Origin of the sequence: Staphylococcus sp. GDY8P85P, assembly GCF_017892405.1 — a bacterium.
GTDB classification, from domain to species: domain Bacteria; phylum Bacillota; class Bacilli; order Staphylococcales; family Staphylococcaceae; genus Staphylococcus; species Staphylococcus borealis.
Map to the genome: position 1 here is coordinate 13,607 of NZ_JAESLA010000027.1, position 43,259 is coordinate 56,865.

Annotated in this window: 37 protein-coding genes and 1 pseudogene; 19 read left to right on the plus strand and 19 right to left on the minus strand. The window is 34.4% G+C overall.

Features of this window, described 5'->3' with window-relative positions; all coding sequences use genetic code 11:
* Positions 1-179: 179 nt before the first annotated feature.
* Both KA828_RS06790 and KA828_RS06795 read left to right on the plus strand, forming a co-directional pair.
* Entirely contained in the window at positions 180-842 is a 663-nt protein-coding gene (locus KA828_RS06790; protein ID WP_210125850.1) for an ABC transporter ATP-binding protein, read from the plus strand.
* The gene (locus tag KA828_RS06795) at positions 835-1,620 is read left to right on the plus strand and encodes an ABC transporter permease (RefSeq protein ID WP_075109010.1); all 786 of its coding nucleotides are present in this window, start codon (positions 835-837) and stop codon (positions 1,618-1,620) included. Before KA828_RS06790 ends, KA828_RS06795 begins: the two co-directional genes overlap by 8 nt.
* Positions 1,621-1,698: 78 nt before the next feature.
* On the opposite strand, the gene KA828_RS06800 is transcribed toward KA828_RS06795, so the two are convergent.
* A complete protein-coding gene (locus tag KA828_RS06800) occupies positions 1,699-3,165 on the minus strand; it encodes a sensor histidine kinase (protein WP_210125852.1) in 1,467 nt (488 codons plus the stop codon).
* Complete coding sequence (locus tag KA828_RS06805; RefSeq protein WP_075109012.1) at positions 3,158-3,835, minus strand: response regulator transcription factor; 678 nt, start codon at positions 3,833-3,835, stop codon at positions 3,158-3,160. Before KA828_RS06805 ends, KA828_RS06800 begins: the two co-directional genes overlap by 8 nt.
* A gap of 151 nt (positions 3,836-3,986) precedes the next feature.
* On the opposite strand from KA828_RS06805, the gene KA828_RS06810 reads away from it, so the two are divergent.
* Entirely contained in the window at positions 3,987-4,217 is a 231-nt protein-coding gene (locus tag KA828_RS06810) for a hypothetical protein (RefSeq protein ID WP_053028748.1), read from the plus strand.
* Positions 4,218-4,334: 117 nt separating this feature from the next.
* Entirely contained in the window at positions 4,335-5,510 is a 1,176-nt protein-coding gene (locus KA828_RS06815) for an MFS transporter (protein ID WP_193838985.1), read from the plus strand.
* A gap of 155 nt (positions 5,511-5,665) precedes the next feature.
* On the opposite strand, the gene KA828_RS06820 is transcribed toward KA828_RS06815, so the two are convergent.
* Together KA828_RS06820 and KA828_RS06825 are read right to left on the minus strand one after the other, a co-directional pair.
* Positions 5,666-7,018 (minus strand): carboxylesterase family protein, encoded by a 1,353-nt coding sequence (locus tag KA828_RS06820; protein ID WP_210125854.1) that lies wholly within the window; start codon positions 7,016-7,018, stop codon positions 5,666-5,668.
* 146 nt (positions 7,019-7,164) lie between these two features.
* A complete protein-coding gene (locus KA828_RS06825; RefSeq protein ID WP_070854694.1) occupies positions 7,165-8,826 on the minus strand; it encodes an APC family permease in 1,662 nt (553 codons plus the stop codon).
* A gap of 185 nt (positions 8,827-9,011) precedes the next feature.
* Between KA828_RS06825 and KA828_RS06830 the strand changes: the two genes are divergently transcribed.
* Positions 9,012-9,611 carry a YdeI/OmpD-associated family protein gene (locus KA828_RS06830; RefSeq protein WP_210125856.1) on the plus strand — a complete coding sequence of 200 codons (600 nt, stop codon included), beginning with the start codon at positions 9,012-9,014 and terminating at the stop codon, positions 9,609-9,611.
* Positions 9,612-9,782: 171 nt separating this feature from the next.
* On the opposite strand, the gene KA828_RS06835 is transcribed toward KA828_RS06830, so the two are convergent.
* On the minus strand, positions 9,783-10,826 hold the full coding sequence (locus tag KA828_RS06835) for a 2,3-butanediol dehydrogenase (RefSeq protein WP_053028744.1): 1,044 nt from the start codon (positions 10,824-10,826) through the stop codon (positions 9,783-9,785).
* Positions 10,827-11,256: 430 nt separating this feature from the next.
* On the opposite strand from KA828_RS06835, the gene KA828_RS06840 reads away from it, so the two are divergent.
* Genes KA828_RS06840 through KA828_RS06855 form a run of 4 tightly spaced genes read left to right on the plus strand, consistent with a single transcriptional unit; the run spans position 11,257 to position 14,857 of the window.
* A complete protein-coding gene (locus tag KA828_RS06840) occupies positions 11,257-12,564 on the plus strand; it encodes a betaine/proline/choline family ABC transporter ATP-binding protein (RefSeq protein WP_210125858.1) in 1,308 nt (435 codons plus the stop codon).
* The gene (locus tag KA828_RS06845; RefSeq protein WP_037535693.1) at positions 12,564-13,199 is read left to right on the plus strand and encodes an ABC transporter permease; all 636 of its coding nucleotides are present in this window, start codon (positions 12,564-12,566) and stop codon (positions 13,197-13,199) included. Before KA828_RS06840 ends, KA828_RS06845 begins: the two co-directional genes overlap by 1 nt.
* A gap of 24 nt (positions 13,200-13,223) precedes the next feature.
* Positions 13,224-14,171, plus strand: coding sequence for an osmoprotectant ABC transporter substrate-binding protein (locus KA828_RS06850; protein WP_210125860.1), 948 nt, complete (start codon positions 13,224-13,226; stop codon positions 14,169-14,171).
* The gene (locus KA828_RS06855; RefSeq protein WP_075109018.1) at positions 14,171-14,857 is read left to right on the plus strand and encodes an ABC transporter permease; all 687 of its coding nucleotides are present in this window, start codon (positions 14,171-14,173) and stop codon (positions 14,855-14,857) included. The genes KA828_RS06850 and KA828_RS06855 overlap by 1 nt, the downstream gene beginning before the upstream one ends.
* Positions 14,858-15,141: 284 nt before the next feature.
* On the opposite strand, the gene lrgB is transcribed toward KA828_RS06855, so the two are convergent.
* The 4 genes from lrgB to KA828_RS06875 form a co-directional block, all read right to left on the minus strand.
* Positions 15,142-15,843: an antiholin-like protein LrgB gene (gene lrgB, locus KA828_RS06860; protein WP_075109019.1), complete on the minus strand. Its 702-nt coding sequence runs from the start codon at positions 15,841-15,843 to the stop codon at positions 15,142-15,144.
* Positions 15,843-16,298, minus strand: coding sequence for an antiholin-like murein hydrolase modulator LrgA (gene lrgA, locus KA828_RS06865; protein ID WP_053028738.1), 456 nt, complete (start codon positions 16,296-16,298; stop codon positions 15,843-15,845). The genes lrgB and lrgA overlap by 1 nt, the downstream gene beginning before the upstream one ends.
* 276 nt (positions 16,299-16,574) lie before the next feature.
* Positions 16,575-17,342: a response regulator transcription factor LytR gene (locus tag KA828_RS06870; protein WP_193838989.1), complete on the minus strand. Its 768-nt coding sequence runs from the start codon at positions 17,340-17,342 to the stop codon at positions 16,575-16,577.
* A complete protein-coding gene (locus KA828_RS06875) occupies positions 17,343-19,097 on the minus strand; it encodes a sensor histidine kinase (protein ID WP_210125862.1) in 1,755 nt (584 codons plus the stop codon). It abuts the gene before it with no gap.
* A gap of 429 nt (positions 19,098-19,526) precedes the next feature.
* On the opposite strand from KA828_RS06875, the gene KA828_RS06880 reads away from it, so the two are divergent.
* The 4 genes from KA828_RS06880 to KA828_RS06895 all read left to right on the plus strand — a co-directional run bounded on the left by KA828_RS06880 (position 19,527) and on the right by KA828_RS06895 (position 23,714).
* A complete protein-coding gene (locus KA828_RS06880) occupies positions 19,527-20,921 on the plus strand; it encodes an MFS transporter (protein ID WP_193838991.1) in 1,395 nt (464 codons plus the stop codon).
* 206 nt (positions 20,922-21,127) lie between these two features.
* Entirely contained in the window at positions 21,128-22,060 is a 933-nt protein-coding gene (locus tag KA828_RS06885; protein WP_210125865.1) for a 2-dehydropantoate 2-reductase, read from the plus strand.
* Positions 22,061-22,335: 275 nt separating this feature from the next.
* Complete coding sequence (locus KA828_RS06890; protein ID WP_210125868.1) at positions 22,336-22,809, plus strand: DUF1440 domain-containing protein; 474 nt, start codon at positions 22,336-22,338, stop codon at positions 22,807-22,809.
* A gap of 53 nt (positions 22,810-22,862) precedes the next feature.
* Positions 22,863-23,714 (plus strand): NAD-dependent epimerase/dehydratase family protein, encoded by an 852-nt coding sequence (locus tag KA828_RS06895; protein WP_107629061.1) that lies wholly within the window; start codon positions 22,863-22,865, stop codon positions 23,712-23,714.
* A gap of 86 nt (positions 23,715-23,800) precedes the next feature.
* Here the strand turns inward: KA828_RS06895 and yidC are convergent, their stop codons facing one another.
* Both yidC and KA828_RS06905 read right to left on the minus strand, forming a co-directional pair.
* A complete protein-coding gene (yidC, locus tag KA828_RS06900) occupies positions 23,801-24,634 on the minus strand; it encodes a membrane protein insertase YidC (protein ID WP_210125869.1) in 834 nt (277 codons plus the stop codon).
* 98 nt (positions 24,635-24,732) lie between these two features.
* The gene (locus tag KA828_RS06905; RefSeq protein ID WP_210125871.1) at positions 24,733-26,226 is read right to left on the minus strand and encodes a serine hydrolase domain-containing protein; all 1,494 of its coding nucleotides are present in this window, start codon (positions 26,224-26,226) and stop codon (positions 24,733-24,735) included.
* Positions 26,227-26,505: 279 nt separating this feature from the next.
* Between KA828_RS06905 and KA828_RS06910 the strand changes: the two are divergent.
* Positions 26,506-28,309, plus strand: a pseudogene (locus tag KA828_RS06910) (APC family permease).
* A 63-nt stretch (positions 28,310-28,372) separates the two neighbouring features.
* Here the strand turns inward: KA828_RS06910 and KA828_RS06915 are convergent.
* The gene (locus KA828_RS06915) at positions 28,373-30,580 is read right to left on the minus strand and encodes a cation:proton antiporter domain-containing protein (RefSeq protein WP_210125873.1); all 2,208 of its coding nucleotides are present in this window, start codon (positions 30,578-30,580) and stop codon (positions 28,373-28,375) included.
* Positions 30,581-30,896: 316 nt separating this feature from the next.
* Positions 30,897-32,297, minus strand: coding sequence for an amino acid permease (locus KA828_RS06920; protein ID WP_075109333.1), 1,401 nt, complete (start codon positions 32,295-32,297; stop codon positions 30,897-30,899).
* 309 nt (positions 32,298-32,606) lie between these two features.
* Here KA828_RS06920 and KA828_RS06925 point away from each other — a divergent pair, with 309 nt between their 5' ends.
* The gene (locus KA828_RS06925; RefSeq protein WP_210125875.1) at positions 32,607-33,425 is read left to right on the plus strand and encodes a metallophosphoesterase; all 819 of its coding nucleotides are present in this window, start codon (positions 32,607-32,609) and stop codon (positions 33,423-33,425) included.
* Positions 33,426-33,487: 62 nt separating this feature from the next.
* On the opposite strand, the gene KA828_RS06930 is transcribed toward KA828_RS06925, so the two are convergent.
* Positions 33,488-34,099, minus strand: coding sequence for a C39 family peptidase (locus KA828_RS06930; RefSeq protein WP_075109331.1), 612 nt, complete (start codon positions 34,097-34,099; stop codon positions 33,488-33,490).
* A gap of 140 nt (positions 34,100-34,239) precedes the next feature.
* Here KA828_RS06930 and KA828_RS06935 point away from each other — a divergent pair, with 140 nt between their 5' ends.
* Positions 34,240-34,719 (plus strand): GyrI-like domain-containing protein, encoded by a 480-nt coding sequence (locus KA828_RS06935; RefSeq protein ID WP_210125877.1) that lies wholly within the window; start codon positions 34,240-34,242, stop codon positions 34,717-34,719.
* A 328-nt stretch (positions 34,720-35,047) separates the two neighbouring features.
* On the opposite strand, the gene KA828_RS06940 is transcribed toward KA828_RS06935, so the two are convergent.
* The 5 genes from KA828_RS06940 to KA828_RS06960 form a co-directional block, all read right to left on the minus strand.
* Positions 35,048-35,803 carry a class I SAM-dependent methyltransferase gene (locus KA828_RS06940; RefSeq protein WP_348634775.1) on the minus strand — a complete coding sequence of 252 codons (756 nt, stop codon included), beginning with the start codon at positions 35,801-35,803 and terminating at the stop codon, positions 35,048-35,050.
* A 20-nt stretch (positions 35,804-35,823) separates the two neighbouring features.
* A complete protein-coding gene (gene scdA / locus KA828_RS06945) occupies positions 35,824-36,492 on the minus strand; it encodes an iron-sulfur cluster repair di-iron protein ScdA (protein ID WP_210125881.1) in 669 nt (222 codons plus the stop codon).
* Positions 36,493-36,699: 207 nt separating this feature from the next.
* On the minus strand, positions 36,700-37,899 hold the full coding sequence (locus tag KA828_RS06950; RefSeq protein WP_210125883.1) for a putative multidrug effflux MFS transporter TcaB: 1,200 nt from the start codon (positions 37,897-37,899) through the stop codon (positions 36,700-36,702).
* A 235-nt stretch (positions 37,900-38,134) separates the two neighbouring features.
* On the minus strand, positions 38,135-38,935 hold the full coding sequence (locus KA828_RS06955; protein WP_193838999.1) for a hypothetical protein: 801 nt from the start codon (positions 38,933-38,935) through the stop codon (positions 38,135-38,137).
* 17 nt (positions 38,936-38,952) lie between these two features.
* Positions 38,953-40,098, minus strand: a complete 1,146-nt coding sequence (locus KA828_RS06960; RefSeq protein ID WP_210125885.1) for a glycerate kinase — start codon at positions 40,096-40,098, stop codon at positions 38,953-38,955.
* A 138-nt stretch (positions 40,099-40,236) separates the two neighbouring features.
* Between KA828_RS06960 and KA828_RS06965 the strand changes: the two genes are divergently transcribed.
* The 3 genes from KA828_RS06965 to KA828_RS06975 all read left to right on the plus strand — a co-directional run bounded on the left by KA828_RS06965 (position 40,237) and on the right by KA828_RS06975 (position 43,210).
* Complete coding sequence (locus KA828_RS06965) at positions 40,237-41,709, plus strand: hypothetical protein (protein WP_210125887.1); 1,473 nt, start codon at positions 40,237-40,239, stop codon at positions 41,707-41,709.
* 27 nt (positions 41,710-41,736) lie between these two features.
* Positions 41,737-42,117, plus strand: coding sequence for a GtrA family protein (locus tag KA828_RS06970; protein ID WP_053028717.1), 381 nt, complete (start codon positions 41,737-41,739; stop codon positions 42,115-42,117).
* Positions 42,118-42,328: 211 nt separating this feature from the next.
* Positions 42,329-43,210, plus strand: a complete 882-nt coding sequence (locus KA828_RS06975) for a cation diffusion facilitator family transporter (RefSeq protein ID WP_210125889.1) — start codon at positions 42,329-42,331, stop codon at positions 43,208-43,210.
* Positions 43,211-43,259 lie beyond the last annotated feature (49 nt).

Consider the following 43,259-nt stretch of genomic DNA (forward strand, 5'->3'; position numbering starts at 1 on the left):
TGTTGGGGCCCCGCCCGCAGGGATGACTAGAACTGAGAAAAGCTTGATTTAAGCGCCTTCTCAGTTCAGTCAGCTACTGCGGATTTGCTAATTAGCATGATTATATTATTTATGTCCCAGACTGATTTTAATTTATTTTTAATCATAACAGTGTTTATTATGAGGAGGTTGGTAAAAGGATGTTATTAGATGTCAAAAATTTATCATATAAAGCGGATAGACGTATGATACTTAAAAATATTAACTTTCAATTAGCTGAGGGAGAGGCAGTTGCCATTATTGGTCCTTCTGGTAGTGGTAAGAGCACATTTTTAAAGCAAATCAATAATTTAATTAGCCCGACGGATGGGGAACTCTATTTAAAAGGGAAGCCATTTAACGATTATCCTCCTGAAACATTACGAATGAAAATCAGTTATTTAATGCAACAGAGTCAGCTCTTTGGCGAAACCATTGGTGATAACATGTCATTTCCAGCGTTAGCGCGAGATGACCGCTTTGATAAAGACAAAGCAATGGATTTACTAAAGAAAGTGAATTTAGGTCAATATGATTTGAATTCTAAAATCGAACATCTTTCAGGCGGCGAGCGTCAGAGGATTACAATTGCCCGTCAACTCATGTACTGCCCAGATATATTATTATTAGATGAATCTACAAGTGCGCTCGATACACAAAATAAGCAGACCATTGAAAATATGATTTTCGACATGGTAAAAGAAGGTGTATCCGTGTTATGGATTACACATAGTGATGATCAAAGTATGAGACATTTCCATAGACGAATTACAATTAGCGATGGTGAAATCACGAAAGAGGAGGCTTTAAATCAGAATGAGTAATACAGCCCTTTGTTTAACTGCTTTGTTATTATTAATTCCCATCTTTATTTCATATAAAGAAGGATTACATATTATTAAAGATTTAGTTGTAGCTTCCATACGCGCAGTTGTACAGTTGATTATATTAGGATTTATCTTGCATTATATTTTCAAAATTGATCAAGCGTGGATATTAATGTTAGCGGTATTAGTGATTATTATTAATGCGTCATGGAATACGATTAATCGTGCTTCGCCAGTAATGCATCATGTCTTTTGGATTTCGTTTATCGCCATTTTTATTGGAACAGCGTTACCTTTAACGGCTACTGTGTTGGCAGGGGCTATCGATTTTAAAGCAAACGAAGTCATTCCAATTGGAGGCATGTTAGCGAATAATGGACTAATTGCGATTAATTTAGCGTATCAAAACTTAGACCGTGCCTTTGTGAAAGACATTACCGACATTGAATCTAAGCTTACATTAGCAGCGACACCTAAATTGGCATCTAAAGCATCGATTAGAGAGAGTATACGTCTTGCAATCGTACCTACAATAGACTCGGTTAAAACATACGGTCTCGTTTCGATCCCAGGTATGATGACAGGTTTAATTATTGGTGGCGTACCACCATTACAAGCGATTAAATTCCAATTACTTGTCGTGTTTATTCATACAACAGCGACAATCATGTCAGCCCTAATTGCAACTTATTTAAGCTATAATCAATTCTTTAACGTTCGTCATCAACTCGTTGCACGCAATAGCGCACTCAATGCACCTGATGATGAAGCATAGACGAAATGAGAAGTAAGGGCGTAGGACAGAATTTTATTTCAATTCGTTGTCCTACGCCCTTACTTTTTTAGATAATATTTAAGTGTCATCCACCAATAGTATATGGAAATGAACGCCTTGTTTAGATGGTAATAGTGTGATTGCGCCATGATGATAATTCACAGCATCTTTAATAATCGATAAACCAATACCGTGTTGTGCTTTATGCGCTTTCGATGTATACGACTGTTTAAATAATGTATCTATATTTGAATGTGGTATGCCTTGACCATCGTCAACGTAATCAATCATTAACTTATTTTCAATTTTAGAAAAAGTCATTTGAATGTTAGGATTGGTTTCATTATGATCAATACTATTGTTGATTAAATTAATTAATAGCCGCTCGAAATACAATTTATTACCATAAAATGTGGCGTTATCTTCTAAATAAAAGTGACATGTTATAGAATCGTAACCAATAATGTGTGTGATTCGATTGACCGTTGATTGAATTGGAAAATCTTCTTTATCTTGTTTTGTCTGGTTTGTTTCCATATCAAACGTTTGGTTCAAACTATCAATCAAATCACTCATAAATGTTGCTTTCTCCGAAATAAGTTGAACATAAGATTGCGTCTGTTTATCGGCCTGGATGAGCTTAGAATAACCATAAATAGTTGTTAGTGGCGATTTCAAATCATGAGAAATTTGGCTAATCCATTTTGATTTGTAATATGAAATTTGGTTATGATAAAACTTATCAGACAACATTTGTTCATTTAATTGTGACAAAGATGCATCCAATTCAGGATAAGTACGACGATTCTTAAATCGCTTTCGCTTCGACGTAGGCTGATGCAGTTTGCCTAACGATAAATTACCAATCCAGTCAATATAAAAAGATAACGGTCTTGTGAGTCGCTTCGAAATTAACATTGCCGTTAAAGCAATTAAGATGATGTTAACGATGATAAATGAGATGAACAGTAAAATATACGTGTTTTTACTATCATTGAATGCTTCGCCAAAATTATCATTCCATAATATCGTTCTTTGTCCTGGATTTCTTACAAAGTGAAGTTCATTGTTTGAAATCGAATAGTTGTAACGATTGAAATCAAGCGTAGCGATACTATCAAGCAATTGTGACGTCTTGATTTCATGACCATTTGTTATTTTAGGTTGTTCAATTTTATCTTTATAAATATAAACAAGGTAGGTTCCTTCTTTTGATATAACTGAATTCGCATTATTGATATTTTTTAACAATGTTGATTTTATGTTTGTATGACGCTTTGACTTAGGATAGAGAATGTCTCCATTTTTTCGAACAAAATATAAGTCAACATGACGCTTTTCGGCAAGTGATTTTAGATTATCATTGGGTGCTTGAGTGATGCCATACGTCTCTAAGTATGTAGATTCAATTTCATTAATATCCCAGTAAATATTAGGCAATACTTTAAAAAATAGTATGATAACTAAGATACACGTAATAGTAAAGTTTAGAAGGACAAATATCGTCATATACTTAAGAAATTTTAATGTGAATTTATTAATCATCGCGATCTTCCTTAAACATGTAACCTTTACTACGTACAGTTTTAATCATTTTAGGTGCATTCGGCGTGGTTTCAATCTTCTTCCGTAATGTTCTAATATGAACCATTAGAGTATTATCATCCACGCCGGTATCATATCCCCAGACTTTAGCATAGAGCTGATCTTTAGTCAGTACTTGGTTTTTATTTTTAATAAGATAGGTTAATAAATTATATTCACGATTTGTAAGGTTGATCGGTTTGTCATTAACAAATACTTCCATACTGTTGAAGTTGATGGCTAAATCTTTATAATGGTACGTTGATTGATCTGTATCGTTTAAATGTAAAGAAACTCTGTAGTACAACTCCATCGGATCAAATGGCTTTTTAATATAATCGACAGCCCCATGTTCAAACCCTTTATATACATCGATATTTGTTGTCTTCGCAGTCACTACGATAACGGCAGTATCCTTTAAATCAATATATTTAAGTAATTGATAACCGTCTTCAGATCTTAAGTTTAAATCCAATAATATAACCTGAAAGCTAAAATTCAATAGTTCGTATTTTGCATCTTCAATATTATCGACAGACTTGATACGTTGTATCCCTTTCGTACTTAAAGATAATGTCATTAATGCATTAATATCTTTATCATCTTCAATAATGAGTACGTCGTCGTTCATGAATACCACCTCATTGTCTATCTTATACAACTTTTTAACATTTAACTATTCTGATAATGATGATTTAAGGAAAAATTAAGATTAAACTAAGTAGCATTTAATTTGAAAATTTTAGTATATAAGTAAATCAATAAGCAAAGGAGCAAATGAAATGAAAGTCATTTCCAATGTGCTTGGGTTTATCATACTTATCCTTGTTTTATTTAATATACTCAGAGTTTTAACAAGCCTAGTTGAATCGTATTTTAATATGAATTTTGGTATTGATGGTGTACTACATAATCATTACGTCATTTATGGTGCGCTCGCATTACTTGCCATTTGTGCCTTTCTACAAGAACTTATCGAACATCGATACAACAATAATGAACAAACCTTTTAAAACATAGGGGAAGAAAAATACAATTGAATATTATATAATAGAACAGTTACGAAATTTGAAGAACAGTGCGTAACTGTTTTTTTATGTAGAAATAATGAAATGAAAGGAGAAAGAAATATGTCTGTCATGCGTATAGCGACATTTATCATTAGTGTGTTTATTGTGGGCATGGTTGAAATGATGGTCGCTGGAATTATGAATTTAATGAGCGATGACTTAGGTGTCTCAGAAGCGATTATCGGGCAACTGGTTACACTTTACGCATTAACCTTCGCCATATGTGGACCTATACTGGTTAAATTAACAAATCGATTTCCTGCACGTCCCGTTCTTTTGTGGACTTTAGTGGCCTTTGTCGTAGGGAATGGTATTATCGCCATTGCACCTAACTTTACGATTCTAGTCGTTGGACGAATATTATCTTCAGCTGCAGCATCTTTAATTATCGTTAAAGTCTTAGCATTAACGGCTATGCTGACAATACCTAAGAATAGAGGTAAGATGATTGGCGTAGTTTATACTGGATTTAGTGGAGCCAACGTCTTTGGTGTGCCAATTGGTACGATGATTGGTGACTGGGTTGGCTGGCGTTTTACGTTCGTATTTATTATTGTTATCAGTCTTATTGCCGGCTTATTAATGTTGAAATATCTTCCTACAACTACAGAACTTAATCAAGCCAATCGAATGTATAATAACGTTTCTGAAGATAATCAAGTCACATCTCATATTATTCGACCAATTGAAATCGTTAAGTTTCTAGCGATTACATTACTTATTTTAATTGCCAATTCAGTGACATTTGTATTTATCAATCCACTTATTTTGGAAAATGGTCATACCATGGGCTATGTATCATTAGCGCTACTCGTTAATGGTGTTGCCGGTGTTGTTGGTACATCAATGGGTGGTGTACTCGCTGATAAATTAACAAGTAAACGTTGGTTAATCATTGCGTTTACTGTGTTTATTGTAGTGATGCTTGCCATTAATTTAGTATTGTCAACAACGGTGTTATTACTCGTAGCGCTCTTTATTTGGAATATCGTACAATGGAGTACCAATCCAGCAATACAAAGTGGTATCATCGAACATGTTGAAGGTGACACAAGTCAAGTGATGAGTTGGAATATGTCTTGTCTCAATGCAGGTATTGGTATAGGTGGTATTATCGGTGGCCTTGTTGTATCAAATACGAATGTTGAAGCGGTCACATTTGTCAGTGCCTTTATTGGCTTACTGGGACTTATCATCGTGCTTACATTGAAAAATGTTCATTATGCCAAAAACTAAGCGTATCTTATGATTGAATAGGGAAGAGACTGAGACATAAATAATAAGATAATGCTACTTTGTGAATTCACAATAGCTGACTGAACTAAGAAGACATTTTAAGCAAGCTGGGAGTGGGACAACGAATTTATTAAGAATTCTGTCCCACTCCTTTTTTAATTATTGTATATGTGTGGTTCTGTGTGATCGATTGAATAGGGTGCGTAGGGCATGGTACCTGTTGTGGCATAATGAACGATGTCATTTATCATACGTTTGCTTAATTCAATATCAGAAGTGTGCAATTTGATGTTATGCGCCTTAAGTATAGCCATCTTACCAAACCAAAAGACGACATCTAAAATATGATAGGCACTTGCGAAATCAACATATTCAGGTCGAGCCCAATCAAATCGTAATAACCAACGATGCGGATTCTTACGCATTTGGTGTAACAAGTTAAGTGTCGGTTTTTTAAAATATAACGCTGTCACAACTTCAGCTTGTTGTTGACCCGTTTGAACATGATTAAAATCAACGTTGATATGATTCAGTTTCATCACATTCACAAAACGCTGTGGCTCAAGTTTACGTGATTCATTACGGATATAACAATCACCTTCATCCTTTGTATAGCCTAACACAACAGGTTTATTAAACTGAGCAAGTGGACGGCACATCGTTGTCTCGTTAATCGGTTGATATATTAATTCTAAGCCTTTGGATTTGCCACGTGCTTGTTCATCATATGCCATTAACTGTAGCAATGCGTGCGTGTCTAAATCGTATATGCTTTTTCCGGGAAAGTGCTGTTGAATTAAGGCATCGAAGTGTTTAGCTTTGTGCACACCTGTTTCTACGGAATCTAGCTGTAATACGCCACTTAATAACATGACTTGGTGGTAATAGTGATCCAGTTGCGGTTGCTGCATTAAAGCTTGAATACTCATACTGCCTGCGGATTGTCCGCATAATGTGACATTGTTAGGATCGCCATCAAAGTATTCAATAAAGTGTGCAACCCATTTTAATAACGCAATCTGATCAGATAGGCCGTTATTTTTATCATACTGCGGATTAAAATAAGACCAATCCAGAAAGCCTAATGCACCTAATCGATAGTTAAACGTAATTACAATGACATCATGTTGGGCAACAATATGTTCTGGCGTATATAATTCGGCCGAACCATGACCATTCACAAAGCCACCACCATAAAAATAAATGATAACAGGTTTCTTAGATTTACCAGACGATTGACGCCAAATATTTAAATATAAACAATCTTCATCCTGTTTGAACGTATGTTGCTTAGATGAAAAGAAAGTTTCTAACTTATTGTACGGTTGTGGTGGGATGGCTCTAAAGCGCGTTGCATCAACTAACGTATCATAGCTATATCGTGGGCTAGCATGTTTGAAACGGCGATTACCAATCGGCGGCTGTGCATAAGGAATACCTAGAAATTGTTCTATATTATGATGTGTTATCCCTTGAAAAGAACCAGCTGTTGTATTAATCGTTACCACTAAATCATCACCTACACTTATGAATTAATTTAACTATACCATGACGTAAGAATGTAAAAACAGATTGGGATAATGAAATTAAAATTTGTGCTATATCATATAAAAAAATCCTAAGTATGCGCACAGGCATACTTAGGATGGTCAGATTAATTATTCTGTTGTTCAGCTTCTTTTCTATCAGCTTCTTGTTGTTCAGCTTCCATTGTATCTTCTTTCATTTGTTTATTGATTTTCTTAGCGCGTTTATAATAAACACTCTTGAAGTGGCTTGTAATACCAATTCTATAAAAGACAAGTGCTAACACGATAATAACTAAGAAATCATAAGGATAATGAATAAAGTTCATACCTTTAAACTCTTTACTACCGATAAATGACATGCAAGCCAATAGGATTAAGTATACGATAATCCACATACTACCGCCGATTTGTTTTTTAGTGTTTTTCCAATTCATTTTATATTCATAGAAGAAATAAATTGGTAATCCTAAAATAATGATGAAAATAACTTCGGCAGTTGTTGGCCACATTGCCCAATAAATGGCTAATGACGCAAGTACAAAGGATAATGGTGCCATCACTTTTAACATAGCGCCTCGGAATGGACGATGCAATTTAGGTCCCATTTCACGTAATGACATGACGGTTGTTGGACCTGTTAAGTAAGCGACTAATGTTGCTGTTGAAATAACGGCAGCAAGTACGCCCCAATCACGGAATAATGTAACCATGACCATACTGATGATGGCATTAAATACGATAGCTACTCGTGGAATATTATACGTTGTGTTAATTTTACCTAAGAATTTAGGAATATGACCATTACGTTCCATCGCGTTTAATACACGACCAGTAATCGCAACGAATGATACGCCAGTTCCGAATGGTGACACAACTGCTTCGATGTAAAGCAAGATCGCTAACCAGTTAATGCCTAATAGGATTGCCATATCTGCGAATGGTGAATTGAAGTTAATACCACTCCAACCGTGTTCGCTAATCATTGATTGTGGCATTGATGTAATAAATGTGCTTTGTAGTATGATGTACAAAATGGCACTTAATGTTAAAGAAATGGCAATACCACGTGCAATATTCTTTTCAGGGTTCTTAATTTCTGATCCCATATTAATGATGGTTTGGAATGCATTAAATGAGAAGATAATCCCTGATGTTGTTGTTGCCGCAAAGATAGGCGCACTACCATACGGCATAAATTCGCCTATAGAAGAACCGTAATTGCTTGTGTCGAAACCTGAAAGCATTAACATAATAATTGTTAATAACGGTACACCTAATTTGAAGAACGAAATTAAACTTGTGAATGATGTTAATAATTTAACAGACCAATAGTTTAATAATGAAAAAATAATGATAATGACGTACACGGCGAATAAACCTGTCGTACTAATTGAGCCATTATGCATTAATGCAGAAGTTGGTTTCGCCCAATCCCATGGCCATGAACTGATATATTGAACAGCAGACACAGCTTCAATAGGAATGATTGTAACTAATGATACCCAGTTTGCCCATGCGGCAATAAAGCCTAGCAATGAGCCGTGTGAATATTGAGCATAGTTACTCATACCACCAGATTGAGGGAACATTGTTCCTATTTCGATATAGTTATAAGAAATCGTTCCTATAACGATAAACCCGATAATCCAAGATAATATGGCTGCAGGACCAGCTGCAGAAGAAGCTTCCCATGCACCAAATAACCAGCCTGAACCAATTAAACTTCCTAATCCTAACAAAACAAGTTGGACCAGATTGATTTTACCTTCGTTATTATTTTGTCCCATAAATACTCCTTTATGTTATTTTAATATTCATCAAAAATGATACGTTATAATTATACGCTTATCATTTCATTAGTCAATTTATGATTTTGTAAATTTACAAATGATTGTGTTATAAATAGTTATTGATTGACTTAAATAATATAATGATTGTATTGTTATCAAACTAACGATATGGGGTGACTAAAGTGTCAGAGAAACAATCCGATAAACAGGTGTTAGCTTTTCTTGAAAAGGAGAGTCAGTGGCAAGAAGCTTATCAATATTTAAGAAATTTAATCTTTAATGAGTCAGAATTAGAAGAAACATATAAATGGATGCATCCGACTTATACAATTAATGATAAAAATGTTATTACGATCCATGGTTTTAAGCATTATGTAGCCTTATTGTTTCATAAAGGTGCAATTTTAGAAGATAAATATAAATCGTTAATTCAGCAAACAGAGCGTGTTCAAGCAGCAAGACAATTACGTTTTGAAACATTAGATGAGATTAAACTGCGTCGAGACGAAATTTTATATTATATTGATGAAGCCATTAAAACAGAAAAAGCGGGCAAGAAAGTTGAAATGAAGAAGACAGAAGACTATGAAATGCCTGAAGAATTACAAGAAGCATTTAATGATGATCCAAAATTAGAAGAGGCATTTTATCAATTAACGCCTGGCAGACAACACCAGTACATGTATCACATTTCACAAGCGAAACGTAGCCAAACAAGACAAAATAGAGTTGAAAAGTATATCGACCATATTCTTGAAGGTAAAGGCATGTACGATAAATAAAAAGAGAATAAAAAAGATCGGGACATAATGTGTTTTAAGACTACCGTCAAACGACGTCTTAAAAGTAGGATTATCGGCAGACACACTCACGATTCGACAAAATTTGAAAAATTTTACTCGTCGTTCGGTTCTGCTCAAATCCTAAACACTTTTGTCCCGATTTCTCTTCAATTAGCCATTTAATTTAACTAAAATTTTAGCTTGTGATTTATCATTTACTAATTGTTCGAATCCAGATTGAACAATATGTTCTAATTCGATTTCATCTGTTACGACGCTCTTAACGTCTAAGCTTCCGTTCGCAATTAAATCAATTGTTTGTTGGAATGTCGTAGGTGAGTAAGCAATTGTAGATGTCAATTGAACACCTGAGTTAGTTAATAACATTGGGTCGAAATCAACTGCATGTGCAAAGATTGATACGATAACAACAGTACCTCTTGGACGTGTTACTTGAATTGATTGAGATAATGTTACACCAACACCAGCAACTTCAAATGTTACATCTACACCGTTGTCAGTATGTTCATTAATAAAGTCTACAGGATTTGTGTTACCAGAATTGACTACGTGAGTCGCACCGACTTCTTTCGCTTTCGCTAGGCGTTCTTCAGATAAATCAAATACAAAGATTTTACTTGCTCCAGCTGCTTTAGCCGCAACAATTGTTAATAAACCAATTGGGCCAGCGCCAAATACTGCAACTGTATCTCCAAATAATAATTTACCTTCTTTAACTGCTTGAACCGCAACGGCTGTTGGTTCAACTAATGCACCTTCTTTATCTGATACGCTTTCAGGTAATGCATAGACATTCTCTTCTGGTGCATTTGTAAATTCAGCAAAGCCACCGTCAGAACCTAAACCAATAAATGAATAGCCATCATATAAATCAACGCTTTCATCTTTCTCATGTTTAGATACAGTTGGGTTAACAACGACGCGATCGCCTTTTTTATATTTTGTAACGTCTTTACCAACTTCTTCAACAACGCCTGAGAACTCATGTCCTAAAGTAACAGGTGCTTTTTGTCCAAGTAGTGGATCAGGTTTATCTGTAGAGATGAAGACTGGTCCTTCTAAGTATTCATGTAAATCAGTTCCGCAAATGCCGGCCCATGATACTTTTACTTTTACTTCGTTGTCTTTTAATTGCTTAGGTTCACGATCTTCCACGCGAACATCTTTTTGACCATACCATACTGCTGCTTTCATTATTACAACATCCCTTCAATAAATACTTATTACACCTATAGACTAATACTATTGATATTAGAATGCAATTTTGAATCCAGCTTTAAATGATTTATTTGAATAAATATGACAATTTGATGAATTTTATTGTAGACAACTTTATTTTTAAATATTTTTTATCACAATCACGCTTGAATAAAACTTAAAAAATTGCAATTGTGAACATTTTTAATCATTTTATATAAAAAATGTTTCAAAAAATTATATAGGGTATATAAAAATTAAAGATGGAAAACGCTCGAATGATATTCCAATTGAATTTATTAAAATTTTATGAAGCAAAGGCCGTGTGGCTCTTGTTTAACTTATTACGTATTTGTTTAACAATGGGACTACTGGCCTTTTGTATTTTGAGCTTTTTTATCTTGCAACAATAGGGAGGAGCAATCTAATGACGCTAAGTATTAAGAACTTAACAAAGATTTATGCTGGCAATAAAAAAGCTGTAGATAATATTTCATTAGATATTGAATCAGGTGAATTTATTGCGTTTATTGGGACAAGTGGTAGTGGGAAAACGACTGCTTTACGAATGATCAATAGAATGATTGAAGCTACTGATGGGACAATTGAAATGAATGGCAAGAATGTTCGCAATATGAATCCAGTTGAATTACGTCGTAGCATTGGGTATGTGATTCAACAAATCGGATTGATGCCACATATGACTATACGAGAAAATATCGTGTTAGTACCAAAGTTGCTTAAATGGTCTAAAGAAAAGAAAGATGCTAAAGCGAAAGAGTTAATTAAACTTGTAGATTTACCTGAAGATTATTTAGATCGCTATCCATCTGAGTTATCAGGTGGTCAACAACAACGTATTGGTGTTGTGCGTGCATTAGCCGCTGAACAAGATATTATCTTAATGGACGAGCCTTTTGGTGCATTAGATCCGATTACTAGAGATACGTTACAAGATTTAGTTAAAGACCTTCAGAAAAAGTTAGGAAAAACATTTATCTTCGTTACACATGATATGGACGAAGCAATTAAACTTGCAGACCGAATTTGTATTATGTCTAAGGGGAAAGTTGTGCAGTACGATACACCAGATAATATTCTTAGAAATCCAGCAAATGATTTCGTAAAAGAATTTATTGGTCAAAATAGATTAATTCAAGATCGTCCAAATATGAGAACCGTTGAAGATGCAATGATTAAACCAGTCACTGTTAACGCAAATGACACATTGAATGACGCGGTCAATATTATGAGACAGAGACGTGTAGATACGATATTTGTTGTAAATAACCATCAGCATTTACTCGGATTTTTAGATATTGAAGATATCAATCAAGGCTTACGTCAACGCAAAGAATTAATCGATACAATGCAGCGTGATGTTTATAAAGTACATATTGATTCTAAATTACAAGACTCTGTACGTACGATACTTAAACGAAATGTAAGAAACGTACCGGTTGTAGATAATGATAATGCACTCATTGGTCTGATTACACGTGCAAATCTCGTTGACATTGTTTATGACTCTATTTGGGGTGAACAAGATGACGAGATGATTTTATCTGATACACATATGAATGCCGTTGAACGTGAAAATGAGTTAGGAAATATCAATAAAAAAGAACAAGCACAAGAAAGACCTCATGACGCGACGTCTAAACAGCAAGATGTCACAGACAGATTAAACACACATGATGTGAAGGATTCTGACCAATCAGGAGTTGATCGCTAATGCGCCAATTTTTCCAAGAATATGGAAGCCAACTCGTATCAAAAACGATTGAACACTTCTACATATCTATCATCGCGCTGTTAATTGCGATTGTAGTTGCGGTACCATTAGGCATTCTATTATCTAAGACTAAGCGTACTGCAAATGTAGTGTTAACGATTGCGGGTGTGCTTCAAACAATACCGACGTTAGCCGTATTAGCCATTATGATTCCAATCTTTGGTGTAGGTAAGACGCCAGCGATTGTCGCATTATTCATTTATGTATTATTACCCATTTTAAATAACACTGTCCTAGGTGTACAAAATATTGATAAGAATATCATACAAGCTGGAACAAGTATGGGTATGACGAAGATGCAGTTAATGAAAGATGTTGAATTACCTTTAGCCTTACCACTTATCATTAGTGGGATACGTTTATCTAGTGTTTACGTTATTAGTTGGGCAACATTAGCAAGTTATGTTGGTGCAGGTGGACTAGGTGATTTAGTCTTTAACGGCTTGAATTTATATCAACCGCCAATGATTATAAGTGCTGCTATTCTAGTAACATGTCTCGCATTACTTGTAGATTTCATACTTTCTTTAATTGAAAAGTGGGCCGTGCCTAAAGGGTTAAAAGTATCTAGATAAATACAAAGGGAGGATTTTAAAATTATGAAAAAGCTTAAATTGACTTTCATACTTCTTGCAATGTCTCTCATCGTATTATCTGGATGTAGCTTACCAGGATTAGGCGATGGTGACGGGAAAGATAGTGTGAAAATTACTGCCACAGAAACAAGTGAAACGAAAATTATGGCAAACATTGAAAAGTTAATGATAGAACATTATACAAACGGCAAAATTAAACCTACAATTGTTGGTAATTTAGGATCAAGTATTATTCAACATAATGCGTTACAACGTGGAGATGTGAATATGTCCTCAGTTCGATATACAGGGACTGAATTAACAAGTGTGCTGGATGCACCACCAACCAAAGATACGAAAAAAGCAATGTCAGAGTCACAAAGATTATTTAAAGAAAAATACAATCAAAAATATTATGACTCATTTGGATTTGAAAATACGTATGCATTTATGGTGACCAAAGACGTTGCTAAGAAATACAATTTAGAAAAAGTATCTGACTTGGAAAAATATAAAGATGACTTACGTCTAGGTATGGATACACAATGGATGAACCGTGCAGGTGATGGCTACCCAGCTTTCCAAAAGGAATATGGATTCAAATTTGCGAGTGCGCGTCCAATGCAAATTGGTTTAGTGTACGATGCGTTAAAAAATAAAAAATTAGACGTGGCAGTTGGTTATTCAACAGATGGACGTATTGCTGCGTATGATTTGAAAATTTTAAAAGACGATCGTAAATTCTTCCCACCTTATGATGGAAGTCCATTGACAACTGAAAAATTAATTAAAGATCATCCTGAAATTGATGAAGCATTGAAAAAATTACAGGGACAAATTAGTACGAAAGAAATGCAAAAACTAAATTATGAAGCGGATGGCAAAGGGAAAGAACCAGCCGTTATTGCAGAAGAATATGTGAAAAAACATAACTATTTTGAAGATGATAGTAAGAAAGGTGGTCAAAAATAATGAAAGGTAACTTGTTAAGCTCGCTTTATGAATATTATACCTTGAACTTTGGCTATCTCATGGAACTCTTTTTCAAGCATTTATTAATGTCTATTTATGGTGTTTTATTTGCTTGTATTATTGGTATTCCGATAGGGATTTTAATTTCAAGATATACGAAATTGTCATGGCCTATCATTACTATTGCGAATATTATTCAAACCGTACCAGCAATTGCAATGTTAGCAATACTCATGTTGGCGCTTGGATTAGGACCTAACACTGTAGTGTTTGCAGTATTCTTATATGCGTTACTTCCGATTATTAAGAATACGTACACTGGTATCACTGAAGTGGACTACAATATTAAAGATGCAGGTAAAGGCATGGGTATGACTAAAAATCAGGTTATGCGCATGATTGAGTTGCCATTGTCCTTATCCGTTATTATCGGCGGTATTCGTATTGCGCTAGTTGTAGCGATAGGTATTGTGGCCATTGGCTCATTTATTGGGGCATCAACATTAGGAGATATCATCATACGTGGTACAAACTCTACTGACGGTACTGTATATATCCTTGCAGGTGCCATTCCAATAGCATTAATCGCGATTATTATCGATTTAGGATTACGTTTCTTAGAAAAGAAACTTGATCCAACGACTAAAAATAAAAAACGCGAGAATCAAGTACAAAGTATCAATTAATGATGCTAACCACATACAGTAGTACTTTGATTTCAATCATTAGAAGTATTGACGTAAGTGTGTGTGAATACGGAATAAATGATTTCGCTATAGCAGTTTGCAATACACAAGAAGGGAGTGGAACAGAAATAAAATTTTTCAAAATTTATTTCGTTGTACCACCCCGGCAAGGTTGACTAGAATTAAAAAAAGCTTGTTATAAGTGCATTTTTAATTCAGTCAACTACTGCCAACATATATTGAAAGCCTGAAACATCAATTATTGTCCCAGGCTTTCTTTATATCTAGAATAAGATTGAAGCTAATGGTGGAACGATGGCAACGATAATGACACCAACGATAACTACGGCAATACTGCCCATAGATTCTTCAGTTTCACCAAGTTCTTTAGCTGCAGCTACACCCAATGTGTGACCACTTGTACCAAGTGCTAAGCCACGTGCGATTGGATTTGATATTTTAAACCACTTAACAATTTTAGTACCTAATGCAGAAATGACAACGGCATTAAGGATGACTGCTAATGATGTTAGCTCTTTGACACCACCAATACCTTCAGATACTGGAAGGGCAATGGCTGTTGTAGCAGCTTGTGGTAACATTGAAGCACTGATTTGATCTCCTAAACGGAATACAGTAGCTACTAAGTATATTAAAATTAATGCGATTAACGTACCAATTGCGATCCCACCAAAAATTTGTAACCAATATTTTTTGAGGACATCACGTTTTTTATATAAAGGGATAGCAAAACTAATGGTTGCTGGTTCTAAGAAGAAGTTAATAATATCCCCACCAATTTTATAATGTTCATAGCTAATGCCTGTTACTTTTAAGAATACAATTCCCGCAACCATAGCTACGAATAGCGGTGCTAATAAGAAGAAACCATTCGTTTTTTTATAAAAATATTGTGCAATAACAAATGGTATTAATGAAACTAAGATACCAAAATAAGGTGTTGTTATACCTAAATGCTCTACCATTAGTTACCCTCCCCAAGTTTAGTTTGTTCGTTTTGTTCTTTAGATGGGAACAATGTTTTTGTTACGAATAATTGTGATACAAATCCGATACATATTAGTAATAATAATGTTGAAATAATGATTAATAATAATATTAAAATTGGATGTTGGCTTAGTATTGGTAAAGAATTGATAACAGAGATTCCAGCCGGCACGAATAAGAAGCTAATGCTATTCGTTAATGCTGTACCCACATCTTCAACTTGGCCTAGTTTAACAATACCAGTGCATAATAGGATGAATAGTAAAACAAGTCCTATAACTGATGCTGGCATTGGAAATGGTATGAAACTTTCAATGATTTTCGAAATAAATAATACGATAGCAATGGTTAATGCTTGCTGAAAGAAATTATACGTTTTCGTTAACTTATGATTACTTTTGCGTGCATTACTTTGTGATTGTTCATTTGCCATATTTTAACGCTCCCTTTCTCTTTCCCTTACAAACAGGATATTATGAAAACGTTTACTTTTGTGTCTTTTGGCAGTGACTTGCAAAAATTCGTATGTGAGTTGCACCATATTCAACTTGAAAATCAAAAGAATGAATCAACGATAAATGTATGTAATTCAAACAATAAAAAAAGTATTTAACCATGGATGAAGTAAGACAAAGAACGTTATCTTGACTTCATCAGATTAAATACTAATGATATGGATATGTTTAATAATGAATATTTTAAATTTATATTAGGCAAGTCCGATTTCATGTTTAAAGGTCTTCATAAATGAACGACTGACTTGGAATTTATCGCCTGATGACATAGTGACTTGATAAGTATAATTGAACCAATGCTCAACACTATCAATATGCATTTTATTAATGATAGTGGCGCGATGAATTTTAATAAATAGATGACTTGGCAATTTCTTTTCATAGTAATTTAGTGGTTCAGTTGTTTGATACGTGCGCTGTGTTGTATTAATGGTTGTTATACCATTGTTGACAGAAACGGCTGTGATGTCATCTATTCGAATCACGTAGATGCGTTCGTTCATTTCGATGGGTAATACCGTCTGATCACCATGATGACTGTCATCCGCTTGCAACGATGGTGTTGGAGATTCGATCGTTGTTTGACTAAATCCTTGTTTATTGGATGTCGCCTGCTTAACTTTATTTACTGCTTGTTCGATACGCTCGAGTTCAAACGGTTTAAGGATATAATCTATTGCATCAAGTTCAAAGGCTTTAACTGCGAATGTGTCATGTGCTGTTGCAAAAATAATGTGTGGGGGTTGTTTCATTTTTTTGATCTTTTGTGCTAAATCAATACCACTTTCATCCATAAGATTAATATCTAAAAAGACTAAATCATAGGTTTCAGATAAAAGTTTTTCTAATGTTTCTTCAATATTTTCTGCCTCATCAATAACGTTAAATCCTGAGATTTCATTGAGTAAATAATGAAGCTCATTGCGAGCTAATGGTTCATCATCAACAATTAACGTCTTCACTTAAATATCCTCCTTTATAACATGTGTTGGTATATGGCAACTTACCGTCGTTCCTAGTTCTGTTGAATCAAACTGTAATCCTGCTGTTGTACCGTACAATCCAATTAAACGTCTGTTTAAATTTTCTAAGGCGCTTCCTGTTCCTGTCTCTGAGTCAACACTCATTTGTCCGATTAATGGTAACTTATGATCCTCAATTCCATTACCATTATCACGAACCATTAATGTTAATACGTCGTCATCATAGTGTGCATGCACATCAATGATGTTATCTTTTCGACGATGTTTAAAGGCATGCTTAATCGCATTTTCAACCAAGATTTGAATAATGAAAGGTGGGATGAGCACATGATGACAAGCTGCATCAATGTGATATTTAATCGTAAAGCGATCAGGGAATCGAGCTTGTTCTAATGCTAAATAGGCCTCTACTTGTTGTAACTCTTTATCTAATGTAATGGTGTTATTACGAGCGCCTTGTAGATTGGATCTAAAGAATTGACTCAATTGTAATAATAACTTTCTAGCCTTTTCACTATCAATACGTACGAGTGCTGAAATCGTATTAATCGCATTAAAGAAGAAGTGGGGATTAACTTGTGCTTGTAGCGACTTGATTTCAGCATCTTTTAATAGCTTACTCTGCATTTCCGCTTGTCCCAATTCTAATTGACTTGAAAAGATGTCAGCTAAACCACGTGCCAGTTGCTTCGTTGATGTCGTGTTGTCATATTCATTAGTGAAATAAAATTTTAATGTTCCAACGACTTCTTGGTTGGTCATTAAAGGGATAACGATCGCAGATTCTAAAGCACAATTCGGGTTATGGCATCCGATTTCTTCTTTGGAATGGGCTTCTTTTAATTGTCCCGTTTGAATCACTTCCTTAGATAAATCGGTAATAATGGCCTTTTTAGCAACGTGATGGTCACTGGCGACACCAACATGTGTTAAAATATCCTTTCTATTTGTGATGGCGACTGCCGATACATTCATTAATTTCAGAATAATTTCAGCCACTGGACGTGCAGACTGTGCCGTTAAACCGGATCTGAAATAAGGTAAAGTTTTATTGGCTATTTCAAAGACATCATGCGTTTGAATCGCACGTGTTTGCTCTTCTTGCTTCAATGTTGAAAGGATAATGGATAAGAAAATAGCTGTCCCAATACTGTTAATCAAAATCATAGGTAATGCAATAAATTGAACAAGCGACCATGCAGCAGTTGTATCATTGGCAAAAATTAGAATACATGCCATTTGAATGGCTTCGTTTAATGCGCCAATTAAAGCACCCATTAAGACAGTTGGATAAGTATAACGACGCATCGTACGATAACCATAAAATCCTGATATGAGTGCGATAATGATAGACGAAATAAGGTAGGTATACGCATTTGCACCACCGATATAAAGGCGAAATAGCCCTGATACAATACCGACAATAATTGCTACGAAAGGACCACCGATTAAACCTGACATCCCAATTGTTAATACACGTGTATTTGCCATAGAAGCTTCGTCGTTAAGGTGGTAATAAATATTGCTAGATACAATATGTCCATTTTCGATTTCAATGCCAGTGAAATTTGAAGTGATAGCAAATAGGACAAATAATATGGTCAATTGCCATTGAGAACGTAATTTTTCGCGTTCGCCCATCATCGTTTTAAAGTGATTAATATTCATTAATATATAAGCAATAATAATGATTAACCCTACACGTTCAAGCAATAATATAAATAAATTAAACATTGTAAGCACCTATTCATTGTAGTTTCAGTTAAAATACTTGTTCTTTCTTTAATTATAATATGGATAATTTTAACTTAATAGTTTAAAATTAAAAGTTATAATTTATAGGTATCTAATAATTGGTTTATTGCGCTTTTGAGTATGTTGTGAAAAATAATTATTGAAAAAATTAGAGTATTTTATTAAGTCATTTCTTCTTAATTATGATAAGGTTTTCAATATAAACTAATTTCTTAAGTGAGTGTTGTATCTTTCATAAGCGAACGTCAGATGATGTAAGGCAGGGTACGCATGTTAATAAATTATAGAAATAGGGAACTTATTAAATAGTGCTACATAAAATATATGACACTCAAAGAAATGATTTACGATGAGGTAAATCTACTTGAGTAGATTAGTTTTAGGGTAATTTAGGAGGAATTTTTCGAGATGGAGTCTTCAAAACAATTTAGGGGAGATAATAAATTACTAATTGGTATTATCATTGGTGTACTTACGTTCTGGTTATTTGCACAATCATTAGTTAACGTTGTACCAACGTTGCAATCATCATTTAATACAGACATGGGTACGATTAATATTGCCATTAGTTTAACAGCATTATTCTCTGGATTATTTATCGTAGGTGCAGGGGATATTGCAGACAAATTAGGTCGAGTGAAAATGACATACATCGGCTTAGCATTAAATGTTATTGGATCATTGTGTTTAATCATCGCACCTGTCGCATGGTTACTATTAGTAGGTCGTGCGTTACAAGGTTTATCTGGTGCTTTAATTATGCCGTCAACACTTGCGATCATTAATGAATATTACATAGGAAAAGAAAGACAACGCGCTGTAAGTTACTGGTCTATAGGTTCTTGGGGCGGTAGTGGTATTTGTTCATTATTTGGTGGTTTTATGGCCTCAACCATTGGTTGGCAGTGGATTTTTATAGTTTCAATTGCACTTTCAATTTTAGCCTTTTTCTTAATTAAACATACACCCGAGACTAAAGTTGAACCTAGTGAAAACGAAACTAAAGCTAAATTTGACGTGACTGGTTTAATATTATTAGTTATCACGCTATTAAGTGTTAACGTAATGGTTACGCAAGCTGCAGATCGTGGATTGTTCTCACCAATGATTTTATCACTTGGCGTTGTATTTATCGTTGCAGGTATTCTATTTATCATAAGAGAATTGAAAACGGAAAATCCACTTGTTGATTTTCGTATTTTCAAAAATAAAGGCTATAGTGGTGCGACATTATCAAACTTCATGTTAAATGGTGTTGCTGGTGGTACACTTATTGTTGTTAATACGTATTATCAAAGTCAATTAGGCTTTAGTTCATTACAAGCAGGATTAATCTCAATCACGTATCTTGTAGCCGTGCTTATCATGATTCGTGTCGGTGAGAAATTATTACAAAAACTAGGTGCTAAAAAGCCGTTATTAGTAGGTAGTGGTTTCTCATTCTTAGGACTATTACTATTATCGTTAACGTTCTTACCAGATATTGCTTATATTATTTCAAGTATTATAGGTTACTTATTATTTGGTATTGGTTTAGGTACTTATGCGACACCTTCTACAGATACTGCAGTTGCGGAAGCACCTGACGACAAAGTAGGGGTGGCATCAGGATTATATAAAATGGCATCATCTTTAGGTAACGCGTTTGGTGTTGCGATGTCTAGTACTATCTTTGGATTTGGCGCATCATTCATGAATTTACAATTAGGTGGCGCCGCTGGTGTGTTATTTAATGCCGGTATTGCCTTAACCGCATTTATAGTTATCTTGATATTAGTACCGAAGAAACTTAGTACAAATTAATCGTGACAGTTCGTTTTATCAATATATTAAAGCGTTTATATTTCATTAAGATACCGAACTCAAATTGAGTTCGGTATCTTTTTTTATAAACGAAATATGATTTATGATTAATTATCTAAAAATTATGAATATTGTGTTTATGATATTGACGCTTAATCACTAAAGTAGTATTTTAAAAACATCATTAGAAAAAGGAGTCATGATTTATGAAAATAGCAATTGCAGGTTCTGGTGCATTAGGAAGCGGATTTGGTGCGATGTTATATCGCCAAGGGTATGATGTAACATTAATCGACGGATGGGAGCCACAAGCGACAGCAGTCAAACAAGATGGGTTACATATAGATATTAATGGTGAAGCACATCATCTTAAAATGACGATGTATCCACATAATGCTATTCCACAGGATGCACAATTTGATGTTATCTTTTTATTCACTAAAGCGATGCAGTTGCAAGATATGTTGACGCACATTAAACCACACATTCATGACAAGACGATTATGGTTTGTACGATGAATGGTTTGAAGCACGAACGTTTAATTAAGCAATATGTGAATGAAGCGCGTATCGTACGTGGTGTTACGACATGGACTGCCGGACTAGAATCTCCAGGACATACACATTTAATGGGTGCAGGGCCAGTTGAAATCGGTGCACTCGTACCTGAAGGTCAAGCTAATGTTGACGTGGTATATGACCTCTTAGCACAATCAGGTCTTAACCCGCATAAAAGTGAGCATTTACAACAATCTATTTGGAAGAAGATTTGTGTCAATGGAACTGCGAATGCGCTTTGTACAATTTTAGAGTGTCGCTTATCTAATTTAAATGAGAGTGATTATGCGAAACAACTTATTTATAAAATAACGCAAGAAATTGTACAAGTTGCAACGGTAGATGGTGTGCATTTAAACGGTGATGAAGTTTACCATTATCTAATTGATTTAAATGAGAAGGTAGGTCCTCATTATCCATCTATGTATCAAGACTTGATTAATAATAATCGTCTAACAGAAATTGATTATATTAACGGCGCGGTAGCTCAACTAGGTAAAGAACATCATATCGATGCCCCAGTTAACCAATTTGTAGCCAATATGGTCCATGCAAAAGAGCAACAACGACATGCCGAATAATGTGCTGTTATATACGTTTGATAATGAATAGATCAACAATTAAGGCGACGTTATGAGGTTAATTTAATATGGATATATTTTGAAGCGAGATTACGATCCTAGGACGACAAATTTAAAGCATTTTGTCCTACGCTCCACCTCGCTTTTTTAAATCGAATCATTATATCTTTGTCATAAAAAGTGATACGCTTAACCCTTATTAAACATGAATGATTACAAAATAGTCGTAAACGGGTAGAAGAAGATTAAGTGAATGTGAAGGAGCTGTTATTAGAATGAATCGTTCAACGCAACGTATTATCGTTACAACGATTGTAGGTGGATTACTGAGTGGTGCAGTTAAGATTGGTTGGGAAGCGCTTGTCCCACCTAGAACACCAGAACGTGAGCAAGAAACGCCACCAATGACATTATTGAATCAGTTAGGATTACCAGACTCAATAAAGAACGCAACATATCATTATAACGGCAATGATATTCCAGTAACAGTTATGGGGATTCATTATGGCTTCTCTGTAGCAAACGCGTTTGCATATGGCTTATTAGCTGAACGCTTCCCAACTATTACAGCTTTAAAAGGTTCGTTATTTGGCATTGCGATTCATATTGCTTTTCATGAATATCTTTTGCCAAAATTGTCATTGACGCCACAGGTTAAAGATTTACCTTATGAGGAACGACTTTCAGAGCTGTTTGGGCATATCGTATGGATGAATACAATCGATATAATTAGAGATTCAAGTAAGTAGTAACATTCAGTTATTTATTTTTTAAAAAGAGAAATAGAAAGGTGCGTATAAAAATGACTAAAATATTTATTACAGGTGCCACAGGATTAATTGGAACACGTTTAACACAACGTTTGATTGAAGAAGGCTATGAAGTAGCTGGATTTACAACATCTGAGAAGGGTAAAGCGAAATTAGAAGGTTTAGGTGCCAAAGCGTATATTGGCGATATCTTAAAAGCAGATACCATTGATGCAGCAGTGGGTGACTTCCGTCCGGATATTATTATTAATCAAATTACGGATTTAAAAAATGTCGACATGGCCGCAAACACGAAAGTACGTGTAGAAGGTGGTAAAAATCTAACGGACGCTGCGTTGAAGTATGATGTTAAAAAAGTGGTGGCACAGAGTATTGGCTTTATGTATGAACCTGGTGAAGGTCTTGCGACTGAAGAAACACCACTAGACAATCATTCAGATGGGGATAGAAAAATTACAGTAGACGGTGTGGTTGGACTAGAAAAAGAAACAGCACGTATGGATCACTATGTTGTACTTCGCTTTGGTTGGTTATACGGACCAGGGACATGGTACGGTAAAGATGGTATGATTTATAACCAATTTAAAAACGGTGAAGTAACATTATCAGATGGTGTTACATCATTTATTCATTTAGATGATGCTGTTGAAGTATCTATTCAGGCGATGAATTTTGATAATGGTATTTATAATGTGGCAGATGACGCGCCAGTAAAAGGATCAGAATTTGCAGAATGGTATGCGAAAGAAGTTGGTGTTGATCCTAAAGTCACTATCCAACCAGCACAACCATTTGAACGTGGTATTAAAAATGACAAGTTTAAAGCACAAGGTGGTACATTAATCTATAATACGTGGAAAGATGGCATGCACCCATTAAAATAAATGATGAGTAAAACAAGCACTGTTATAAGCTAATTGTAATTAGCTTGTAACAGTGCTTGTTGTATAGATGGAACGTCTTTATTACGTTAAGCCTTATCATCGTTAGGCTTATTTTGACGTTGTTGCTCAATTTGTCGTTTGAGTTGTTCACCTGCTGCTTTACCCACTTTTGCATAATGGCTATGTGCAAAATGCATTTGAATAATTAAAAATGTTGCACTGACTGCCCAATATAAACTGAGTGCAGAAGCGGATTGTAGTGACGCATATATAATAAATAATGGTGATAGCACCATCATGACATAATAAGTGCGACGTTCTTCCTTTGGATAATGCATGGCATTGACTAGCGGTTGAACGAAATAAAGTAAGGCCGCAATAAAGGTCATAATTAAATCCGTATGCATTAAGTTGAACCATAAAAAGTGGGGGTGCTCGATAATCCCGCCACTTGTTGGATATTTAATACATGCGTATAAACCTAATAAGATTGGGATTTGAATTAATATTGGTAATGTGCCAATAAGGCTTTTGAATGGATTAATACCATAGTCGTTGTACTTTTTCATCAATAGCTTATTTGCTGCAGTACGTTCTTCTTGTGTTTCTGCGTTCTTAAGTTTATCTTGTAGTTTCTCAATTTCAGGTTTAACGACTTGCGTTTTTCCACGCATCATGTGGATATTCTTTACTTGGATAAACATCAACGGCATTAATACAAGTCGGATGAGAAGCACAATCACAATAATAGCTAATCCATAATTTTCATGGAATGTACGACCTAAGAAGTGAAGTAACATATCCATTGGCTTAACAAATATCGTATAAAAGAACCCATGTTGATCTTCTTTATGAGAATAGTCACATCCAGCCAATAATATGACGATACTCATTAAGAATAAGGAACATTTTTTTCTCATGTCTAATCTCCTATGTGATTGAGGTCTTTAATAATCTTAGTCTTTAATACATTTAGCTTAACATATTCGCTCGTTAATCATAGCAGTTTATCGCAATTTTATGATTTTGACGCTTTTGATACTGTTATTATTTTTAAAAGCATGAAAGCATAAAGACTCGTTAATAATGTGATAACACTTAATAAACAAACTTTAGCTGATATCGGTAGCCAAGACATTATAAACTGCCAATCAGAACCATTGAGTAACACTGAAGGTAATACATGTAATAAGCCTAAAACTAATATAAAGATCGCAGAAAGTATACACATGCGATATTGAGTATTGCGATGATTGATACGCAATTGAATTGGGCGGTGGTGAATGATGTGACGATATACACATATTAAAATGACTACAACAGCCATCCAAATAACAATTGAGATGACAGTAATCACAATTTGGTGCTGAAGAATATCATGTTGAATTGTGTCAACGTGTTGGCCCTGGCTTAATTGTGTATTTAAATGTTTCGCAAGTGTTGGAATGTGATCAGAATAAGCATTTGCGAGAATAACAATGCCATAGTCTTTCTTAGGATTTAAAATAATATAAGATGAGTAGTTCTCAAGTGTACCCGGATGATAGATAAGTGTCTCTTGATTTTGACGAGTAACAAACCAACCAGTTGCATATTGGGAATGATCATCATCATGTGTTTGTACTTTAGGTTTGTGTGTCGCTTCTACTAACGCTTCCAAATGTTTCGGTGGATGAAGTTGAAATTTTATCCAAGGTTGCAAGTCATTCGTGCTCGCCATCAAATAAGCTGACGGGTTATCACCAATGTTAAATGTTGGGTGATCTGCGTAGGCTTTGCGATGTTTAATATCATAACCTTGTGCATCATGCGCACCTTTATCATTATTCTCTTTAGTAGAAATATGCGACATATTTAAAGGGTTGAAAATGTGTTCACGCATGTAAGTTGAATAGGGAGAGTGAGATACATTTTGAACAATTAACCCTAAAATATTGTAGTTCATATTCGAATATTCAAATTGTTCTCCTGGTCGATGGTTTAATGAACGACCATTAATACTTTTCACAATGCCTTCTAAATCATTAGTCTTTTTAGTAATACGGTCATTATTAGTTATATCTCCTGGAATCCCACTTGTTTGAGCGATTAACTGGTTAATGGTGATGTCTACCTTTTTTCCTTTATAAGTCATATGAAAATTGGGAATGTATTGACTGATGTGATCGTTTAATTGGATTTTACCTTTGTTGACGAGTTGCATAATAGCGTAGCCTGTCATTGCCTTGGAATTCGAAGCAATTTCGAAACGCGTATTAGGTGTTACTTTATGTTTATTTTCGATGTTTGCATAGCCGTAGCCTTTATTAAGTAATACTTTATTATCTTTAATCATTAACACTGAGACACCCGGTATATGACCATCGTCCATCTCACTTTTAACCATGTTATCTATATAATCTTGAGAAGTAGGACTGAACATTGAATACGTCGGGTGCCATTTCATTATAATCGAACAGATAAGTAAGATAACAATTAATACGATGCTACTGAAAAGTATGATCTTTTTCATTTTATTTCCTCTATTTTATGATTTGAGTAGTGAACAATTTACTATGTTAACGAGATTAGTATAGCAAGTTTTTGTTTAAATTGCTCTTAAATTTCTGTCATAGATTGTTTGCTATTTATTTTTCAAATAAATAATGGGTAAAATTCAACTAAATATTGCTGTAAAATGTAACTAATATAGTAAAAAATAACATTAAAATTGTAGGAATAGCTATACTTTTCATCAAAATGGGAGTATATTTTATCCATTGAATTTGAATATAAAGAGGTAAAGAGTATTATGTTCACTCAATTTAAAAGACTTTTAATTGGTAAACCTAAAAGAAATCGCGATTTGAAGAACGAGAAAATCAGTAATTTCAAGGCTTTAGCAATACTTTCTTCTGATGCATTGTCTTCAGTAGCTTATGGTCCAGAGCAGATTTTGATTACACTAGCAGTTGTTGGTGCAGTGGCATCTTGGTATACGTTACCAATAGCATGTGGCGTATTAATACTGTTAGCGGCTTTAATCTTATCTTATCGCCAAGTCATTTATGCCTATCCTAAAGGTGGCGGGGCGTATATGGTTTCTAAGACAAACTTAGGAGAAAAATGGGGACTCGTAGCAGGAGGTTCATTACTTGTTGATTATATATTAACTGTAGCGGTAAGTATTTCTTCAGGCGCAGATGCGTTTGTAGCCGCCTTTCCATCGCTATATCATCATAAAGTATTGATTGCATGTTTACTCGTGCTATTTATTTTAATTATGAATTTACGTGGTTTGACAGAATCGGCTACAGTATTGTCATATCCAGTTTATTTATTCATTATAGGGTTAATAATAATGATTGTTGTAGGTGTATGGAAAGTTGCAACTGGTCAAGCTGAGCCACATATGCATGCAACAGTAGGGACAGCTGTACCAGGTGTGACATTATTCTTGTTACTTAAAGCATTCTCATCAGGTGCCTCATCTTTAACCGGTGTAGAAGCCATATCTAATGCGGTAACGAATTTCAAAGATCCTGGTCCTAAAAATGCGGTTAAAACGTTAATTGCAATGGGAAGTATCCTGGCATTTCTATTAGTAGGTATTGTCGGTTTAGCCTACTGGTATGGTGTTATGCCTGAAACGGAAACAACTGTATTATCACAATTAGCTATGAACATTCTAGGACACAATGCCGGTTACTATTTTGTTCAAGCAACAACAGTAATGATTTTAGTTTTAGCAGCGAATACAGGGTTTACTGCGTTCCCAATGCTTGCAGCAAGTATGGCCAAAGATAAATATATGCCACGTATGTTTAGTGTGCGTGGAGATCGATTAGGCTATTCAAACTCTATTATTACTTTAGGTGTAGGGGCAATTTTACTTATCATTATTTTTGATGGTAAAACTGAGAACTTGATTCCACTCTATGCTGTAGGTGTATTTATACCGTTCACATTAGCACAATATGGTATGGTGCTTAAATGGGTAAGAGGAAGAGAGAAAGGCTGGTCTCGTAAACTGATAGCCAATGCGATAGGTGGAACAATCACATTTATCGTATTTATGATTTTCTTAATCACTAAATTTAGTCATGTATGGCCAATATTAATCTTTTTACCTTTGATTGTAATTGTATTTTTACGAATCAAAGGGCATTACAAAGATATTGCTAAACAATTGAAATCAACTGCTATGGTACAAGATATGCCAATTGTTGATAAAAACTTGGCGCTTGTTCCAGTCAGTACGATTACGTCAGCCATTGATAAATCTGTATATTACGCTCAAATGATTGCTGATGATGTTATCGCAGTGCATGTTTCATTTGGTGATGAAGCAGATAAATGCTTTGCTGAAAAATGGGAACGTCATTTTCCATTCGGAATATCGAAGTGTTATTAGACCCATCTCACGCTTTATTGATAAAATTAATAAAAAAGCGAATGATAAAAATTATGTCATTACTGTTGTGGTACCACAGTTTATTACAAAAAAATCTTGGCATAATTTCTTACACAATCAAACGAGTATTAGATTAAAAATGCATTTGTTCTATCAAAAGAATGTTATTTTAGCCACAGTACCGTTTAAATTGCATAAATAAGATGAAAACCATAAAGAAAAGCCCATAGATAATGCGTAGCATTAACTATGGGCTTTATTAGTTTTAGTGTGCATTGCTCGCTTCGTGTGCTAAAACAATCTCATTATAGTTAATATTTTCTCTCAATTGGGTTGCAACTTCATTCGTTACTTTATTTCGAGAAATCAATTCATCTAAAATGGTACGTTGGATATATAATGCTTCAAGTTTTGCATCATGTTGTTGAAGGGTTGTAAGTTCATACGTTTCTTTGTTTTCTGCTCTTTGTTGCTTTCTATTTTTATTGTGACGTAGTGTACGTGATAAGTTGTGATATTGGTTAATAATTAAACTAATTTCTAATACGTTTGAACTGTTTTGTTCTTCACGCATTTTCATAATGACATTGTGGTTTACGACACGCATTAATTGTTGAACTTTATTAAAGCTATTTGCAAATGCTTCTCTTTGAACCTTTTTAGCATTTTTCGCTTTTTCACGTTCTACTTTATACGCTTCACGTTTCGCTTTAATATCCATTTTATTCTGTTCAGTCGTTGCTTGATGTTCTTCTTTTAATAATGCACGATTTTCTTTATGAATACGGTGTGCTTCTTTTCTGGATTCTTTTCGAGCTTTAAAGCGTAACCCAATCAATTTAAAGAAGCGGTTTATCTTTCTTAATATCGACATTTCTCGATAAGATTGACTAAATTCCATAATATTGCGGTAGTCTGTTAAATCTTTTTTAGTAATTCTTTCTTTCTCGATTAAACGTTCTAACGTTCTTGTTTCTTCTTCTTCAGCGATTTCTTGCAGTCGTCGTAATTCCTTCGTATTTTTATTATCTGGTTCCATATTGATTAAGAATGATAATTCATTAAAATATTGGTTTAATATTGGTCGATAATCCATCTGCTTTCCTTCTGAGTTTTTCGTCTTAAACGCATCAAGAACGTGTTGAACCATAAATATTTTGGCTGATTGATAGGACATACCTTTAAATTCTGACATTTGTTCAGAAGGTGTGATCAGTGGTAGCACCACTTGGGCGAGAATTAAGCTTGTTAAGACCATAAAGGAAGCGATAAACAATAAGTCATTACGATATATAAATTCTTGATTACCATCCATCATATACGGAAGTGTGAGCGCCATAGATAATGAAATGGTACCGTGTATGCCACACATCGTCATGATGAAGGCATAATGCTTCCGTTTCGGTGGCCCAGTATCTTCTTCATCATCTAGGTAGGATTGAACGTTGTTTGGATAGTAAAAATCTTTAAATAACATATACACCCAAATAAATCTAAACACGTAAATGGCAAGTGCAATTAATAAAGCGGTTGTAATTAGGAATACAATGTTCTGCGGTTCGTCATGAATAATTTCCATTACGACTTCGGGAACAATATAACCTAAAACAACAAAGACGAAACCATTTAAAGCATAACTAAGCGTGTTCCATATTTGGTTATAGTTCATCTGTAATTCTGTTTGGGCACGAATTAAACGATCACGTTCTAAACCGTGGATTAAACCTGCAACAACAACGGCAATGATTCCAGATGCATGAAGTTCTTCGCCAATAAAATAAACAGCAAAAGGCGTGAGTAATTGGATAAACATTAACGTATTACTGTCTTTCATGCCTTTATTGGTCGTTAGATATACTCTTAATGTCACAACTAACGCACCAACGATGATACCAATCAATACACCTAAAATCGTTGAAACAATAAATTGACCTATCGCATCAAATGCTGAAAAACTACCCGTTACAAGTGCGGTAACTGCAATTTTGAATGAGATAATACCTGCAGCGTCATTAAGTAATGATTCACCTTCAAGAATGGACATGGATCCTTTTGGTAAAATTTTCCCCTTCGTGATTGCAGAAACTGCGACAGCATCTGTTGGGCAAAGAATGGCAGCAATTGCAAAAGCTGCAGGCATTGGTAAATCAGCCCAAATCCAATGAATAAAGAAACCAACGCCGATAACTGTAGCAAACACAAGCGCCATAGCCATTAAAATAATCGGTTTACGATATTCAAGTAACTTTGTTCTTGAAATATGTGTACCTTCCACAAATAGTAGTGGAGCGATGACTGCCATCATAAATACTTCCGATTCAAATTCAAAATGCATCGGGATGGGCAATACGAATAAGCAGACACCTAAGGCAATTTGAATAAATGCAGTGGGAATTTTAGGGAACCTATTATAAATAATAGAACTAATAATCACTGCGAATATGAATAATAAAAATGCTTCTAATAGCTCCATGAATAACTCCTTTAATAAATTGAATAATCATAGTTTACCATGCGATAGGATAAGCTACCAAAAAATGGAAGACGATTTGATAAATAGTAAATGATTTAGTGTAAGTATTTTTTGTATACCATATTTAAGATTGTTATAAACGGACTTTGATAATGAGGCTGTGAGCATAGGTTAACCGATAGGGATTAAGTTGAATAAGATTAGTATCATCTTATATAGCGTTTTGAAATAATAAAAGTGGAAGACAATGCATTTTAGGATGCATTGTTCCACTTTAGTTGTTTATTGATATGGATGATTGATGGTTGAGTTTTCATTAGTAATTGATTGAATTACGACCTTGACTACGTGTTCGTTCTGCTAAATCTTCTGCATTTGATTTATATTTTTTATAGAAGATGAACAAGAAGATAAACCATATTGGTGAAATGAAAATTGCTGCTCTAGTGTCTTCACTAAAGAATAACAGTACAAACACAAATGCAAAGAATGCAAGTACGACGTATGCACTTTTTAATCCACCAAAAAGTTTGAATTTATTTTTATGGTGTTCTTCTGGATTTTTCTTCACAAAAATAATATAAGAAATAATAATCATCGCCCATACTACTAAAAATAGTACAGTTGAAAGTGTTGTTACATAGATAAATAGTTTGATAGCATCTGGGAAAATAAAGTTTAATAACGCAGCTGCTAATAATGTTCCAGATGATACTAACATAGATAAGTATGGCACACTGTTACCATTTGTTTTACTTAAAACTTTAGGTCCTAAACCTTGTTTAGCAAGTCCAAATAGAATACGGCTGTTTGAGTAAATACCACTGTTTGTTGCTGATGCAGCTGCAGTTAATACAACGAAGTTAACAAGTCCAGCAGCAAATGGTAAGCCGATTAAGCTAAACATGGTTACGAAAGGACTACTATTTGAATCGATTTTATTCCAAGGAATGACAGACATGATGACTAATAGCCCACCCACATAGAATAATAGAATACGGATTGGCACGTTGTTGATCGCTTTAGGGATGACATTTCTAGGGTCTTTCGTTTCACCCGCTGTTACCCCGATAAGTTCTATACCAATAAATGAATATACTGCAATTTGGAATGCCATCAAGAAACCAAATGGCCCATTAGGGAATATACCACCATGATTGATTAAGTTACTAAATGAAGCGTGACCATAAGAGGTTTTGAATGAGAAGAATATCATGACTAAACCTACAATAATCATCGCTATGATAGTTAAAATTTTAATAATTGAGAACCAGAATTCTAATTCACCGAATAATTTTGCACCTAACATGTTAAATGAGATTAACATCAGTACGATAAATAAAACGGTGATCCAATGTGGCACTTGAGGGAACCAGAAACTAAAATATTGTCCCATAGCTGTTAAATCAGACATGCTTGAAGCAATCCATGCAAGCCAATATGTCCATCCTATGACGAATCCTGCAAAAGGACCTATGTATTCGTTCGCAATATCTACAAATGAATTAAAGCGTGTATTACTTAATAATAATTCTCCAAGTGCGCGCATGAATGCGAACATAACCATGCCGATAATCATGTATGTTAATAAGAGGGAAGGCCCTGTTAAAGCAATTGTTTGACCTGAACCTAAGAATAATCCTGTACCAATTGCGCCCCCAATCGCAATTAATTGAATATGCCTGTTGCTTAGTTCTCTTTCCAATTGTCTAGCCATATACTTCCTCCTTAGAAAGCAGTGATGTGTTTTTAAATTTTAGTGTAAACGCTTTCTTTTATATGTAAAAAATTTGCTTTTAACAAAGTATTAAGTAAATCGCATTAATTGTTAAATATCAGATATTAAGTGAAAACAATAATAATTGTTCACAAATGATGTAACTTTGCTAAAAGGTATTTTTATTATACGCTTAATTTAATAAAATATAAACAAATTTCTGAAAATTTAATAAACAGATTTATTTATTATTCATAATAACTATGACATAATGATTTCAATTCATAACAAGTAAGAGGGACGACACGAATGAAGATAGGTGCAATTTCAGATTTACATATTGATCGACATCCTAAACTAGAGCCAAAGGTATATCTTGAAACACTTGTACAACTGGTTCAACAGAGGGATGTCGCATTACTATTAATTGCCGGAGATGTGTCTAATCATTTTCAGCAGAGTTATCAATTTATTCAAGATTTAAAAGCAAAATGTGGTATTCCAGTCTTATTTGTGCCAGGGAACCATGATTATTGGACTTCTGAAGCCTCGTTAACGTCATCAGAAATTTATAATTTCTATGTGGATAAGCCAGAGTGTTTAATTGGAAAACCGTATATTATAAATGAGAATTGGGCAGTTGTTGGGCATACGGCTTGGTATGATTATCGGTACGCGGATGACAAATTTGATTTGGAACGCATCCAAAGAGGGAAGTATTACGGTGCAACATGGCAAGATAAAGTGAAAATCGACTGGGATATTGAAGATAGAGCATTATCTAAGCAGGCTGCTAACCAAATTCAACATGACTTAGAACATGTAAAGGATAAACAGATTATTCTAATGACGCATATTGTGACGCATCCACAATTTGTTGTACCAACGCCACATCGTATTTTTGATTTCTTTAATGCATATATAGGTACGAAAGACGTTGATGCGTTTTATCAGACGTATCCTATTCGTTATAGCATTATGGGGCACGTACATTTTCGAAAGACGTTGTCTGAAGCAGGGATTACTTATATTTGTCCTTGTTTAGGGTATCAACGACAATGGCGAACAACTGATCTTATGCAAGAGCTCGATGCGTCGTTAGTCACATTTGAAGTGCGTGATATATAAAAAATCAGTGAGGTTGAGATACAATTAACATTGACTCAATCTCACTTAAATAGTGGCCTATATTACACTTGAAGATAAATACATGTACGACCAGGCGCATTAAAGCTACGTTCTAATTTTTGCTTAGCAATTTTAATGACTTGAAAGCGATTAGGCACAATGGCAGGAAAGATAAAGTGTTTAAATAAGTGACTCCATAAAGGATCAATATAATAGTAGAATTGATCATCATATCCGATTAATAGTGTGATATGAATGTTGGACACTAATTCTTTCTTATGATCATCGAATTTGAAATATTTGCGGAAAGGTTTACGACCTAAATTAGTATGATACATTATAACTGGTTGGCCAGAATCGATGACAGCTTCTAGTGATGACAAATCAGTACCTGTACCGTCTACAATTCGATCGTCAATCGTTTGTAAATAAGGTACATAAGCATCAGGAAAGATTGTTTGATGATGACCAAATTTGACGAGTAAATGATGACCAACATATCCTTTATAGGGATTATTAGGATGCTTAGGCCAATGATTCATGATTTCAGTAGCTTTAATATTATGATTGTTATATTGAAGTAACATTGCTGCTGAAACACCTTCACATCCCATTACCATTGGAATTGGAAATAGTTGGCTAATTGGTTTAATTGGTAGTATCGTTCTTTTCATCATGATTCTCCTCAAAGACAGTCTCTATTGATGTCCATCATTTAGTTTAAGTAAATTTATTATATACCTTAGTCGTCACGGCGTATATCAATACGGATTGAGTGATGATTTATTATTAATTAGAAAATGGGGGCATAGCAATGACAATGCAATACAGATTTGAACATCTAGGTGAGGTTCAACTTATAGGCGTTTTAAGAGTGTATACGACTGGTGAAGCAATGCAACAGGATATTCCAGCATTTTGGCAAGAAATGAATGAAGCAGGCGTGGTCAAAGCCTTAACTCAATACAGTAATCAAATTTTAACTGGCTTATTAGGCGTTATCATACCACGTGAAAACAGTATAGATTATTTTATTGGCGTGCCTCATGATGATTTGAATAACAATGATTCAGACTTCGAAGTAATCAAGTTAATGGCACACAACTATGTCGTTATTGATGCGAAGGGGCGTGTTCCTGAAGCAATTAAAGCAGTGATGCCAAAAATCTATACAGAATTATTGCCTCAAGCGGCATTTAAAACGATTCAAGCACCTATGTTTGAACATTATTTACCGGGAAATACTCAAAGCCCTGACTACATTACGGAAATATGGATGCCTATAAAAGAATAGACTAGAACTAAGAGAGTCCGCGACAAAAATAATATAATGAAGTTATTTTGCAAATTCGCAGTAGCTGACTGAACTGAGAAGGCGCTTAAATCAAGCTTTTCTCAGTTCTAGTCATCCTTGCGGTCGGGGCCCCAACACAAAAAATCACGAAAGTGATTTTACAAGCTAAGCAAGTTGGGGTTCGGGGCCCCAACAAAGAGAATTTCACTAAGAAATTCTACAAGCAAAGCAAGTTGGGAGTGGACGACGAATTTAAAAGAATTCGGTCCCACTCCCCTTCTAAGTTCTAGTCATTTGTGCAACATAAGCCATGTAGGATTGTGTTGCTTTATTTTTTTACAGCATGAACGATATAATTCATATTCTTTTTGTGTCTTCGCATCGTTTTAAACATAGTGAAGAACATTTTACGGTTAGATGGTTTTAACGCGTTTTTAATGATGGTTAAGGTGCCAAGTAGGCCTTCATCACGCATCATACCTATTGGTGTCATTAACGTCAATGGACCAATTTGCGATTCGATATTTGAGAATCCGGCCTCTTGATAGAGTTGGTACCAGCTTTCAGGCGTTAAAGGTGTCACCTTCATATTAATAGCTTGACTCAATTCATTAATGACCGTTTCAGTATTTTGTCTATTGATAATTGCAATATCATGTGTAAGTATAACACCATTCGGCTTCAATACACGGTAATACTCTTTTAAGACCTTCTCTTTAATTGGGTAAGGTAACATCGTGAGCATTGCTTCATTAAGAATAATATCGAAGCTTTGATCTTCAAAGGGTAATTTCATTGCATTTGCTTGTGTTAAATGAATGAGCGACTCTAAATTGTGTTTCGTCACATTTCGTTTACCGTTTTCTAATGCGGTTTTATTTAAATCGACGCCTTCAATATGGCATTGATAAGTTCGTGCTAATTCAATGGAAGTTGTACACATATTACATGCGACTTCTAAGACACGTTTATCACTTGAAAAATGCCCTTTATTAATAAGCCAATTTGTCGCAAGCACACCACCCGGACGTAAACGCTTTTTACCTAATTGAGCTAAAAACGTATGGCCAGCTATTTTAGTCACCATAATCAACACTTCCTGTCTTAACTGAATTTGTTAAAGAGTACATGATTTTCTAGATGTACATGTTCATGGGTTTCACGCTCTAAATTCTCAAGACGGTTATAGACCAATCTCCAAGTTTGACAAGCTTCACTCGGCGGTTGATATTGGTTCGTTAATTCACGCATATCTTCTAATAATTGTCCTGTGTGCGTGTGATCATCAACCAAGCTTTGGATAATATCTGAAGCATGATTCACTTCTTCGCCACGAGAAAGTTTAATTAATGCAGGGAAGTCGTGTTCATCTTCTTGAGCCATATGCTCAAGCATACCATCACGATATTGACGATATAAGTCTTGTAATTGAATTAAAAATGGATGGTTTGGCCCATGGACTTTTGCCACTTTGGTAACATAAGGAGATAAATTCTTAAATTCTTCACGCATTGTCTCGTGATAACGAGATTGTATATATTGTATAAGTGAAGGTGCATCAAGATATTTCACATTGATGTTTCCTTGATCATGTTTAGGAAGTGCATTAATTTCTTCTATTAATGTATCTGCATCTATTTTTTTATTTTTAACTGCTTCATTTATAGTGATGTTACCGCCACAACAAAAGTCGATACCATATTTTCTAAATATATCCGCACTTAATGGCATATCTGTAACAATGTCTGCAACGATAGATTCATTTGTAATCATTGAAATTCCTCCTTTATTTATTTTCATTATAATCAATAAGAATGATTTTCAATTATAAAAAATTGTATTGTCACCTATTTGTTGGAAAGTTATTGAAAAATTGTGAATAATTAGCGCGGATTTTTGAAACAATTTATTTTCAAAAAAGAGGAAGCGGACAACGAATTCATAAAGAATGCTGTCTCACTTCCTGATTCTATTCAATGATTATGCTGGGTTACGATGATTTCTAAAGTAAATAACTTGGAGTGTAATTAATACAATTGCAGTTACGATAATGACAATCATGTATGGTGTTGCATCATATTGTCCTTTGAGTCCTACTATTGGAGAGATGATTCCGCCAAGAATGAATTGGAATAGTCCTAGTAAACTAGAAGCATTACCACTTCCACCTGTACGTTCCTCCATTGCCATAGAAAAACCAAGTGGGCCAATAGATGTGACAGGGCATACGTTTAAGAAAAATGCAATCAGTAAAATCCATAACGGACCATGCATTGATAATGTAATAACAATTAACACGACACCTATTACTTGTATTAACGTTAAGTAAATCATGAGTTTGAAACGATTAATATACTCGACTAAAAGTGCCACAATTTGGCTAACTATGATTAAGCCTACACCATTAATTGCTACCATTATACTGAATTGCTGAGGTGTCATATTGTATAGCTTTTGCGTTATGAATGGTGAAGCGGATGAAAAACTAAATAACATCACATACGTTAATCCTTGTAGCAACATTGGAATGATGAATCGTGGTTTCTTTAATAAACTTCCAAAATCTAAAAAGATTTCTTTAAAGTTTAACGATATATGTTCTGATTGATGTGTAGTAGGCATCGTCGTCACGACACCGATAAGCACAAGTAAACTTATAACGGTCAGAATGACAAAGACAATTCTCCATGAACCAAGTGTCAAAGATAGACCGCCTAGTAAAGGCATGATGATTGTAACAATACCATTAACGACCATCAGTGATGCTAGAAATTTAGCTAATAAATCACCTTGATATCTGTCTCCTGCAAAAGCCTTGGCTATAACTATAATGCCGCCTGCAGTAAAACCTTGGACAAATCGAATACATAAAAATAGCATTAAATTTGATGCAAAGATACCACTCAGTGTAGCTAGGAAGAAAACGCATAATATGATAAGACCCATTCTTTTACGGCCAAATGCATCAGATAATGGTCCGAATAAGAATTGACCTAATGCTAAACCTATCATTGCAAATGATAAGGTGAGTTGGATTTCAGATGTTGATGACCTAAATTGATGTTGTGCTTCAGGTAAAGCAGGAAGGTACATATCAATGATCATAGGTCCGAATGCAGTCATTACACCTAAGACAATAAGTAGCAATAGGGGTAATTTTGTATGTGTTGATGGTTGCATAATGTGTCTCCTTAAAAAGTTTGCAAATTACATTATATAGGTTTTTTGTGCATTTGTAATTTACAAAATAAAAAAGGAACGAGATAGAATTCAATTTACCTTCTATCTCGTCCCTTACAACGGTACGCATATCTTAGAAAATATGCTTTATCTGTCTTCTCAATGTCGTCTACGATGACGTATTTGCAATGTAGATATAGCGTATTATGTTGTATGTGATTTGTTTATGGGTTTATCACTGTGCATTTGTATCACTTGAGTTACCAAGTATACTATTTAATTTCTCTTTAATTTCATCAAATTTTGTATTCACATCATTAAGTAAGTCATTTACTTTACTTTGACTTTCATTATTTTGTTGCGCGTTATTCGCTTCTTTCAATTTATTTACTTGATCTTGATAAAATTTAGTCAATTTAGAATCTTCGCCTGTTTGTTCACTATTTTTTAAACTATTAATATCATCTTGAATTTGTTTGATTCTTGAGTCTGTATCCACTTTGTCTTTAATGTCATTTTTGGCTTCTTCGACTTGTTGTTTAATGCTATCACTTTGATTTTCTACTTCGTTTTTATAGTCTTTAGATACTTGGTTGTCATTTGAAGTAGTATTCGTTTGTTGTTCATTACCACTATTGTGGTTAAATAGCGCTCTCGTCGCAAATATTGCTACGATAATAAGCAATATTGCAATAATAGCTATAAGCCATTTTTTGGATTTTTTATTTTTTTCATTTTCTTCTTCTAATTGTTGCTCACGTCTGAAGTCACGGTCATTATAATATCTGTTTCCATTGTCGTCATAGTCATCATTACGTCGCTCATAACGCGCTTGATGGTCATAGTCATCATGGTAGCGTTGGTCATCATTTTGATATCTAGAATCATCATCACGATAACGTGCATTGCTACGATTGTACGCTTCTTGGCTTTCACGTCGCTCATGACGTGTACGTTCATCGGCACTTTGTCGATTACGCTTGCGATATTGTTCATCATATTTGTAAGAATCTTTATATTTATCTGTTCGTTTCATGCTAGTCACCTCATATTTCAAATAATTTGTTTCAGTAGTCGAGCAATATTTTCAGCAGTATGTGTCATGTTGCGCTTACCATTACTTAATAACGATGGTAATGCTTCTGGTTGTTCAATTAAACTAAATGCGCTATCTATACCATGATTGTAAACATCCTGATACCCTTCGCCAAGACTTCCACAAATAGCTATCACTGGAATATGATGTACTTTTGCTGCTTTTGCTACCCCAATGGGTGTCTTACCAAAGACAGTTTGCGCATCCATTTTACCTTCGCCAGTAATAACAAGGTCTGCGTCTTTCACTCTTCTCGAAAAGTCTGTTTCTTTTAACACAATGTCAATGCCTTTAGAAAGTGACGCATTGAAGAATGCAAGAATACCCGTACCCAATCCTCCGGCGGCACCAGCACCTGGAATGTCTTTAACATTTAGATTTAATTCTTGTTCTATCATATCATGATAGATCGCTAGTGCGGAATCCAACTTTGGTATCATCTTAGCGTCAGCACCTTTTTGTGGACCGTAAACTTCAGTTGCGCCATTAGATCCTAGTAATGGATTTGTTACGTCACAAGCAACCTCAAATGTAACGTCCTTCAGTCTATGATCTAGATTTGATATGTCTATATGTGCTAGCTCAGATAAATAACCACCACCTAATTGTAAAGGTTGACGTTGCGCATCTAGAAATTGCGCACCTAATGCACATAACATACCGCTACCACCATCATTAGTAGCACTTCCACCAATGCCTAGAATAATTTTGCTAACATCGTGATTTAGTGCATCTAATATCATTTCGCCTACACCATAAGTTGATGTAATGAGTGGGTTACGTTCGTCTTTTGATAATAAATCTAATCCTGATGATGCAGCCATTTCAATAATGGCAATTTGATCATCATCCGAGCGGGCATATGACGCTTCAATACTTCTATGTAATGGATCGTGTACAGGAATCGTATAGGTTTTAGCATTAAGCGCTTCTTTTAATGCATCTGTTGTGCCTTCACCACCATCAGCCATTGGGATAATGTCATAGTGAATCGCATCATCAAATACCGCTTTAAAACCATCTTGAATGGCTAAACCAGCTTCTTTAGCTGACATACTCTCTTTAAATGAATCAGTAGCAATGACTATTTTTTTAAGATTCATCTTCGTAAACCTCCTAGTGTTGGTATAGTATAAAATAATATTTGAATGTATAATTGATAAAATAAGAATATAATATAATCGATTATGAGAGGTTGATTGTAATTTAAAATCAAACCTTCTGACATAAAGGAGTTCGACATGCATAGACTTAAACAACATGAATTTTACATCTGGATGATTGGATTAATCCTATTTTACGGATACTTAGGTTTCATTATCCCTTTACATAGTACGGATTGGTTTTGGGGGAGTACCCACGGCATACAGGTCGTTAGTAACGCGTTTGAAAATTTTAATGGACGGTACATTAGCAATATATTAGAATTCGCAAGTGTTCATTCTATAGTAATGCGGACCATGTCATTTGCACTTATTTCAACCTTTATCGTGTTACTGTTATTAAAGTTATTGAATCAAATAGGTAACACAAACATTTTAATTATCATTATGGTTTTATTATTTATTATACCCAATTCTTTATTTTCACAAAGCTATGGTAACTTTGAATTTTTTTATACGTATGTTTTTGGGTCATGTTTTTCACTATATCTATTAAGTTTTATATTGAAAGGATTACTTAAGGAAGAAGAATATAGCCGAATAGATGCGTTTATCTTTTGGGGAATATGTTTATTAGGACAGTGGTTTGCTGAACCTCTAACGTTTTATAATACTACAATATTATTGGTTGGCATCACTTACTATGCGATACGATACCATAAACTTGACTACAGTTTGGTGCTTGGATGGTTGCTGTCATTATGTGGTGCAATGATCATGTTATTAAATGAAAAATATATTTATATTTATTCAAGTGTTGAGGCGTTAAGAGGGCACTTAGATATGTTAGGGTTGACTCACAAATTTGAATCATCGCTTCTCAAAGATATTCCAAACAATTTGTTTTTTAATAATAATACGATTTTATCTTTAATCGTAATTATCATTATAATATTACTCTTAAGAAGTAGCACATTCTCAACGTGGTCTAAAAAGAAACAATTCAGTTTACAAATAGGCATGTGTGTATTACCTATCTATAAATTCGTCATATATGAACCTTTCAATGTGAAACAACTATCTGAAACACTCACGTTTGAAGTCATTCATATTGTATTGTGTCTGATGTTTATGGTGAGTATTGTCATATCATGCAAGCTCATCGTTCACTCACCATACAATCGATTGTTGGTAAATATGTCGCTGATTTCAATTCCACTAAGTGTATTACCAGTTGTATTAATTACTGAAGTTTCAGTTAGACAGTTTTATTTGGCTTATCTATTTAGTATGATAATACTCATTATTTTAATTTCAGAATTAAGCTTTTTGACTTTGAAACATTATAATATTCTAAAAAGTTGTATAATTATTTTTGCAATTGTAAATATGTTTATTTTCACTGATATACACTTTCGTAGTGAACAGAGACTAGAAGATGTGCACGCACAAATGAGTAACAATCAACGTCACATTAAATTATCACATTTGCCGTATGAAACGTATTTATTTGAAATGACACCAGCAGATGAAGCGGATGTAACTAACTTCAAAGAGTTTCATCACATTTCAGAGAAATATTCATTTAAAATATTGCCGTTTGAAGATTAAAGAGAATGACGACAAAGGAGAATCACGATGAAGTTGACTCAAACCCACTTAGAGATTATTAAATTTATAATTGTGGGGGGGATTAATACCCTTAATTATTATATTGTGTATCTTATATTATTAAAATTATGTCATGTGAATTATATGATCAGTCACATTGTTGGTTTCTTAGTGAGTTTCGTAATTTCTTACTATTTGAATTGTTATTTTGTTTATAAAGTAACGCCAACTTTAAAGAAATTTTTAAGCTTTCCTTTAACGCAAGTCATTAATATGGGAATGCAAACACTCTTACTATATGTGTTTGTTAAGTGGTTTCAATTTCCGTCTGAAATCGCACCATTTGTTGGATTAATTATCACAATTCCAATTACGTTTATAGTTTCAAAATGGATCTTAAAAGATTAAAAAGAAGCTATTATATTTAACAATTACAACAGTGACAACGACAGACCATAAATTGAATGATTATTATGGGTGTCAACTTAATTAATATTTAGGTTTTACGAAAAATTTAATTCGCTTAAATATATGAAATTTATAGAAATTAAAAAACGTTGTCAATCATCTTTCGATGGTACATACTATTGATATTAAAGCATTTAAGGTGGTAGACAACATGTCTCAAAGTGAAAATCTTAAATTAGCGCAAAGAGGTGCTTATTTAAGTTTAGTAGTTTATATCATTCTATCTGTTTCTAAATATATAACAGGCTTTGTATTTGATTCAGCAGCAGTTAGAGCAGACGCTTTGAATAATATGACAGACATTATTGTATCTATTGCTGTCATTGTTGGATTGAAAATTTCAATTAAGCCAGCAGATAAAAATCATCCTTATGGTCATTTGAAATCTGAAAATATCTCTACACTATTAGTATCATTTATTATTATGTTTGTGGGTATTCAAGTTGTGATTGAAAATGTACCTCGAATATTTACGAATGAACACCATACACCAAATGTCATTACAATTTTTGTGAGTTTAATCAGTGGACTTATTATGATTGGTGTCTTTGCAATCAATCATAGACTGGCTCAGAAGACCAAGAGTAGCTCATTAAATTCCGCGGCAAAAGATAATTTGTCAGATGGTCTTGTTAGTATAGGGACTGCGATTGGTTTAGTATTTACCCAATTCGGATTTTCTATCGTCGATGTCATATTAGCGACGGTTTTAGGACTTTTAATTATTTATACAGGTTTTAGTATTTTTAAGGAGACCATATTTGCACTGAGTGATGGTTTCAATGAGCAAGATCTTGAAGAATACCGTAACGTTGTTTTAGAAGTAGAAGACGTTAAAGACGTGAATAATCTTAAGGGACGTTACCATGGCAGTAGCATCTTTTTAGATGTAACAATTGTTGTTGATGCACATTTATCACTGCAACAGGCACATGACATTTGTGATAAAGTAGAAAATCACTTACATAGTAAAGGCATTTCTTCCGTGTACGTTCATCCCGAACCAGACACGTTAAATCAAATGATTGATTAGAACGAGATTAATGATGATTAGGGGAGCGAGACAGAATTCTTTTAAATTC

Excerpts from the sequence above, each read along its gene's own strand:
- KA828_RS06790 (WP_210125850.1), top strand. The coding sequence starts at position 180 with ATGTTATTAGATGTCAAAAATTTATCATATAAAGCGGATAGACGTATG.
- KA828_RS06795 (WP_075109010.1), top strand. The coding sequence starts at position 835 with ATGAGTAATACAGCCCTTTGTTTAACTGCTTTGTTATTATTAATTCCC.
- KA828_RS06800 (WP_210125852.1), bottom strand. The coding sequence starts at position 3,165 with ATGATTAATAAATTCACATTAAAATTTCTTAAGTATATGACGATATTT.
- KA828_RS06805 (WP_075109012.1), bottom strand. The coding sequence starts at position 3,835 with ATGAACGACGACGTACTCATTATTGAAGATGATAAAGATATTAATGCA.
- KA828_RS06810 (WP_053028748.1), top strand. The coding sequence starts at position 3,987 with ATGAAAGTCATTTCCAATGTGCTTGGGTTTATCATACTTATCCTTGTT.
- KA828_RS06815 (WP_193838985.1), top strand. The coding sequence starts at position 4,335 with ATGTCTGTCATGCGTATAGCGACATTTATCATTAGTGTGTTTATTGTG.
- KA828_RS06825 (WP_070854694.1), bottom strand. The coding sequence starts at position 8,826 with ATGGGACAAAATAATAACGAAGGTAAAATCAATCTGGTCCAACTTGTT.
- KA828_RS06835 (WP_053028744.1), bottom strand. The coding sequence starts at position 10,826 with ATGAAAGCAGCAGTATGGTATGGTCAAAAAGATGTTCGCGTGGAAGAT.
- KA828_RS06840 (WP_210125858.1), top strand. The coding sequence starts at position 11,257 with ATGACGCTAAGTATTAAGAACTTAACAAAGATTTATGCTGGCAATAAA.
- KA828_RS06845 (WP_037535693.1), top strand. The coding sequence starts at position 12,564 with ATGCGCCAATTTTTCCAAGAATATGGAAGCCAACTCGTATCAAAAACG.
- KA828_RS06850 (WP_210125860.1), top strand. The coding sequence starts at position 13,224 with ATGAAAAAGCTTAAATTGACTTTCATACTTCTTGCAATGTCTCTCATC.
- KA828_RS06855 (WP_075109018.1), top strand. The coding sequence starts at position 14,171 with ATGAAAGGTAACTTGTTAAGCTCGCTTTATGAATATTATACCTTGAAC.
- lrgB (WP_075109019.1), bottom strand. The coding sequence starts at position 15,843 with ATGGTAGAGCATTTAGGTATAACAACACCTTATTTTGGTATCTTAGTT.
- lrgA (WP_053028738.1), bottom strand. The coding sequence starts at position 16,298 with ATGGCAAATGAACAATCACAAAGTAATGCACGCAAAAGTAATCATAAG.
- KA828_RS06875 (WP_210125862.1), bottom strand. The coding sequence starts at position 19,097 with ATGTTTAATTTATTTATATTATTGCTTGAACGTGTAGGGTTAATCATT.
- KA828_RS06880 (WP_193838991.1), top strand. The coding sequence starts at position 19,527 with ATGGAGTCTTCAAAACAATTTAGGGGAGATAATAAATTACTAATTGGT.
- KA828_RS06885 (WP_210125865.1), top strand. The coding sequence starts at position 21,128 with ATGAAAATAGCAATTGCAGGTTCTGGTGCATTAGGAAGCGGATTTGGT.
- KA828_RS06890 (WP_210125868.1), top strand. The coding sequence starts at position 22,336 with ATGAATCGTTCAACGCAACGTATTATCGTTACAACGATTGTAGGTGGA.
- KA828_RS06895 (WP_107629061.1), top strand. The coding sequence starts at position 22,863 with ATGACTAAAATATTTATTACAGGTGCCACAGGATTAATTGGAACACGT.
- yidC (WP_210125869.1), bottom strand. The coding sequence starts at position 24,634 with ATGAGAAAAAAATGTTCCTTATTCTTAATGAGTATCGTCATATTATTG.
- KA828_RS06905 (WP_210125871.1), bottom strand. The coding sequence starts at position 26,226 with ATGAAAAAGATCATACTTTTCAGTAGCATCGTATTAATTGTTATCTTA.
- KA828_RS06915 (WP_210125873.1), bottom strand. The coding sequence starts at position 30,580 with ATGGAGCTATTAGAAGCATTTTTATTATTCATATTCGCAGTGATTATT.
- KA828_RS06920 (WP_075109333.1), bottom strand. The coding sequence starts at position 32,297 with ATGGCTAGACAATTGGAAAGAGAACTAAGCAACAGGCATATTCAATTA.
- KA828_RS06925 (WP_210125875.1), top strand. The coding sequence starts at position 32,607 with ATGAAGATAGGTGCAATTTCAGATTTACATATTGATCGACATCCTAAA.
- KA828_RS06930 (WP_075109331.1), bottom strand. The coding sequence starts at position 34,099 with ATGAAAAGAACGATACTACCAATTAAACCAATTAGCCAACTATTTCCA.
- KA828_RS06935 (WP_210125877.1), top strand. The coding sequence starts at position 34,240 with ATGACAATGCAATACAGATTTGAACATCTAGGTGAGGTTCAACTTATA.
- scdA (WP_210125881.1), bottom strand. The coding sequence starts at position 36,492 with ATGATTACAAATGAATCTATCGTTGCAGACATTGTTACAGATATGCCA.
- KA828_RS06950 (WP_210125883.1), bottom strand. The coding sequence starts at position 37,899 with ATGCAACCATCAACACATACAAAATTACCCCTATTGCTACTTATTGTC.
- KA828_RS06955 (WP_193838999.1), bottom strand. The coding sequence starts at position 38,935 with ATGAAACGAACAGATAAATATAAAGATTCTTACAAATATGATGAACAA.
- KA828_RS06960 (WP_210125885.1), bottom strand. The coding sequence starts at position 40,098 with ATGAATCTTAAAAAAATAGTCATTGCTACTGATTCATTTAAAGAGAGT.
- KA828_RS06965 (WP_210125887.1), top strand. The coding sequence starts at position 40,237 with ATGCATAGACTTAAACAACATGAATTTTACATCTGGATGATTGGATTA.
- KA828_RS06970 (WP_053028717.1), top strand. The coding sequence starts at position 41,737 with ATGAAGTTGACTCAAACCCACTTAGAGATTATTAAATTTATAATTGTG.
- KA828_RS06975 (WP_210125889.1), top strand. The coding sequence starts at position 42,329 with ATGTCTCAAAGTGAAAATCTTAAATTAGCGCAAAGAGGTGCTTATTTA.